Source organism: Neobacillus niacini, assembly GCF_048572935.1.
Lineage (GTDB): Bacteria > Bacillota > Bacilli > Bacillales > Cytobacillaceae > Neobacillus > Neobacillus niacini.
Genome location: NZ_CP183883.1, coordinates 762,501 through 820,171 on the forward strand (window position 1 = coordinate 762,501; position 57,671 = coordinate 820,171).

General features: G+C 39.9%; 52 protein-coding genes, 5 tRNA genes and 3 rRNA genes (1 of these 60 only partly in view). 2 read left to right on the top strand and 58 right to left on the bottom strand.

The window, feature by feature from the left end:
- Nucleotides 1–24 precede the first annotated feature (24 nt).
- The 23 genes from ACN6MT_RS03615 to spoIIE all read right to left on the bottom strand — a co-directional run bounded on the left by ACN6MT_RS03615 (nt 25) and on the right by spoIIE (nt 23,176).
- Nucleotides 25–109, bottom strand: a tRNA-Leu gene (locus ACN6MT_RS03615).
- Nucleotides 110–151: 42 nt separating this feature from the next.
- Nucleotides 152–227: transfer RNA gene (locus tag ACN6MT_RS03620), tRNA-Lys, on the bottom strand.
- Between the two features lie 76 nt (nt 228–303).
- Nucleotides 304–379, bottom strand: a tRNA-Thr gene (locus tag ACN6MT_RS03625).
- Nucleotides 380–417: 38 nt separating this feature from the next.
- Nucleotides 418–493: transfer RNA gene (locus tag ACN6MT_RS03630), tRNA-Val, on the bottom strand.
- Nucleotides 494–503: 10 nt separating this feature from the next.
- Nucleotides 504–619: ribosomal RNA gene (rrf, locus tag ACN6MT_RS03635) — 5S ribosomal RNA — on the bottom strand.
- 75 nt (nt 620–694) lie between these two features.
- Nucleotides 695–3,631: ribosomal RNA gene (locus ACN6MT_RS03640) — 23S ribosomal RNA — on the bottom strand.
- A gap of 195 nt (nt 3,632–3,826) precedes the next feature.
- Nucleotides 3,827–5,376 (bottom strand): 16S ribosomal RNA (locus tag ACN6MT_RS03645).
- Together the 16S, 23S and 5S rRNA genes with 4 tRNA genes alongside form the textbook arrangement of a ribosomal RNA operon.
- A 634-nt stretch (nt 5,377–6,010) precedes the next feature.
- Entirely contained in the window at nt 6,011–7,495 is a 1,485-nt protein-coding gene (gene lysS, locus ACN6MT_RS03650; RefSeq protein ID WP_419954805.1) for a lysine--tRNA ligase, read from the bottom strand.
- 207 nt (nt 7,496–7,702) lie between these two features.
- On the bottom strand, nt 7,703–8,701 hold the full coding sequence (dusB, locus tag ACN6MT_RS03655) for a tRNA dihydrouridine synthase DusB (protein WP_419954806.1): 999 nt from the start codon (nt 8,699–8,701) through the stop codon (nt 7,703–7,705).
- Between the two features lie 15 nt (nt 8,702–8,716).
- Complete coding sequence (locus ACN6MT_RS03660) at nt 8,717–8,923, bottom strand: helix-turn-helix domain-containing protein (RefSeq protein WP_063254864.1); 207 nt, start codon at nt 8,921–8,923, stop codon at nt 8,717–8,719.
- Nucleotides 8,875–9,402 (bottom strand): 2-amino-4-hydroxy-6-hydroxymethyldihydropteridine diphosphokinase, encoded by a 528-nt coding sequence (folK, locus tag ACN6MT_RS03665; protein WP_419954807.1) that lies wholly within the window; start codon nt 9,400–9,402, stop codon nt 8,875–8,877. The genes ACN6MT_RS03660 and folK overlap by 49 nt, the downstream gene beginning before the upstream one ends.
- A 2-nt stretch (nt 9,403–9,404) precedes the next feature.
- Nucleotides 9,405–9,764, bottom strand: a complete 360-nt coding sequence (gene folB, locus ACN6MT_RS03670; RefSeq protein WP_419954808.1) for a dihydroneopterin aldolase — start codon at nt 9,762–9,764, stop codon at nt 9,405–9,407.
- Entirely contained in the window at nt 9,757–10,593 is an 837-nt protein-coding gene (gene folP / locus ACN6MT_RS03675) for a dihydropteroate synthase (protein WP_419954809.1), read from the bottom strand. Before folP ends, folB begins: the two co-directional genes overlap by 8 nt.
- A 114-nt stretch (nt 10,594–10,707) precedes the next feature.
- Nucleotides 10,708–11,634: a cysteine synthase A gene (gene cysK / locus ACN6MT_RS03680; protein ID WP_063254868.1), complete on the bottom strand. Its 927-nt coding sequence runs from the start codon at nt 11,632–11,634 to the stop codon at nt 10,708–10,710.
- Between the two features lie 165 nt (nt 11,635–11,799).
- Nucleotides 11,800–12,696 (bottom strand): peptidyl-prolyl cis-trans isomerase, encoded by an 897-nt coding sequence (locus tag ACN6MT_RS03685; protein ID WP_419954810.1) that lies wholly within the window; start codon nt 12,694–12,696, stop codon nt 11,800–11,802.
- A 19-nt stretch (nt 12,697–12,715) separates the two neighbouring features.
- Nucleotides 12,716–13,594: an Hsp33 family molecular chaperone HslO gene (hslO, locus tag ACN6MT_RS03690; protein ID WP_419954811.1), complete on the bottom strand. Its 879-nt coding sequence runs from the start codon at nt 13,592–13,594 to the stop codon at nt 12,716–12,718.
- Nucleotides 13,595–13,608: 14 nt separating this feature from the next.
- Nucleotides 13,609–14,394 (bottom strand): type III pantothenate kinase, encoded by a 786-nt coding sequence (locus ACN6MT_RS03695; protein WP_082799648.1) that lies wholly within the window; start codon nt 14,392–14,394, stop codon nt 13,609–13,611.
- 293 nt (nt 14,395–14,687) lie between these two features.
- Nucleotides 14,688–16,637, bottom strand: coding sequence for an ATP-dependent zinc metalloprotease FtsH (gene ftsH, locus ACN6MT_RS03700; protein WP_063254871.1), 1,950 nt, complete (start codon nt 16,635–16,637; stop codon nt 14,688–14,690).
- A 135-nt stretch (nt 16,638–16,772) separates the two neighbouring features.
- Nucleotides 16,773–17,318, bottom strand: a complete 546-nt coding sequence (gene hpt, locus ACN6MT_RS03705; protein WP_419954812.1) for a hypoxanthine phosphoribosyltransferase — start codon at nt 17,316–17,318, stop codon at nt 16,773–16,775.
- Nucleotides 17,319–17,344: 26 nt separating this feature from the next.
- Nucleotides 17,345–18,733: a tRNA lysidine(34) synthetase TilS gene (tilS, locus tag ACN6MT_RS03710; protein WP_419954813.1), complete on the bottom strand. Its 1,389-nt coding sequence runs from the start codon at nt 18,731–18,733 to the stop codon at nt 17,345–17,347.
- 156 nt (nt 18,734–18,889) lie between these two features.
- Complete coding sequence (locus ACN6MT_RS03715; RefSeq protein ID WP_419956372.1) at nt 18,890–19,894, bottom strand: protein kinase domain-containing protein; 1,005 nt, start codon at nt 19,892–19,894, stop codon at nt 18,890–18,892.
- Nucleotides 19,863–20,600 carry a vWA domain-containing protein gene (locus ACN6MT_RS03720; protein WP_063254874.1) on the bottom strand — a complete coding sequence of 246 codons (738 nt, stop codon included), beginning with the start codon at nt 20,598–20,600 and terminating at the stop codon, nt 19,863–19,865. Before ACN6MT_RS03720 ends, ACN6MT_RS03715 begins: the two co-directional genes overlap by 32 nt.
- Before the next feature lie 95 nt (nt 20,601–20,695).
- The gene (spoIIE, locus tag ACN6MT_RS03725; RefSeq protein ID WP_419954814.1) at nt 20,696–23,176 is read right to left on the bottom strand and encodes a stage II sporulation protein E; all 2,481 of its coding nucleotides are present in this window, start codon (nt 23,174–23,176) and stop codon (nt 20,696–20,698) included.
- 235 nt (nt 23,177–23,411) lie between these two features.
- Here spoIIE and ACN6MT_RS03730 point away from each other — a divergent pair.
- Nucleotides 23,412–23,485, top strand: a tRNA-Met gene (locus tag ACN6MT_RS03730).
- A gap of 156 nt (nt 23,486–23,641) precedes the next feature.
- Here ACN6MT_RS03730 and ACN6MT_RS03735 read toward each other — a convergent pair.
- The 26 genes from ACN6MT_RS03735 to metG all read right to left on the bottom strand — a co-directional run bounded on the left by ACN6MT_RS03735 (nt 23,642) and on the right by metG (nt 49,611).
- Nucleotides 23,642–24,085 (bottom strand): S1 domain-containing RNA-binding protein, encoded by a 444-nt coding sequence (locus ACN6MT_RS03735; RefSeq protein ID WP_419954815.1) that lies wholly within the window; start codon nt 24,083–24,085, stop codon nt 23,642–23,644.
- 86 nt (nt 24,086–24,171) lie between these two features.
- The gene (locus ACN6MT_RS03740) at nt 24,172–24,564 is read right to left on the bottom strand and encodes an FtsB family cell division protein (protein WP_063254877.1); all 393 of its coding nucleotides are present in this window, start codon (nt 24,562–24,564) and stop codon (nt 24,172–24,174) included.
- Between the two features lie 13 nt (nt 24,565–24,577).
- Nucleotides 24,578–25,210 (bottom strand): spore cortex biosynthesis protein YabQ, encoded by a 633-nt coding sequence (gene yabQ / locus ACN6MT_RS03745; RefSeq protein ID WP_419954816.1) that lies wholly within the window; start codon nt 25,208–25,210, stop codon nt 24,578–24,580.
- Entirely contained in the window at nt 25,207–25,509 is a 303-nt protein-coding gene (gene yabP / locus ACN6MT_RS03750) for a sporulation protein YabP (protein ID WP_063254879.1), read from the bottom strand. The genes yabQ and yabP overlap by 4 nt, the downstream gene beginning before the upstream one ends.
- 90 nt (nt 25,510–25,599) lie before the next feature.
- The gene (locus tag ACN6MT_RS03755) at nt 25,600–25,869 is read right to left on the bottom strand and encodes an RNA-binding S4 domain-containing protein (protein WP_063254880.1); all 270 of its coding nucleotides are present in this window, start codon (nt 25,867–25,869) and stop codon (nt 25,600–25,602) included.
- Between the two features lie 15 nt (nt 25,870–25,884).
- The gene (mazG, locus tag ACN6MT_RS03760) at nt 25,885–27,345 is read right to left on the bottom strand and encodes a nucleoside triphosphate pyrophosphohydrolase (RefSeq protein WP_419954817.1); all 1,461 of its coding nucleotides are present in this window, start codon (nt 27,343–27,345) and stop codon (nt 25,885–25,887) included.
- Between the two features lie 6 nt (nt 27,346–27,351).
- Complete coding sequence (locus ACN6MT_RS03765) at nt 27,352–28,974, bottom strand: putative polysaccharide biosynthesis protein (RefSeq protein ID WP_419954818.1); 1,623 nt, start codon at nt 28,972–28,974, stop codon at nt 27,352–27,354.
- A gap of 146 nt (nt 28,975–29,120) precedes the next feature.
- Nucleotides 29,121–29,657: a stage V sporulation protein T gene (gene spoVT, locus ACN6MT_RS03770; RefSeq protein WP_063254883.1), complete on the bottom strand. Its 537-nt coding sequence runs from the start codon at nt 29,655–29,657 to the stop codon at nt 29,121–29,123.
- 191 nt (nt 29,658–29,848) lie between these two features.
- Entirely contained in the window at nt 29,849–33,382 is a 3,534-nt protein-coding gene (mfd, locus tag ACN6MT_RS03775; protein WP_419954819.1) for a transcription-repair coupling factor, read from the bottom strand.
- Nucleotides 33,383–33,480: 98 nt separating this feature from the next.
- Nucleotides 33,481–33,711: an anti-sigma-F factor Fin family protein gene (locus tag ACN6MT_RS03780; RefSeq protein WP_063254885.1), complete on the bottom strand. Its 231-nt coding sequence runs from the start codon at nt 33,709–33,711 to the stop codon at nt 33,481–33,483.
- A 130-nt stretch (nt 33,712–33,841) separates the two neighbouring features.
- A complete protein-coding gene (pth, locus tag ACN6MT_RS03785; RefSeq protein ID WP_419954820.1) occupies nt 33,842–34,402 on the bottom strand; it encodes an aminoacyl-tRNA hydrolase in 561 nt (186 codons plus the stop codon).
- 169 nt (nt 34,403–34,571) lie between these two features.
- Nucleotides 34,572–35,207 (bottom strand): 50S ribosomal protein L25/general stress protein Ctc, encoded by a 636-nt coding sequence (locus tag ACN6MT_RS03790; RefSeq protein WP_419954821.1) that lies wholly within the window; start codon nt 35,205–35,207, stop codon nt 34,572–34,574.
- A 108-nt stretch (nt 35,208–35,315) separates the two neighbouring features.
- A complete protein-coding gene (locus ACN6MT_RS03795) occupies nt 35,316–36,272 on the bottom strand; it encodes a ribose-phosphate diphosphokinase (protein WP_419954822.1) in 957 nt (318 codons plus the stop codon).
- 20 nt (nt 36,273–36,292) lie between these two features.
- Nucleotides 36,293–37,666: a bifunctional UDP-N-acetylglucosamine diphosphorylase/glucosamine-1-phosphate N-acetyltransferase GlmU gene (glmU, locus tag ACN6MT_RS03800; protein ID WP_419954823.1), complete on the bottom strand. Its 1,374-nt coding sequence runs from the start codon at nt 37,664–37,666 to the stop codon at nt 36,293–36,295.
- 306 nt (nt 37,667–37,972) lie between these two features.
- Complete coding sequence (gene spoVG, locus ACN6MT_RS03805) at nt 37,973–38,263, bottom strand: septation regulator SpoVG (RefSeq protein WP_003347151.1); 291 nt, start codon at nt 38,261–38,263, stop codon at nt 37,973–37,975.
- Nucleotides 38,264–38,721: 458 nt separating this feature from the next.
- Entirely contained in the window at nt 38,722–39,096 is a 375-nt protein-coding gene (locus ACN6MT_RS03810; protein ID WP_063254889.1) for a RidA family protein, read from the bottom strand.
- 2 nt (nt 39,097–39,098) lie between these two features.
- Entirely contained in the window at nt 39,099–39,929 is an 831-nt protein-coding gene (gene purR / locus ACN6MT_RS03815; protein ID WP_419954824.1) for a pur operon repressor, read from the bottom strand.
- A 56-nt stretch (nt 39,930–39,985) separates the two neighbouring features.
- Entirely contained in the window at nt 39,986–40,855 is an 870-nt protein-coding gene (ispE, locus tag ACN6MT_RS03820; protein WP_063254891.1) for a 4-(cytidine 5'-diphospho)-2-C-methyl-D-erythritol kinase, read from the bottom strand.
- 671 nt (nt 40,856–41,526) lie between these two features.
- Nucleotides 41,527–41,712, bottom strand: a complete 186-nt coding sequence (locus ACN6MT_RS03825; RefSeq protein WP_419954825.1) for a small, acid-soluble spore protein, alpha/beta type — start codon at nt 41,710–41,712, stop codon at nt 41,527–41,529.
- A 380-nt stretch (nt 41,713–42,092) separates the two neighbouring features.
- Entirely contained in the window at nt 42,093–42,356 is a 264-nt protein-coding gene (gene veg, locus ACN6MT_RS03830) for a biofilm formation stimulator Veg (protein WP_063254892.1), read from the bottom strand.
- 204 nt (nt 42,357–42,560) lie between these two features.
- The gene (yabG, locus tag ACN6MT_RS03835) at nt 42,561–43,445 is read right to left on the bottom strand and encodes a sporulation peptidase YabG (RefSeq protein ID WP_063254893.1); all 885 of its coding nucleotides are present in this window, start codon (nt 43,443–43,445) and stop codon (nt 42,561–42,563) included.
- 126 nt (nt 43,446–43,571) lie between these two features.
- On the bottom strand, nt 43,572–44,450 hold the full coding sequence (rsmA, locus tag ACN6MT_RS03840) for a 16S rRNA (adenine(1518)-N(6)/adenine(1519)-N(6))-dimethyltransferase RsmA (RefSeq protein WP_419954826.1): 879 nt from the start codon (nt 44,448–44,450) through the stop codon (nt 43,572–43,574).
- Nucleotides 44,443–45,003 carry a ribonuclease M5 gene (gene rnmV, locus ACN6MT_RS03845; RefSeq protein WP_419954827.1) on the bottom strand — a complete coding sequence of 187 codons (561 nt, stop codon included), beginning with the start codon at nt 45,001–45,003 and terminating at the stop codon, nt 44,443–44,445. The genes rsmA and rnmV overlap by 8 nt, the downstream gene beginning before the upstream one ends.
- Nucleotides 45,004–45,199: 196 nt before the next feature.
- Nucleotides 45,200–46,378: a G5 and 3D domain-containing protein gene (locus ACN6MT_RS03850; RefSeq protein WP_063254896.1), complete on the bottom strand. Its 1,179-nt coding sequence runs from the start codon at nt 46,376–46,378 to the stop codon at nt 45,200–45,202.
- Nucleotides 46,379–46,615: 237 nt separating this feature from the next.
- Nucleotides 46,616–47,383 (bottom strand): TatD family hydrolase, encoded by a 768-nt coding sequence (locus tag ACN6MT_RS03855; RefSeq protein WP_419954828.1) that lies wholly within the window; start codon nt 47,381–47,383, stop codon nt 46,616–46,618.
- A 260-nt stretch (nt 47,384–47,643) separates the two neighbouring features.
- The gene (gene metG, locus ACN6MT_RS03860) at nt 47,644–49,611 is read right to left on the bottom strand and encodes a methionine--tRNA ligase (RefSeq protein ID WP_419954829.1); all 1,968 of its coding nucleotides are present in this window, start codon (nt 49,609–49,611) and stop codon (nt 47,644–47,646) included.
- Between the two features lie 465 nt (nt 49,612–50,076).
- Here metG and ACN6MT_RS03865 point away from each other — a divergent pair, with 465 nt between their 5' ends.
- Nucleotides 50,077–50,367, top strand: coding sequence for an AbrB/MazE/SpoVT family DNA-binding domain-containing protein (locus tag ACN6MT_RS03865; protein ID WP_174524443.1), 291 nt, complete (start codon nt 50,077–50,079; stop codon nt 50,365–50,367).
- 45 nt (nt 50,368–50,412) lie between these two features.
- Here the strand turns inward: ACN6MT_RS03865 and rsmI are convergent, their stop codons facing one another.
- The 9 genes from rsmI to ACN6MT_RS03910 form a co-directional block, all read right to left on the bottom strand.
- Nucleotides 50,413–51,294 carry a 16S rRNA (cytidine(1402)-2'-O)-methyltransferase gene (gene rsmI, locus ACN6MT_RS03870; protein ID WP_419954830.1) on the bottom strand — a complete coding sequence of 294 codons (882 nt, stop codon included), beginning with the start codon at nt 51,292–51,294 and terminating at the stop codon, nt 50,413–50,415.
- A 17-nt stretch (nt 51,295–51,311) separates the two neighbouring features.
- Nucleotides 51,312–52,052 carry a tRNA1(Val) (adenine(37)-N6)-methyltransferase gene (locus tag ACN6MT_RS03875; protein WP_063254899.1) on the bottom strand — a complete coding sequence of 247 codons (741 nt, stop codon included), beginning with the start codon at nt 52,050–52,052 and terminating at the stop codon, nt 51,312–51,314.
- Between the two features lie 61 nt (nt 52,053–52,113).
- Nucleotides 52,114–52,485, bottom strand: a complete 372-nt coding sequence (gene yabA, locus ACN6MT_RS03880) for a DNA replication initiation control protein YabA (RefSeq protein WP_063254900.1) — start codon at nt 52,483–52,485, stop codon at nt 52,114–52,116.
- Between the two features lie 12 nt (nt 52,486–52,497).
- Nucleotides 52,498–53,325: a PSP1 domain-containing protein gene (locus ACN6MT_RS03885; RefSeq protein ID WP_419954831.1), complete on the bottom strand. Its 828-nt coding sequence runs from the start codon at nt 53,323–53,325 to the stop codon at nt 52,498–52,500.
- On the bottom strand, nt 53,318–54,325 hold the full coding sequence (holB, locus tag ACN6MT_RS03890) for a DNA polymerase III subunit delta' (RefSeq protein WP_419954832.1): 1,008 nt from the start codon (nt 54,323–54,325) through the stop codon (nt 53,318–53,320). The genes ACN6MT_RS03885 and holB overlap by 8 nt, the downstream gene beginning before the upstream one ends.
- A 101-nt stretch (nt 54,326–54,426) precedes the next feature.
- On the bottom strand, nt 54,427–54,756 hold the full coding sequence (locus ACN6MT_RS03895) for a cyclic-di-AMP receptor (protein ID WP_063254903.1): 330 nt from the start codon (nt 54,754–54,756) through the stop codon (nt 54,427–54,429).
- Nucleotides 54,757–55,304: 548 nt separating this feature from the next.
- Nucleotides 55,305–56,204 (bottom strand): carbohydrate ABC transporter permease, encoded by a 900-nt coding sequence (locus tag ACN6MT_RS03900; RefSeq protein ID WP_034675514.1) that lies wholly within the window; start codon nt 56,202–56,204, stop codon nt 55,305–55,307.
- 18 nt (nt 56,205–56,222) lie between these two features.
- Nucleotides 56,223–57,098, bottom strand: coding sequence for a carbohydrate ABC transporter permease (locus ACN6MT_RS03905; protein WP_034675517.1), 876 nt, complete (start codon nt 57,096–57,098; stop codon nt 56,223–56,225).
- An 88-nt stretch (nt 57,099–57,186) separates the two neighbouring features.
- On the bottom strand, nt 57,187–57,671 hold the end of the coding sequence (locus ACN6MT_RS03910) for an extracellular solute-binding protein (RefSeq protein ID WP_419956373.1). It continues 835 nt past the right edge of the window; only the last 485 of its 1,320 coding nucleotides appear in the window; the start codon falls outside the window, past its right edge; the stop codon is at nt 57,187–57,189.

A 57,671-nucleotide genomic window follows, 5' to 3' on the forward strand; every position in this document is an offset into this window, starting at 1 on the left:
GATTATTTACTAACAAAAATAAATTGGTGCGGGTGAAGGGAGTCGAACCCCCACGCCTTGCGGCGCCAGATCCTAAGTCTGGTGCGTCTGCCAATTCCGCCACACCCGCATATTCAAATGGAAAGTTATTTTCACTATCGTGAAAAAACTTTGGTGAGCCATGAAGGACTCGAACCTTCGACCCTCTGATTAAAAGTCAGATGCTCTACCAACTGAGCTAATGGCTCGAATAAAGAATATTTCTCTAAACTCGTTAATTCTGCGCATGTCTCCGCTGATATAAAATCAACGTTGCAAGAAGTATGGTGCCGGCGAGAGGACTTGAACCCCCAACCTACTGATTACAAGTCAGTTGCTCTACCAATTGAGCTACCCCGGCACATATTAATAATAGTTTCTCTTTATAGAAGAAAATTATGGTGGAGGATGACGGGATCGAACCGCCGACCCTCTGCTTGTAAGGCAGATGCTCTCCCAGCTGAGCTAATCCTCCATATAATACAGCCTGGCAACGTCCTACTCTCACAGGGACAAAGTCCCAACTACCATCGGCGCTGAGAAGCTTAACTTCCGTGTTCGGTATGGGAACGGGTGTGACCTTCTCGCCATTATTACCAGACTGTTTTTGAGGTATCATTCCCTCAAAACTAGATAATCAGAAGAAGTACTTTGTAAAAACGAGTTCACCTTAAAATTGGTTAAGTCCTCGAACGATTAGTATCAGTCAGCTCCACACGTTACCGCGCTTCCACCTCTGACCTATCAACCTGATCATCTTTCAGGGTTCTTACTAGCTTGACGCTATGGGAAATCTCATCTTGAGGGGGGCTTCATGCTTAGATGCTTTCAGCACTTATCCCGTCCGCACATAGCTACCCAGCGATGCCTTTGGCAAGACAACTGGTACACCAGCGGTGCGTCCATCCCGGTCCTCTCGTACTAAGGACAGCTCCTCTCAAATTTCCTGCGCCCACGACGGATAGGGACCGAACTGTCTCACGACGTTCTGAACCCAGCTCGCGTACCGCTTTAATGGGCGAACAGCCCAACCCTTGGGACCGACTACAGCCCCAGGATGCGATGAGCCGACATCGAGGTGCCAAACCTCCCCGTCGATGTGGACTCTTGGGGGAGATAAGCCTGTTATCCCCGGGGTAGCTTTTATCCGTTGAGCGATGGCCCTTCCATGCGGAACCACCGGATCACTAAGCCCGACTTTCGTCCCTGCTCGACTTGTAGGTCTCGCAGTCAAGCTCCCTTGTGCCTTTACACTCTGCGAATGATTTCCAACCATTCTGAGGGAACCTTTGGGCGCCTCCGTTACTCTTTAGGAGGCGACCGCCCCAGTCAAACTGCCCACCTGACACTGTCTCCCACCCCGATAAGGGGTGCGGGTTAGAATTTCAATACAGCCAGGGTAGTATCCCACCGACGCCTCCACCGAAGCTGGCGCTCCGGTTTCTCAGGCTCCTACCTATCCTGTACAAGCTGTACCAAAATTCAATATCAGGCTACAGTAAAGCTCCACGGGGTCTTTCCGTCCTGTCGCGGGTAACCTGCATCTTCACAGGTACTATAATTTCACCGAGTCTCTCGTTGAGACAGTGCCCAGATCGTTACGCCTTTCGTGCGGGTCGGAACTTACCCGACAAGGAATTTCGCTACCTTAGGACCGTTATAGTTACGGCCGCCGTTTACTGGGGCTTCGATTCAGAGCTTCGCTTGCGCTAACCCCTCCTCTTAACCTTCCAGCACCGGGCAGGCGTCAGCCCCTATACTTCGCCTTGCGGCTTCGCAGAGACCTGTGTTTTTGCTAAACAGTCGCCTGGGCCTATTCACTGCGGCTCTTCGAGGCTATTCACCTCAAAAAGCACCCCTTCTCCCGAAGTTACGGGGTCATTTTGCCGAGTTCCTTAACGAGAGTTCTCTCGCTCACCTTAGGATTCTCTCCTCGCCTACCTGTGTCGGTTTGCGGTACGGGCACCTTTTATCTCGCTAGAGGCTTTTCTTGGCAGTGTGGAATCAGGAACTTCGGTACTATATTTCCCTCGGCATCACAGCTCAGCCTTAATGGTAAGCGGATTTTCCTACTTACCAGCCTAACTGCTTACACGCACATATCCAACAGTGCGCTTACCCTATCCTCCTGCGTCCCCCCATCACTCAAACGATAAAGAGGTGGTACAGGAATATCAACCTGTTGTCCATCGCCTACGCCTTTCGGCCTCGGCTTAGGTCCCGACTAACCCTGAGAGGACGAGCCTTCCTCAGGAAACCTTAGGCATACGGTGGATGGGATTCTCACCCATCTTTCGCTACTCATACCGGCATTCTCACTTCTAAGCGCTCCACCAGTCCTTACGGTCTAGCTTCAACGCCCTTAGAACGCTCTCCTACCACTGACACCATATGGTGTCAATCCACAGCTTCGGTGTTACGTTTAGCCCCGGTACATTTTCGGCGCAGAGTCACTCGACCAGTGAGCTATTACGCACTCTTTAAATGGTGGCTGCTTCTAAGCCAACATCCTGGTTGTCTAAGCAACTCCACATCCTTTTCCACTTAACGTAAACTTTGGGACCTTAGCTGGTGGTCTGGGCTGTTTCCCTTTTGACTACGGATCTTATCACTCGCAGTCTGACTCCCACGGATAAGTCTTTGGCATTCGGAGTTTGTCTGAATTCGGTAACCCGATGAGGGCCCCTAGTCCAAACAGTGCTCTACCTCCAAGACTCTTACAACGTGAGGCTAGCCCTAAAGCTATTTCGGAGAGAACCAGCTATCTCCAAGTTCGATTGGAATTTCTCCGCTACCCACACCTCATCCCCGCACTTTTCAACGTGCGTGGGTTCGGGCCTCCATCCAGTGTTACCTGGACTTCACCCTGGACATGGGTAGATCACCTGGTTTCGGGTCTACGACCACATACTCATACGCCCTATTCAGACTCGCTTTCGCTGCGGCTCCGTCTCTTCAACTTAACCTTGCATGGGATCGTAACTCGCCGGTTCATTCTACAAAAGGCACGCTATCACCCATTAACGGGCTCTAACTACTTGTAGGCACACGGTTTCAGGATCTCTTTCACTCCCCTTCCGGGGTGCTTTTCACCTTTCCCTCACGGTACTGGTTCACTATCGGTCACTAGGGAGTATTTAGCCTTGGGAGATGGTCCTCCCAGCTTCCGACCGGATTTCACGTGTCCGGCCGTACTCAGGATCCACTCAGGAGGGAACGAAGTTTCAACTACAGGGTTTTTACCTTCTATGACGGACCTTTCCAGATCGCTTCATCTACCCCGTTCCTTTGTAACTCCATGTTGAGTGTCCTACAACCCCAAGAGGCAAGCCTCTTGGTTTGGGCTATGTCCCGTTTCGCTCGCCGCTACTCAGGGAATCGCGTTTGCTTTCTCTTCCTCCGGGTACTTAGATGTTTCAGTTCCCCGGGTCTGCCTTCAATACCCTATGTATTCAGGTAAAGATACTACTCCATTACGAGCAGTGGGTTCCCCCATTCGGAAATCTCCGGATCAAAGCTTACTTACAGCTCCCCGAAGCATATCGGTGTTAGTCCCGTCCTTCATCGGCTCCTAGTGCCAAGGCATCCACCGTGCGCCCTTTCTAACTTAACCTAAATGGTTATACTCTTACTAAATAAGAGAGAAAAACTAAAATGGCGATTCTCGGTTTTACTTTGACTTCTTCTTACGATTATCTAGTTTTCAAAGAACGATTAAAAAAAGCTTTGAGAGAATTGCTCCCTCAAAACTAAACAAACAAGTAACAGTCAACGTTTTATCAGTCCACAAGGACTGCATTATCCTTAGAAAGGAGGTGATCCAGCCGCACCTTCCGATACGGCTACCTTGTTACGACTTCACCCCAATCATCTGTCCCACCTTAGGCGGCTGGCTCCTTACGGTTACCCCACCGACTTCGGGTGTTACAAACTCTCGTGGTGTGACGGGCGGTGTGTACAAGGCCCGGGAACGTATTCACCGCGGCATGCTGATCCGCGATTACTAGCGATTCCGGCTTCATGCAGGCGAGTTGCAGCCTGCAATCCGAACTGAGAATGGTTTTATGGGATTGGCTAAACCTCGCGGTCTTGCAGCCCTTTGTACCATCCATTGTAGCACGTGTGTAGCCCAGGTCATAAGGGGCATGATGATTTGACGTCATCCCCACCTTCCTCCGGTTTGTCACCGGCAGTCACCTTAGAGTGCCCAACTAAATGCTGGCAACTAAGATCAAGGGTTGCGCTCGTTGCGGGACTTAACCCAACATCTCACGACACGAGCTGACGACAACCATGCACCACCTGTCACTCTGTCCCCCGAAGGGGAAAGTCCTATCTCTAGGAGTGTCAGAGGATGTCAAGACCTGGTAAGGTTCTTCGCGTTGCTTCGAATTAAACCACATGCTCCACCGCTTGTGCGGGCCCCCGTCAATTCCTTTGAGTTTCAGCCTTGCGGCCGTACTCCCCAGGCGGAGTGCTTAATGCGTTAGCTGCAGCACTAAAGGGCGGAAACCCTCTAACACTTAGCACTCATCGTTTACGGCGTGGACTACCAGGGTATCTAATCCTGTTTGCTCCCCACGCTTTCGCGCCTCAGCGTCAGTTACAGACCAGAAAGCCGCCTTCGCCACTGGTGTTCCTCCACATCTCTACGCATTTCACCGCTACACGTGGAATTCCGCTTTCCTCTTCTGTACTCAAGTCCCCCAGTTTCCAATGACCCTCCACGGTTGAGCCGTGGGCTTTCACATCAGACTTAAAGGACCGCCTGCGCGCGCTTTACGCCCAATAATTCCGGACAACGCTTGCCACCTACGTATTACCGCGGCTGCTGGCACGTAGTTAGCCGTGGCTTTCTGGTTAGGTACCGTCAAGGTACCGGCAGTTACTCCGGTACTTGTTCTTCCCTAACAACAGAGCTTTACGACCCGAAGGCCTTCATCGCTCACGCGGCGTTGCTCCGTCAGACTTTCGTCCATTGCGGAAGATTCCCTACTGCTGCCTCCCGTAGGAGTCTGGGCCGTGTCTCAGTCCCAGTGTGGCCGATCACCCTCTCAGGTCGGCTACGCATCGTCGCCTTGGTGAGCCGTTACCTCACCAACTAGCTAATGCGCCGCGGGCCCATCTGTAAGTGTCAGCCGAAACCGACTTTCAACTTTCCCTCATGAGAGGAAAAGTATTATCCGGTATTAGCTCCGGTTTCCCGAAGTTATCCCAGTCTTACAGGCAGGTTGCCCACGTGTTACTCACCCGTCCGCCGCTAACCAAGAGGTGCAAGCACCTCAAGATTCGCTCGACTTGCATGTATTAGGCACGCCGCCAGCGTTCGTCCTGAGCCAGGATCAAACTCTCCAAGAAAGTTGATATAGCTCATTTTGTTACGTTGGCTTAGCTTTTTTAAAAAGCTAAAAAATTGTTTGTTGACGTTCTTGTTTGTTTAGTTTTCAAAGAACAATTTTTCATATCGCTCAAAAGCGACTTTATCATCTTACCAAGTTATTTTCTTAATGTCAATAACTTTTTGAAGAAGTTTTTTTAAAACATCGTTGTCTCGCAACAACAGATATTAATATACCACCATTAACGAATCAGTGCAATAGCTTTTCAAACATATTTATCTAATATACTAAAATAATAATTTTCAAATTACTTTTTTAAAAAATGACTGCGTTAAAAGTCTTTGTTGAATTTATTAATTTTTGAATCTAAATAAACGGAAAAATCTCGCTTATTTAGTAATTACTAATAAAAATAGCCTAAATAAACGGAGAGATTCCGTCTATTTACCCGAAATACGTTAAAATGGAGGTTTTTGCTTTGCTTAACCGGAAAACCTCCCCTTATTATCCCTAAAACAGTCTCCATTCTGCCTCTAACCGGAAAGTCTCCGCTTGTTTTACTTTCGCTGATTACTAGAGCGTAAATCAACTGCCTTATTTAACTTACCCAAAAAAATAAAGCACCAGTAACCTGGTGCTTCTGCCTCTTTAGCTTAACGATGACGCATTAATGGGAATAATAATACATCGCGAATCGATGGAGAGTTAGTTAACAGCATAACAAGACGATCAATACCGATTCCTAATCCACCTGTAGGAGGCATACCATACTCTAATGCCTCTACAAAGTCTTCATCCATTTCATGAGCTTCATCATTACCCTGTTCACGTTCTTTTAATTGGGCTTCAAAACGTTCTCTTTGGTCAATCGGGTCATTTAATTCAGTAAATGCATTCGCATGTTCCCGTGCAACAATAAATAATTCGAACCGATCAGTAAATCTTGGGTCTTCTTCGTTTTTCTTAGCAAGTGGAGAAATCTCAACTGGATGTCCATAAATAAAAGTTGGCTGTATTAACTTTTCTTCAACCTTTTGCTCGAAGAATTCATTAACAATATGGCCATATAGCATATGTTCGGTAATTTCTACGCCATGATCCTTCGCAAGCGCACGGGCCTCTTCTACACTCATTTGTTTCCAGAAGTCTACTCCAGTATATTCTTTTATAGCGTCTACCATGTGCAGTCTTTTCCACTCTGGCTTTAGGTTGACTTCATATTCTCCGTATTGGACAGTAGTGGAACCTAATACTTCTTGAGCAATGTGTGCAATTAGATTTTCAGTCAGACTCATAATATCTTGATAATCTGCATATGCCTCGTACAGCTCAATCATCGTAAATTCTGGATTGTGTCGTGTAGAAACCCCTTCATTACGGAATACTCGGCCAATTTCATAAACCTTCTCAAGTCCGCCTACAATTAAACGTTTTAAGTGGAGTTCAATAGCGATACGCATGTAAAGTTCCATATCAAGTGCATTATGGTGGGTAATAAACGGTCTTGCAGAAGCACCTCCGGCAATCGAGTGCATCATCGGTGTTTCAACCTCTAAATAGCCATTGTCATCAAGGTAACGGCGCATAGCTTGGATGATTTTACTTCGTGTAATAAAGGTCTCTCTGCTTTCTTGGCTGACAATTAAGTCTAGGTAACGCTGACGGTAACGCTGCTCTACATCTTTAAGTCCATGGAACTTATCTGGTAAAGGTCGAAGCGCCTTTGTTAAAAATGTATAATTTTGAACCTTAACGGATAATTCTCCAACCTTTGTTTTAAATAAGGTTCCTGTAACACCGATGATATCTCCTAAATCGGATGAATCAAATACTTCATAAGCTTCTGCGCCAATCGCGTCCACTCTAACATATACTTGAATTTGTCCAGTAAGGTCTTGGATATTAGCAAACCCCGCTTTACCTTTTCCGCGCTTAGTCATCATCCGGCCTGCAAGAGTTACTTCCACATTCTTTGTCTCAAGCTCTTCCTTCTCTAACTCTCCATATTGTTCTACTAGCTCACTAATATTATGAGTACGTTCAAAGCGTTTACCAAACGGATCCAGTCCATTGTCACGCATCGTATTCATCTTTTCTCGTCTGACCCTCAGCTGGTCATTTAATTCTTCTTGACTCATACTTTATCAACTCCCATTACTTCTTTTTATGTAAACTAAGATTCAATCCCGTAAATAGTTCACTTTTTATGCATACTTTATTATTCTACACAATCTAAACAATTCAGACATCAAAAAAGATTAATATAAAAGAAAACTGCCAGTTATTTTACTGGCAGTGCTCCTTAAACAAAAACATTATAGAAAAGCTTATTGTTAAAGTCAAATTTATCCTACGATTACCTGGCTTTCATTCTCTTCTGCTTCTGCAGCTAAACCATTTAACAATCCTACTAATTCGTCACGAGTATTACACTCATTAACAGCAATTCTCACTCGTGCATTTCCTCTTACACCTTTTAAGTACCATGCCGCATGCTTACGCATTTCACGGACAGCAATATATTCATCCTTAAGGGCAATTAAACGGTCAAGGTGCAGGATACAAACATCCATTTTTTCACGGACTGTTGGTTCTTCCATCAATTTTCCTGTCTCAAGGTACTGCACAGTACGGTAAATCATCCATGGGTTTCCCAGGGCTGCTCTTCCGATCATTACACCATCTACACCTGTTTCATCCAGCATTCTTTTCGCGTCCTGTGGAGTTTGGACATCACCATTACCGATTAACGGAATATTTATAGACTGCTTTACTTCTCTTATTATATCCCAGTTTGCTTTTCCTTCATACATCTGAACACGCGTACGTCCATGAAGTGCAATTGCTTTACCGCCGGCTCTTTCTACTGCTTGTGCATTTTTGACAGCAAAGATATGCTCGTCATCCCACCCCATACGCATTTTAACAGTCACCGGCTTTTCTACTGCGTCTACAACAGCAGAAACCATCTCATAAATTTTATCTGGGTCTAACAGCCATTTCGCTCCAGCGTCACATTTTGTGATTTTTGGAACCGGGCACCCCATATTAATATCTATAATATCTGCATTTGTATTTCTATCTACAAATTTTGCCGCTTCCACGAGTGTTTCCTTTTCGCCACCAAAAATTTGCAGACTTAATGGTTTTTCACGCTCGTCGATGTAAAGCATATTCATTGTCTTTTCGTTCTTAATGACAATTCCCTTATCGCTGACCATCTCGGCACAAACCAAACCAGCTCCGAACTCCTTAACTGTTAAACGGAAGGCAGAGTTGCATACACCAGCCATCGGCGCTAACACAACTTGATTTTTCATTTCAATGTTGCCGATTTTTAACATGCTTTTATTACCTCCCTATTCATTAGGTGAAAGTTCTTCTATAGTAATATTTAAGGTTTGACCGATCTTTTTTAACAGCTCACCTGTAGGCAGGCGATTACCTCTTTCAATCTCCCCAATAATTGATACTGATACACCAAGCTCCCTCGAGAAGCTCTCCTGTGTGTAGCCCTTTAGTTTCCGATAGGCTCGAATACGTCTTCCCCATTTTTCCGCTTCCATACTCGGACTCCTTCTTTGTTAGCTAATTCTTCTATCCATACTTCAAGTGGTTTCTCTGTATTTGGAATGGTGATGTTTGGATTTATCTCTGACAAAGGAATCATAACAAAATTCCGCTCTAGCATCCGTGGGTGCGGAATCATAAGTTTCTCTGATTTTATATTTTCTTGATTATAGAGGAGGATGTCAAGATCCACTGTTCTTGGCCCCCACATAATTTCCCGTTTTCTTCCAAGTTCTAATTCGACTTTTAGACAAAAATCTAATAATTCGAACGCGCTCAAGTCAGTCTGAATCTCCATCACCATATTTAAAAACAAATCTTGTTCCTCATATCCGACGGGGTCCGTTTCATAAACGGAGGAGGTATTTACCAATTGAATTTTCGAATGGCTCACTAGACGTTCAACCGCTTTCGATAAATAATCATACCTGTCCCCGATATTAGATCCAAGGGCAATAAATGCTGTATTTCCCATTTTTATCTACTCCTTGTAATTTCTACTGCAACGGACCGATAGTGACCAGGGATTGGCGGATCTGGTTTAATTACCTTTATTGTTACCTCAGAAACAAGAGTAAATTGCTTCAAAACGGTTTGTGCAATTTTTTCTGCGATAGCTTCAACAAGCTTATATGGCTTTCCCTCAACAATTTCCTTACACACTTGAAATAACTCACCATAGTTTACTGAATACTCAAGTGCATCCGTTTCTCCAGCCTTTTTTAAATCTACTAATACCATTAAATCTATAATAAATCGCTGTCCAAGTTTAGTTTCCTCAGGGAAGACGCCATGATAACCGTAGAATTCCATTTGGTTTACAAATATTTTATCCAAGGCAACCACCCTTCCCCATTAGAATATCCATCATTTTTGCCATTCTGCTCATTTCTTTAACATCATGGATTCGAATGATTTGACATCCCTTTTGTATACCATAACAAACCGTTGCCCCGGTCCCTTCCATTCTTTCCTTTACCGGAAGATCTAGCGCTTGTCCAATCATGGATTTTTTAGAGGTGCCTAAAAGCACGGGATAACCTAGAGCCGTCAACGTGTCTAAGTGCTGCATCATCAAAATGTTCTCTTTGAAATCTTTTGCGAAACCGATTCCAGGGTCAAGGATAATCTGATCATCTTTTACACCAGCTTGTTTTACAATGTTGATGCTTTCGTACAAGTCATTTAGCACATCTCTAATAAAATGTGAATAATTTCGATCATGACGATTATGCATAAGGATAATCGGAACTTGGTATTGTGCAGCAACAGCTGCCATTTTTCCGTCAGCTTTCGCACCCCAAATATCGTTAATAATATGGGCACCTGCCTCTACTGCCGCTTGAGCAACTTGGGCTTTATAAGTATCAATAGAAATAGGAACACTCACTTGTTTAGAAATAGCTTCAATAAGTGGGACAACACGTTCTATTTCTTCCTCATCAGAAATTACGGTATAACCAGGACGCGTTGATTCACCGCCTATATCAATTATATCCGCTCCATTTTTAACCATTTCTTTGGCACGCTCAACGGCCTGTTCTATATTGTTGTATTTACCGCCATCTGAGAAGGAATCAGGAGTTGCATTTAATATCCCCATAATGATGGTTTTTTTATCGAAGTCTAATGTATATGGTCCACATTTCAATCCTGCTGTCTGCATCCTTAAAGCCACCCTCATTTTAGATTTACTTCTTACATCATACTAGAAAAATGTTTTTTATAGCAAAAAAAAGAGGCTTTAGCTTTACGCTATAACCTCTTTCTTGAGATTTTATTAGCCTTCATATTGGTAAAGAGGTGTACTTAAATAACGTTCGCCATTGTCTGGAATAATAGCAAGTACCTTTTTACCTTTTCCTAGTTTCTTGGCAACTTCTAAAGCGGCATGAATCGCTGCTCCAGAAGAGATACCACCTAGGATTCCTTCTTCTTTGGCTGCTCTGCGTGAAGCTGTGAATGCTTCTTCTGATTGAACTTGAATCACTTCATCATATACATCTGTACTTAAAACGGCAGGAACAAATCCTGCTCCAATTCCTTGGATTTTGTGCGGACCTGGCTTACCGCCAGATAATACAGGCGAATCAGTAGGCTCTACCGCATAAATTTTTACATTTGGGAACTTCTCACGAATAACTTGACCTGCACCTGTGATCGTACCGCCAGTACCGATACCTGCAACAAATGCGTCAAGTTGATCCATTTGCTCCACGATTTCCTTACCAGTAGTTCTACGGTGTACTTCAGGGTTTGCTTCATTTTCGAACTGCTGAGGTACGAAATATCCGTTTTCAGCAGCAAGTGCATTAGCCTTTGAAATAGCACCCTTCATCCCTTCAGGTCCTGGAGTAAGTACTAATTCTGCTCCGTATGCACGAAGTAAGTTTCTTCTTTCTAAGCTCATTGTTTCAGGCATAACAAAGATCGCCTTGTATCCTTTAGCTGCTGCAACCATTGCTAAACCGATACCTGTATTTCCACTTGTAGGCTCAATAATCGTATCGACTCCAGGCTTAATTAAACCCTTCTCTTCTGCTGCTTCAATCATTGCTAAAGCAATACGGTCTTTTACACTACTGCCAGGGTTAAAATATTCAAGCTTTAAAAAAACCTCTGCGCTGTTTTCATCTACTAATCTGTTTAATTTAACAATAGGAGTCTGACCAACTAATTCTGCAACTGAATTTGCTACACGTACCATTAGAGCACCTCTTTCTTTATTCCGAGTATTTTTATTGGTATTATAATGAATTTACCAGTTTTCTGATAGTTTTGTCAACCATTTAAGACTTCATAAATGCCAAAAAAATCAATTTTCTCTTGGACTACATAAAAATAAAAGCACAGAAAAACTTCTGTACTTCACTTAATTTGCTTCTTTATTTCCATAGAACCAATCTACCTTCACTTCTTCCCAGAAGGTTTGAGCAGATGCTGAACTTTTCATTTGTTCAAGTGCAATTTCACGACGAATTTGTTGTTTAACATCTTTATAAGAATACTTTTTACCCTTTATTTTTCCTTCGAGCTTAACAATAGCAAAACCCTGTTCTACTTGGATAGGATCACTCCATGAACCTTCTTTTAATTTCTTTACCGCGGTTAAATATTCAGAAGGGTAGCGTTCCTCCCCTTCGATTAGATAACCTATATCCCCGCCTTCATTGGCAGAAAACTCTTCAATTGAGCGTTCCATAGCCAATGCCGAGAAACTAGAACCTTGCTCGAGTTCCTTGATTGCCCTTTCCGCTTCATCACTTGATTTGACAATAATATGTGATACATGAAAAGCATCAGGAATTGTAAAAAGTTCTTTATTTTCCTCAAAATAGGCTATCATCTCTTTTTCAGAAACCTTTACGTCTCTTGTAAGAATTTCTTCCTGCAAGAGACTGATTCGGATATGCTGTTTCCATTTCTTCTCAGATGTCTTTTTATTTTCACTTGGCGTGCTATATGTAGTTTGAAGGATTCTATATTCGCGTTCCACATCTTTTTCGGAAACCTTAATGTTATATTTAGCTGCCATTTCTTTTATCACTTTTTGGTCAATCATATCTTTCAGAACATCTTTTCCGTATCTTGCCTCTAATTCATTGAGCCATTGCTGCCTCGTAATATCACTTTTCCCCACTGTCGCAACGACCTCTTCGCTGACGGTTGTCCCGTTTATCTCTTTGACTTTAGCAAGGAAAAAGATAAGTGTTAGACAGTTCAACAGAATAAGTGCTGCGATCACATACCATAGCTGCTTACGCCTCAATTACTCCTCCCCCCGCGCTTTATTTTGCCTGACTCTTCAATTCCTCTAGCTCTTCTTTTGTGAATAGATACTTTTCATTACAAAAATGACAGTGTGCTTCAGCCTGTCCGTCTTCCGTAATCATATCGTCTATTTCGCCTCTTCCTAAACCAACTATCGCATCAGCGAAACGATTCTTTGAGCAGACACACTTAAATTGAACAGGCATTGTCTCCAAGACATTGACCTTATCCTTACCAAAAAGTTCTTCCAAAATTTCTTCTGGTGTTAGACCTTGCTTTACCAATGTTGAGATAGGTGCAATTGTTTTTAATCGTTCCTCTACCATAGTAATGGTCTCATCTTTAACTCCAGGCATTAGTTGAAAAATAAATCCTCCTGCAGCAAGAATGCTATCATCAGGATTTACAAGCACACCCACTCCAACGGAGGATGGTACCTGCTCTGAAGTTGCAAAGTAATAGGTGAAGTCTTCACCTAATTCACCAGAAACGATTGGTACTAGACCAGAGAAGAAGTCACGAAGACCTGTATCTTTAACAACAGACAGAGTACCCTCAGTTCCTACCGCACGGCGCACATCTAATTTCCCATGCTCATTTGCTTCAAAGTCAACTTGGGGATTTGATACATAGCCACGAACATCCCCCTTAGCATTGCTATCTACTAAGATGACGCCGATTGGTCCGCCCCCGTCAATTTTAATGGTTAATTTGTCTTCACCCTTTAACATTGCCCCCATCATAACTCCAGCGGTCAGGGAACGCCCTAATGCTGCTGAGGCAGTGCGCCATGTTTGGTGCCGGCGCTGTGCTTCTGAAACGATTTCCGTAGAACGGACAGCATATGCTCTAATTTGGCCATCATAGGCCAATGCTTTTATTAAATAATCACTCATTATGTAGCTCCTTTCTAGTTGCTATTTCTTATAGTATCCATATTCCTTTTATAGATTAGCTGTAATCCTTTTAAAGTTAAAAATGGATCGACAATATCAATGATTTTTGATTCTTGGGCGATTAAAGAGGATAAACCGCCCGTCGCGATGACTGTTGGTTTTTGTTCACTTTGGTCCATCATTCTTTTTACGATTCCTTCGACCTGCCCTACATACCCGTAGACAATTCCTGCCTGCATGGCCGCAACTGTATTTTTACCAATTACACCTTCTGGACGAGCTATTTCTATCCTTGGCAGCTTTGCAGCCTTTGAATATAAAGCCTCTGTCGAAATACCAATTCCTGGTGCAATAGCACCTCCCATATATTGCCGCTGTTCATTGATATAGCAATATGTGGTTGCGGTCCCAAAATCGACAATAATCAAAGGGCTTCCATATTCATGTATGGCTGCCACTGCATTCACGATTCGATCAGCGCCTACTTCTCTAGGATTTTCATACTTAATATTTAACCCAGTTTTTATTCCTGGCCCCACTACCAACGGGGTAAGGTGGAAGTATTTTTTACACATTCTTTCTAAAGCAAACATGATTGGTGGTACAACGGATGAAATGATAATTCCATCAATTTGCGAAAACGAGAGGCCTGAAGCATCAAAAAGGTTTTTAATAACCATTCCAAATTCATCTTCTGTTCGGTTCCTGTTCGTTTCGACACGCCAGTGATATTTAAGTTCTTCTCCTTTATATACACCTAAAACTGTATTGGTATTCCCTACATCAAATACGAAAATCAAAAGAATCACTCACTTTTCTGATTTTTCTTGTCTAGCTTCGGGCGCCATCGGCTCGGGTCATAAGCAATCCGTCAAGAAGGTAAAAACCAACCTTCATGCCGGATTAACTTATGCCTGTCGCCGATAGGCCTAAGGAAAACTCCCTAGAATAACCCTCGCAGGAACAAGCCGCTTTTTGCTTGTTCCGAAGGCGCCCTACGCATTTCAATAATGGTACACTGCAAACATCATATCATAATTACTTTTTATCGTGAAAAAAAGAGTGCTTTTATATAGCACTCTTTTTAAGATATCTACTTATCCTCAGTTTCAGAAGGCTGACTAGGTGGTTCTTCATCCTTCTTCGTGCTGATATTTACTTTTACATCATCAATTTTCTTTGTTTCCACTGGTTTAAATCCTTCAAGCTCTGCAGCAGATTCCGGCATACGGCCATTTTGAATTAAGTATTCAATTTGTTCTGCATTTAGCGTTTCAACTTCAAGAAGTGTCTTCGCAATCAGATCAAGTTTATCACGATTCTCAGTGAGAATGGTTTTAGCTCTTTCATAACATTCTTTGAGAATGCGTTGAATTTCAAGGTCAATTTCAAAGGCAATTGCATCTGAATAGTTTTGTTCATTGTGAATGTCACGGCCTAAGAATACCTGACCGCCTGAAGCCTGACCAAATTGACCAACTCCAAGTTTATCACTCATACCAAACTCAGTGACCATTCTGCGGGCAATCCCTGTTGCACGTTGGAAGTCGTTATGAGCACCTGTACTTACTTCACCGAAAACAATCTCTTCGGCAACACGTCCGCCCAATAAACCAACGATTTTATCCAGTAATTCAGGTTTTGTCATAAAGTAACGGTCTTCCCTTGGAAGCATAACTGCGTAACCGCCCGCTTGACCACGAGGAACAATCGTAACCTTATGAACCATATCTGCCTCATTTAAGATTAACCCGATTACTGTATGCCCACCTTCATGGAAAGCAACAATGCGGCGTTCTTTAGCAGAAATAACACGTGTCTTCTTCGCTGGCCCTGCAATAACCCTGTCTGTTGCTTCATCAATATCTTCCATGTCGACCTTTTTCTTATTCTGACGCGCTGCCACTAAGGCCGCTTCATTCAATAAGTTTTCTAAGTCTGCACCAGAAAAACCAGGTGTTCTCATGGCAATATTTTTTAAGTTAACAGATTCATCTAAAGGTTTGTTCTTTGCATGCACTTTTAGAACTGCTTCACGACCATTTACATCTGGGCGGTCTACAGTAATTTGACGGTCAAAACGTCCAGGACGTAATAATGCAGGGTCTAATATATCAGGACGGTTTGTTGCAGCAATAATGATAATTCCTTCATTAGCGCCGAATCCATCCATTTCAACTAGCAATTGATTCAATGTTTGCTCACGTTCATCGTGACCGCCGCCTAAACCTGCACCACGTTGACGACCAACTGCATCAATTTCATCGATAAAAATGATACAAGGAGCATTTTTCTTTGCATTTTCAAATAAATCACGTACACGGGAGGCACCGACCCCGACAAACATTTCAACGAAGTCAGATCCACTAATAGAGAAGAAAGGAACACCTGCTTCACCTGCTACTGCACGTGCAAGTAATGTTTTACCTGTTCCTGGAGGACCTACAAGCAGGACCCCTTTAGGAATACGTGCACCAAGTTCAGCAAACTTTCTTGGATCTTTTAGGAATTCAACCACTTCGACTAATTCTTGTTTCTCTTCATCTGCACCTGCTACATCCTTAAATCGAGCCTTCTTCTTGTCATCGTTATAAAGTTTTGCTTTACTCTTACCAAAGTTCATTACACGGCTGCCGCCGCCTTGAGCTTGGTTTAATAAGAAGAAGAATAGGATAAAGATGATGACAAATGGAATGATGGAAGTAAAGAATGTTACCCATCCGCTTGTTTCCTTAGCAGGCATTACTTCTACCTTAGAACCTGCTGCATCAATACGCTCCAAGATTTTTTCACTATTAGGAACGTATGTTAAAAAGTTCTTACCGTCTTTTACCCCTTTTTCAAACTGCCCCCGAACTTCAAAGACACCACGTTCAGGCTGCATAGAAAATGAATCCACTTCATTCGCTTCTAAATGGTCAACAAACTCATTATAGGAAATGTTATCCGTAGGTTCGTTGCTGCCATTAAAGAAGCTTACCACGCCAATAATGACTAAAAATATCAATAAATAAAAGATGGTATTACGGAAAATCCGATTCATCTCTTACCTCCTCCCGCGATAAAAACTTTTTTAGATAGTATCATAGAAAATCATTCCAATTCTTAAATTACTGTTTTTAACTGGGTTAAACCAATGTTGTCAACTTACATTTGCAATAGCCTTTTTAGTTTTCACTTAAAGATTATCGCTATATACTTCCGGCTTTAAAACACCAATATATGGAAGATTTCGGTATTTTTCGATATAATCTAATCCATACCCAACCACAAATTCATCTGGGACAATAAAACCTACATAATCTGCCTTTATTGCACTCTTCCTTCCTGTTGGTTTGTCAAGTAAGGTAACAATTTTGATTGACTTTGCCTTTCGGTAACGGAATAAATCAACTAGATAGCTTAAGGTCAAACCGCTATCGATAATATCCTCAATAATCAGGATATCTCTTCCTTCAACTGAAGTATCTAAATCCTTTAGGATTTTTACTTCTCCTGAAGAAACCATAGCAGACCCATAGCTCGATACATCCATGAAATCCATTTCCAAATAGCAATCCATTCTTTTAAGTAAATCAGCCATAAATGGCATTGCACCCTTTAAGACACCAATTGCAAGTGGAAAGCGATCCTGATACTCTTCAGTTAATTGAGCACCTAATTCTTTGATTTTCCCCTGAATTTCTTCTTCAGAAAATAATACCTTTTCAATATCCTGTTTCATAATAACTGTGCCTCCTAGAAGAATCATTACTTATGATATGTGAGTAGTATATACTGACTTGTTGAATGATTAATGCCTTCAAAAGCTGACTTTTTTATTCCAGGAAGCCAAAGAATACACCCATTTTTGTCAGTAATTACAGGCCATGCATCACGATCCTGGATTGGAATTTTGCTATCGATAAAAATATCTTTTAGCTTTTTTGTTCCTGACATTCCTTTCAGGTTCATGCGATCCCCCATTTTTCTTGTTCGAATCTCAATGGGCAGTTTAATCTGGTCAGCAGGAAATAATGCATAATTTCCTTTTGTTTCAATGTTTTTCTTATCATCAATAACATCCATTTTTATACTTGCCCCATTAGGTAATTCAAGCTCGCCTGGTTCCGTCACTTTGAAAGAATACGCGCCAGATTCACTTACTTCAAATTGGAAAGAGAGTAGTGAATACGATCGAATGACCTTTAAACCGTTGGGAAAATCAAGTGTTTTAGAAGGATGATGATGTCGAATTAAAGATAGAACATGCTCAATATGTAAAGCAGAAAGTGACACTGGTATTACTTTGTAAAGATAGTTTAATATTAGTTGAATACCTCTTCTTTGTAAAGAAATTGGCATTTCCAAAAAGGGAATTATGTCAATGGTAATTTTATTCTTTTCTCTCTTTTTCATTACTTTATTCATTCTTTGGACAGTTAATTCCTGAAGAAGTATTTCATCCTCCTGCAGTTCTTCACTAAACCGTTGAAAATGTTCATGCACATGCTGATTTTCCGCTTTTAAAAAGGGTAAAACTTCGTTTCGGAAGCGATTCCTGCTATAAATACTTTTTTTATTACTAGGATCTATTCTTGGGACCAAATTTTGCTTCTGACAGTATTCCGCAAGCTCTGCCTTCGTTAAGGATAAGAAAGGACGAAAAATGTATCCATTTTTAAGTGGTCTCATAAACGGAATACCGGCTCTTGCGGAGCCAGAACTTCCTCTCGTCAGGCGCATTAATATAGTCTCCACCTGATCATCTCCATGGTGACCAAGGGCTAGATAGTTACAACCATATTTATCCATGATTTTCTCAAAAAACTCATATCTTGCCTGTCTAGATGCCACCTGCGGATTTTTCTTTGTTTCCTTAATAATTTCAGGGACATTAATTCGTGCCATTTCAAAAGGGATGCACTTTTGCTCACAATAATCTTTCACGAATAGAGCATCTTCTAACGACTCTTGTCCACGAAACATATGATCCACATGTGCTGCAACAATCGAAAGGTTTTTTCTTCCCTGCTGTGTCCACAAATAGTGAAGCAAGGCAAGTGAATCTGGCCCCCCCGAAACACCAACCACCATTTTCTTATTTTCAAGTTGAAATGATTGTCGGTTAAGCAATGCTGCTACCTTTGCTTCTAACATTCTACATTCTTCCTTATAAAAAGTTTCTTTATTAATTTATTTGAATAAACCTAGCTTACCACTTTTATGACAAAAGTATCAAAAACAAAGACCTAATGGATTAGGTCTTTTTTTCCTTCCCTTTAATACGGTATGAATAACAATTAGTTTCAAAAATCAAAGAAGTTTTTGAAAAATATACAAAAAGTATAAAAGTGTAAGAGACATTGTGATGATGACTGTTTCTGCCCAGCGGCTTTTTTTCTTTTTCTTCCTGTAATTCTGCCGGGTTTTGGGCTGACTTCCTGTCTGATTGACCTTTTGTGGTTGAATGGTGGAATTCGATGCCATTGATTGATTGACAGAGCTGGGTTTTTGACTGCTCATGGCCAATGACATTAGTTCTGTTCTCATTTGAAGTGCATTGGTGTAATGTCCTTGGAGGGCTTTTAGGATAATCTTTTCCAATGTTTGTAAATCCTTTTGTCTTCTAATGGCTTCTCTGAGCTGCGAAATCCCGCCAGTTGTTTTGTTAAAGCGTTTTGGATATGCAGTATTAATCATAATCATTGCTACAGCAAATAAATCGTAAGCAGGGTCTGCCTTTCTTGTTCCTAACCCCCAGTATCCCCGATCATAGAACTCAGTAAATTCTTTAATCGCTCTCCCTTGAATCGTTGTTCCGCCAACATCTATACACCTAATTTTTGGTGTTGGGCCGGTAACGATTAGGTTTTCTGGCTTTAAATCACCAAATACCCAGCCGTTCTCATGAAGCTTATTTAAATCATTTAATAATTGAAGAAAAAGGACAGTGGTCCACGACCTTCCCTTATTCTGAATAAAAGTCATTAAATCAGGGCCTTGAATATATTCCATCGTATAAAATGAAATCTGCCCTCTGCTACTTTTCCAGTCATCCACATCAAGCAAAGAAGGTCCGAGGGTAGACCCTTGGACCTTTGCAAACGACCTTAATACATTAACCTCTGAGGTAATGGACATACCGTTATCGCTCATCTTTAAGGCTACTTGCGAATTTTTAAACTTTGCAAGGTAGACAATGCCGTTTGCTCCATATCCTAGTTCCTTTATAACTGTATATTTATTCGAGTGCCATTTCCCTGTGATTACAGTGCCTGGAGCTACTTTACATCGACTCTTCAAGGAATGATTCATCATCACCGGTCATGAGACTCCTTAATGAACGTTTTGAATTAAATGAAGATAGTGCCGTACGAATTGCGGGACCCGTCGGAGTAATTCCCCCAGTTGTAAGTTGTGAGAAGATACTTGTCAAAGATTGTAGTTTTGGCGTCCAATCTAGAATTTTTTCGACATCATTCTTTTTCCCGGGAAATACAAAAACAGCAAACTGATTATCACCTGTACGTGCATTTAAGCTAAGGGAAAGGTCAAGCAGGGCTTCTTTAACGGTTGGAAGCTTGTGTTTCATACTTGCACTTGTATCGACAAGAATCAACACCTCTAATTCGACAGTTTCTCCAAGTTCATCGACTACTTCCATTACTTCCCCTCGTTTCTCAGGAGGAAGGTCTTCGATTGTCTGTGAACGGCCGAGAATTTGCTGAAGCTCCCTATTTACTACACCTTGGATTGTCTGTGTCATTGCTTTCCTTGTAACCATTTGAACAGTTTGAGAGAGCGCTTGAGCATAAACAATTTGGCTGACTCCGCCTCCGGACATCGCTATTCCCTCTATTTCCGTCATTCCCTTTTCATCAATTACATCTTGCTCCATTACACCGATGACATTTACAGAGATACCTTGTTCTTTTGCAAGTGCAGCCATGGCAATGGGATCTTCACCTTGATTTGAACAGCCGTCTGTTATTAATAAGATCTGACGAATTTTCCCAGTATACATACTCATTCTCCCTCCACTATTCGAGTTACTCCCATTTTCGACACTGCGGAGGGGATTTATACATATTTATATGATTAACCGGATAAAATAGTTGATTACGCTCGTTTCTTCATCTTTGTAACAGGGATACTCGCCCATTTAGGTGTATTGTGCTTAATCTTTGCAACCGCAATGGTCATATCATCACCAATCAAGTTATCCCGTGAACGAATCACCTCTTCCAATATTAAATCAGATATTTCCTGAGGGTCCTCCGTTTGTAATTCTTGGATTTTTCGTTTCATCCATAAATCATAATTTTCCACATGCTTAGGACCCTCAAAGATTCCATCGCTCATCATAATGAGTAAATCTCCTGCTTTTAATTGCTCACTCACCACATCTACTTCAAATTCTTCTAAAATTCCTATCGGCAAATTACTGGCTTGAATTTTGATTACTTTATTTCCCCTTTTTATAAAACTTGGGGTTGAACCTATCTTTAAGAATTTCGCTGAAGCGTTTTGAAGATCAATCATGGCTAGGTCTAACGTTGCAAAAATCTCATCTGTCGTTCGAAGCGATAGAATGGAATTGACTGACTTTATGGCGACTTTTTCATCGATACCTGATTGTAGTATTTTTTGTAAAAGCTGTAGTGTCTCTTTGCTCTCATAATGAGCCCTTTCTCCGTTCCCCATTCCATCACTGATGGCAATGGCGAATTTCCCCAATCCTAGTTCCATGGTTGAATAGCTGTCACCCGAAACAAAACCGCCATCCATTGCAGCATGGGCCATTCCTGTTTCAACGGTATAGGCTTTTGAAGATTGGAACACTACATGGCAGAAACCGTTAGGATAGGCAGCACATTCCTCAGAGGTTACGATAATTTGTTCTCCGAGGATATCGGATAGCATGGGTGCAATTAACTTTTCGCACTCACCGTGTCCATTACAAAATGGAACGGACATTTCAATATCTACATTTCCTGACTCAAGACTATAAATCTCTACATGCTCAACCTGAACACCAAATGCTTGAATAGACTCCAATATTTGATCTTCCTGCTTATGATGATTCTCTCTTTCTCGCTGAATCTCTTTTGCAAAGTTATCCATTACCTCTGAAACACCAAGAAGCTGATCGGCTACAAGTTTCCTGCTTTCCTGTACCTGTTTCTTTAATTTTTGGTTAGCTTGATAAAAGGTCAACTCCTGGCCCACCGCCTCATACACTCTTTTCGAGCGGGTACAGTGCTTATCCCATTCACGGGATAATTTAGGCGAAACTACTCCATCATTTTGATCCATCTCATGAATAATTTCTTCAAGATATCCATAGGTGGTATGAAAATTCTTCGCCCAACACTGCTCCTTTTTAAAGCAAGTATTACAGGTTTTTTCTGTTACATGACTCATAAAATAATCCATTTCACGTTCTTCTTCTCTATCATCAGGCTTTGTTTCCAATTGCGAAAAACTATTTGAAAGTGCATGAAAAACACTAGAGAATTGGGCTACTCTTTGTGCCGTTACATCACGCATTTTTCTCATGTATTTTTGTTGTTCCGTTGTATATTCTGGTGTACCAGGAATATACTTGGCCAATTTGGATGTAAATAACTGCGGTGTTAATAGGAAAAGAACAATTGCTGCAGCAGACTCCAATAGTGTAGTAGTTAAAGAGCCGGCACCACCCTCCTGACCATACATTCCAATTAATAGTGTTGCAATAAACAACCCGATTGCAACGCCTATTTTCTTCCCTTCTTTTAATAAGCCACCTAGTACACCAGAAAACGCAAGCAGGCTCATATGATAAAAGCTAGAAACACTTGCAAGGCTAAAAATTAACCCGGTTACGACACCTACTGTCGATCCTATTGTTGCTCCCGCAATAAATGAAAATACTAAAACAAGATAGCGAGACATAATATGTTCAAGCGATAAATCGTAAATTTTCCAGCCAATCGTTCCGGTCATGATGGAAGCAAGCATGATGATTAGGCACACAATTTCCTCTGTTTTTAACAATTGTCTGCGCTTGTTCAGGATTAATAAAGGGATGCTCTGTAAGAAGATCAGCGTCAGAATAAACGAAAGACTTGCCTGAACACCAACCATCATTGCGTCATAAAGTGTCAGCTGCCTAGCAATAATAAAGGCCTCTGCTAATTTCCCTAACCCTAGAATGATAGCAACAAAAAATGGAATCATTCTCATTTCATTTTTAATCCATCTCTCACTAATCCGATAGATGACTAGAAAAAGGATAGAAACTAAAAAGGTAAATGCTGCATTTTTTAAAGAAACGGTTGCTGCGCCCGCAACCAAACCTACTAATGCCAGTGGAGACCGATCTCTTTTTATTAAGAAGACTGCAGCGAAAAAAGGCAGACTAAAGGGAGCAAGCGTGGATAATATTAAAGCTCTCCCTAATAAGAAACCCACTATAAGTAGTAAGTAACCCTTAATAAGGAAGAAGGATTCAACTTTTATCTGGAACTTTTTCATAACGCTGTCCCAAGACCATTTAGAGGATCGAAAGTTAACCTCTCCGACCGGTTCTAGTAAACTCCGTTCTAGCTTTTCCATAAGTCACACTCCTCTACTAATTCTTGTTAAAGACTATTATAAAATTAATAGATTTAAAATTTTGTCAAATTAGTGAACGTATGCAAAGTTTCGTTCGACGGTTTCCACTATAATTATTCAAATAATGTTGACAAATCGAAAGGATGTCGGAATACGGAATGATTAGTAAATCAAAAAAAACTAATTGACACAAATTGTTTTCATCTGTATTATATTCTTTGTGTCATAAATACTTGGCGGTGTAGCTCAGCTGGCTAGAGCGTACGGTTCATACCCGTAAGGTCGGGGGTTCGATCCCCTCCGCCGCTATACGAAAAGCGAAAGTGTTTTGTTGAACTCTTCCGCTAAATCAAGTAAAAAAGCGTCGACTATCTCGACGCTTTTTTTTATTAGAAAACAAAACAAAAAGACAAGTCGCTGACCTGTCTTAATTAGCAGAATATGTTTTTATAAATAAGCAACAAGTTAACCCCTTCTAGCTCCTCTTCCGCCACGCTTAGATTCTGTGTGACGTTTTAAAGAAGTTAAACGATCCTCACTATCTTTTAAAAACTTCGCCATTTTGGACTCAAATGTCTCTGCTTTAGGAGCATTCCGATCATTTTGTCTGCCCTGACGTGGACGTTGTGAATGTGAGTTCGAATGTGAATGGGATTTTTGTGGCACTTCTGGTCTATCTTTTGCCTTTTTTATGGACAGCCCAATTTTTCCGTCTTTCTCTACATTGATGACTTTAACCTCTACTTGGTCACCAACTTTAAGATGGTCATTGATATCTTTCACATAATTGTCAGCAACTTCACTGATGTGTACGAGTCCAGTTGAGCCACCAGGCAGCTCCACAAAAGCTCCGAAATTTGTAATCCCTGTTACCTTTCCTTGTAACTTGCTGCCTACTTCGATTGACATAAAAAGAATTTTCCTCCTTAAAAAATTAAAAAATCATCTTACTTTATATTATACAGAATGGGAAAAATAAGTGTCAATAAGACTAGTTATTGGTTCTTTTTGCCTTCATTTTCTTCCGGAATATTGAAGATAATTTCACCATTTTCAGAGAAGAAGTATTCCTTTCTAGCAAGCTTAGCAAGGTAATCATCATCATTTAACTTAATGATATCTTCTTTTAAAATTTCCTGTTGTTTCTTTAATTGCGTCAACTCTTGTTCTAGTTGTCTCTTTTGTGCTACTTTTTTATCTAAAGCCGAGGATTGGGAAATAAAGCTAGTAATCATTAAATATGACAAGACAGCAGCAAATACTAAAAACAAGGAAAGTCTTCTATATAATAATTTCCTTTTCCTAGCTGAAGCAATTTCTGCTACTTCTTGCTGGTGGACATAAGTTGATTGGATTTTGGCTATATTCTTTTCTTGTACTGAACTCACTTCCCATCCCTCCTTACTCTTTTGGTCTTTTCCACTTTTTACTCCACTTTACTAAATAGTTCTTGATTTCCATAAAAATTCCTGCCGTTTTATTATATAACTTCTCGACGTATTTTTTAATACTTTTCGGCAAAAGTTTCCAAAGTATTAGGATAATCTTCGCAATCGGCACCCATAGTACCTTAAGAATAAAGAATAAAACCCTTAAAATAAATTTGACAAGGGAAAAGATCCCCCTGCCAACAAGTATCACAATAGAAATAAGCAGTTGAATGATGCCTACGACAGGTTTATAGATAAGCAGTTGGAATGTCCTTCTGATAAACTGGTAAAGAGCTATTACACTCTTTATCATCATTTCAAGTAACTTTAGGTATATTCCCTTAAATAAGCTTTGATATGCAGCAAATCCACAAAGAAGAGCAACAAAAATATAAAAACGCAATTCCCCATTGTTAACTAGGAAAAGAATATAAAAGATAATTAGTGCCTGTATGACCCAAAACAACAAGTCATTAATAAAAACAATCCACGACTTTCGGTTAGGCCGATCTAAGAAACGCTGATAGGTATCAAACATAACACCAAAAAGCGAACCCATCCCAATCATTGAAAGCATGGTAAGGAATTGAGTAGAGAGTGTCATCGGAACAACTTACTAAAGAACCCTTTAGCTTTCTCCCCATGCTGTTCATCTAAGTAAACTAAGTCAAATATCTTTCCCTTAATGGAGACAATACCCTTCTCTACATCGAGGTTTTTCATTTGCAGGTTTTGCCCCTTAATCGCTAAAAACCCCATAGAAGTTTCTAATAAAAACTCTTCATTATCAAAGCTTTCTACTTGTTTAACACCTGTTATATCGAGAAGTTTTCGTCCTCTCATGATGACATCATGCTCTGGAACAGTGCTTTTGGCAGGGTTTGTTTCATAATATTGGCTCATCATTCATCCCTCACAATCATTTGTACAACCATTTATTACAATTTTATGTAAGGGACAAATGAATTAGAACAAGCCTTTTTTAAGCGTCGGTTAGAGCTGTGATTCGCCAATTCTTTCATCTTTAATAATCGTGTACATTTCAGCTGCGGCTTCCTTGCGAGTGGTATCTTGAATTTGGTCAATTCTTGCCGTAACTAGTCTTTGCCCAAGGCGGATTGTGAGTTCGTCACCGACTTTTACTGTTGAACTTGCTTTTCCTTCTTTACCGTTTATAAGAATTCTCCCTTGGTCAGATACCTCTTTTGCCAGAGTTCTTCTTTTTATTAGTCTTGATACCTTTAAATACTTATCCAATCTCATTTATGATCCCCCGTTCTATAGTCCTTTTGATTTTGCTTCATCCCAAAAACGATCAAGTTCCTCAAGGGAATGATCCTCAATCGACTTTCCGCTTTTCTTTACACTATCTTCTATAAATTGAAATCTTCGAATAAACTTTTGATTGGTTTCAAATAATGCCTCTTCTGGATGTATATCTAAAAACCTTGCGACATTGACAAAAGCAAATAGGATATCCCCAAATTCCCTTTTAGCATGAATAAGATTTTTTTTGTGTATTTCAATCTCAAATTCCTCAAGTTCTTCTTTTACCTTCTCCAAAGCCGGTGTTATTTCCTGCCAATCAAAGCCAACCTTTGCCGCTTTCTTCTGGATTTCGTAAGCTCTCATTATATTCGGCATGGATTTCGATATCCCCTCAAGGAGGGAGGATTCATTTTCTCCCTTTTCCTGCTTCTTTATTTCCTGCCAGTTTCGAAGTACTTCCTTAGAATCCTCTGCTTGAACATCTCCAAAAACATGTGGATGCCTGCGAATCATTTTCTCTGACAGTACCTCTATGACATCTTCTATTGCAAAATAGCCATCATCTTCACCAATTTGGGCATGAAGCATAACCTGCAGCAAGACATCGCCAAGTTCTTCGATTACATGATCAATATCACCGCTATCAATGGCTTCAATTACTTCAAAGGTTTCTTCAATTAAATACTTTTTTAGTGACTCGTGTGTTTGCTCCTTATCCCATGGACACCCATTCGGGCCCCTTAATACTGCAATAATCTCCCGCAGCTTGGAAAAATTTTTTAGCATAATTTGTTCATCTTCTACAGGAGGTACATAAACAGAAGTAAGATTATCAAGGGTCACTTTACGGTCTAACTCATACAAAGGAACACGCTCAATGTGTTCATTCCTGCTTCCCGCCGCACGAACAATAACAACCTCATAATCATCAGGAAGTCTCTCCATTAGGGTTAGTTTCGTATTTGAAGCGACAAACTGATCATAAACCTGACTTATAAAAATGTGCTGATCCAGTTGCAGTTGACTGGATTTAAGCAAGGTTCCATCTAAAAGCTGAAAACCATCTATAGGATCAATTTTTAATGATTGAAAAATGGCATCGATAAAGCTTTGACCTCCGCCAATGATGATGTCTACATCCTCTTTTGGACCATCCTCCAGAAGCAATTGGACAGTTTTTTCTGCGACAAGAGGATGACCTGGTACTGCATAAATCACTTGCTCTGTTTTTGCCTTTTCCAGTAGGTTCTGGACAATCTCTTGATATACCTCTTCAAACTGGTCATGCTTTTCATAAATGGAATCAAATGATGTAAAGCCTAGTCCTTCTTTAACTAGTTCTGGAATAACAGGATGTTCCTTTGTTCTTAAATAAACATGATTTGCCTTCATTAACTTTTTGTATACGCCAAAGGGGAGTTGTTCAAGATCTCCTGCTCCTAAACCGAGAATTTCAATTGTTTTGCCCATGTATTTCTAACTCCTATTCTTCTTAGGTAATAAAAGGCTTAATTTGCTGCCGAAAGGAAATAATGATAATTCTTTTTCCAAAAAGACGCCTCCTCTAATGATTAAAAACAAGAAAAGGAATCCTCCTGAAAAGGCACCTCCTAGCGCCTGGATAGCTGCAATTATCCTCTCTGTTCCAACCGGTATCGTAATCATATTGGTTAAGGCTAGAAAGCCTTTTAAAAGCAGCACCATCATGAAAGCTGCTGTTAAAAGGGTTCGAAGGAAGTGAAACGATAGCAGCGTAATCGGCTGCATTTTTTTAAATTTTACGTAAAGAAAACAGAATGCAACTACTAACGTTATAATCGTTGCATAAGCGGCCCCCATTGTCCCAAACGCGGGGACGAATAAATGATTTAAAACGTATTTTAACGGAAGAGTAACTAGAACTGTAACTGCAGGAAATAGCAACGATCCTAGACCTTGCATAATGGCAATAATCGTCGTAATGATGGAACTAAGGAGAATAACAAAACTAAGTATTCCTAATACCGATGAACCTGAGTTATTTTCAAATAACATAATGTTGGCTGGTTCAATAATTGCCCAGAGGCCCACTGAAGCCCCTATACCAATTACGAAAGCAATTCGAATAGCCAGCTGAATCTTATCCTGTAAGAAAGTAATGTCCTTTTTTATCCTTGCACTTGTTATTAACGGTACAAGTGATAAGGACATAGATGCTGCTACAATTGTCCCTAATTGAATTAATGGCTGCCCACGGTCAAATATTCCCTTTAAACCCTTGGCTGTTTCCTTACCATATCCATTCTCTGTAAGCAAAGAGTAAAGGTTTAATGCGTCTGCCATTTGTATCATAATCATCAACATTCCACTGATACAGATGGTAAGACCTTGATAGCTCAGGGTTTTTAAAATAATGCCAACCTCTTGATAATGTCCCAACAGCATACCTTTTCGGGGAGCAATTACTTCCCATTCTTTACGAATCCAAAGGAATGTAAACAAAATGATCGCTGATACCATACTTCCGGTAATAGACCCAAACATCGCACCGCCGCCAACCAGATACAACGAGTACCCCAACTTTGTTAGAACATATGCCGAAAAGAGAATAGTGAAAACTCTTATTAATTGTTCACCTACCTGTGATAGTGCTGTTGGCACCATGTCTCCCTTCCCTTGGTAATAGCCTCGCAAAATAGAGGTAATTGGAAATAACAAAAAGACAATGGAGACAACCTTTAGTAAAATGGCTAATTTCTCATCGTTCATCCAGCTGGCGATATGATTGGCACCAAAATATAGTATGAGAAAGCATATAAGTCCAAATAGCTGTAAAATGATAAAGGAAACAAATAAAAGCCGTCTTATTTTCTCATGGTCACCCTTTTCCTTTTGTTCAGCATATAACTTCGAAATCACCACTGGAAAACCTGTTGTCGCTAACACCATAGCTAGACCATAAAACGGGTATACCTGCTGATATATATAAAAGCCAACATCATGAACAATATTTTGAAATGGAATCCGATATACAGCACTTAAAATTTTTGTTACTAATGCTGCAATGGCTAAAATAAAAGCCCCCCTAAAAAGCGCCTTTGATTGGTTTACATGCTTCATCTTTTATCTCCTAACTAACCTAAACTCGACTGTATTATAGCATAATATAAAGCAAAAGCGCCTTGTAAGGGGCTAGAAATGGATTTCGATACAAATAAAAAAGACAGCGAAGGCTGCCTCTTTTATTTGTGAGTATAATATTAGTTCTAGGACTCCATTTGTCTTGCTAAAAATCCTGCAGCGGTTTCAACAGCCTTTTTCTCTACTTCACCAAGTGTTCCTTCTTTTGAATAGATAATAACTGCTCCAATTGGATCACCGTTTGCAATGATTGGCCCAATTGTATAAGATGAAATGGCTTCATCATTGCCATCGGCTAACGCAATATCACCTTGCTGCGTTACAAGAACCGAATTACGGTCTTCCATTGTTTTTTCAACTAAATCACTTATATTTTTATTTAAATAATCTTTTTTAGAACTACCTGCTAATGCAATGTAACTGTCCCTATCACAAATTAATACCGGGTTACCGAGGCTGTCAAAAAGGGCTTCTGCATACTCTTTGGCAAAATCGCTTAACTCGCTGATTGGTGAATACTTCTTTAAGATAACTTCTCCGTCTCGATCCACAAAGATTTCTAACGGATCCCCCTCACGGATACGCAGTGTTCTGCGTATTTCTTTGGGAATGACAACACGACCCAAATCATCGATTCGACGAACTATTCCAGTTGCTTTCATCCAATGTTGCCTCACTTTCATCTGATGATTTTACTAACTTGGTTATGATATTCCTTCCTGTAGATGGAATCATCACCAACTTTGAACTTAGTATCTTTCATCTGGAAAGTTATATACACATTCGTAATATTTTTTCACAAATAGGAAAATTATCCTACCAATGGATGATTTCATCCTGGCGATTTACATAGTTAAACAGGGTTTTCCTGACCCTTTTTTGCAGCTTGAATCCCTTTTATCATCTCAAATGTTATATTTAGCCAATATGCTGTGTCGGTCCCTTTAATCTGAAGGGTCATTTTAAGTTTCTGGCCTTCCATTCCAAGTCCAATCATTCTTGGATATTTACTGCTGATTGCAAATACCTTTTGTCCATCGATGGTGCTGCTTGCTCGATCATTGACCAGAATGGTTACTTCTTGTTTGGTCTGTTTTATGCTTTCAACACCCGCTAGAAGCGCATAAACCTTCATTTCGGCTACCTGGAATAGATAGTCGACTTCTTCAGGGTATTCACCAAAACGATCAAGCATTTCAGCTTGAAGTTCTTCAATGTCTTCTAGCGTTTGTACACCTCTAAAACGCTTATACATTTCAATTTTTTGATGACCATCTTTAATGTAAGTATCAGGGATGTAAGCATCGATTTCTAAGTCAATTTCAACTGTCGCTTTTTGCTCAGCTTTCAAATCACCTTTTCTTTCCTCAATCGCTTCTTTAAGCATTTGAGAGTACAGATCAAATCCTACTGAATCAATAAATCCGTGCTGCTGTGCACCTAGTAAATTTCCCGCACCTCTAATGGATAAGTCACGCATCGCAATTTTAAAACCAGATCCAAGCTCTGTAAATTCCTTAATCGCCTGTAAACGTTTTTCCGCTACTTCTGTTAATACCTTATCTTTTCGGTGGGTGAAATAAGCATACGCAACACGATTAGATCTTCCGACACGGCCTCTCAGCTGATAAAGCTGTGAAAGTCCCATTCGATCGGCGTCATAGACAATCAACGTGTTTACATTTGGGATATCTACCCCTGTTTCAATGATAGTCGTGCTGACAAGTACATCAAACTCACCAGACAAAAAGCTGAGCATGACCGATTCCAATTCATTTTCTGACATTTGTCCATGTGCGAAGGTAACTCGGGCATCCGGAACCAGCATTGATATTTCCTCAGCCTTACGTTCAATATCTTCTACTCTGTTATATAAAAAGTAAACTTGTCCGTCTCGTGCAAGTTCCCTCTCGATAGCTTCTCTGACAAGCGCTCCATTGTATTCCATCACATACGTTTGTACAGGAAAACGGTTCTCTGGGGGTGTTTCGATAACAGATAAATCACGCACCCCGAGCATCGACATATGCAGCGTTCTTGGTATCGGTGTTGCCGTTAATGTCAAAACATCGATATTTGTTTTTAACCTTTTTATCTTTTCTTTGTGCGTTACGCCAAATCTTTGCTCTTCATCAATGATTAATAAGCCTAAATCTCTGTACACGATATCCTTAGAGAGGATGCGATGGGTTCCAATTACAACATCGACTGTACCTGCTTTTAATCCCTTTATCGTTTCAGTTTGTTGCTTTTTAGACCGGAAACGGCTTAGCAGACCAATATTGATCGGGTAATCTTGGAATCTTTCCCTCATCGTTTCAAAATGCTGCTGCGCTAAAATTGTTGTTGGTACAAGTAGTGCTACTTGTTTACCATCAGCAATGGCCTTGAAAGCAGCTCGAATCGCAACCTCTGTTTTTCCATAGCCCACATCACCACAAAGCAAACGATCCATTGGTCTAGGTCTTTCCATGTCCTTTTTAATCTCATGAATCGACCGGAGCTGGTCCTCTGTTTCTTGGTATGCAAAAGCCGTTTCAAATTCTCTCTGCATGTCTCCATCTGGAGAAAAGGCATAACCTACAGCTGCTTCCCGTTCTGCATAAAGCTTAATTAAATCATCGGCAATGTCTTGAACGGAGGATTGAACTTTCTTTTTAACCTTTTTCCAATCACTTCCGCCAAGTTTATATATTTTGGGCTCTTTTCCTTCTGAAGCTACATATTTCTGAACAAGATCAATTTGTTCAACTGGAACATAAAGCTTATCTGATCCATGATAACGGATATGTAGATAATCTTTATGGACACCGTTTATGATTAAGGTTTCAATCCCCAGATACTTTCCTATACCATGATTAACATGGACAACATAATCTCCGACTTTAAGTTCAGAATAACTCTTAATCCTTTCTGCATTTGAGAGCTTTTGCCTGTTGGCAGACTTTTTGACACGTTTAGTGAACAGCTCTTCCTCTGTGATCACAGCTAATTTCTGAATTGATAGCTCGAATCCAGTTTGCAGGTTCCCTTTCATTATCTGCACTTTTCCAGGCAAGAGCTGTTGGCCGCTCTTGGCAATGGAGGCGTCTATTTCATAATCTTCTAAAACTCGTTCTAATTTTTTTACTCTTTCATCATCGGGCCCTAAAAAGAGAATCGTATAATTTCCTTTTTTCCATCTGTCGACTTCTGCCTTCAGCAGGTGCATTTGTCCATGGAAATTCTGCATTTGCTTACACGAAACATTAATAATATTTTGCGGGCTCGTATTTGCAACATGGCGAAGAAACAAACTCATATAAAGAATCGGAAACTCTTTTTTATGAAGCAGCCCGTATAAATCATGGGAAATAGCCAAATCATGAATAATTTGACCTTCACCAAGAAGGGCAGTATACCATTCTGCTTCTTCCTTTATTAAGGATTCATTCATTTCTTGGACACGGCTTATTTCATCAATAAACACCATCCCATTAGAAGGAAGATAGTCTAGTAAACTAGTACCGCCATCGTATGCTAGTGAAAGATATTTAAATACATGTTCTGGTTTATGATTATTTTTTAATTGTTCGAGCTCAAAACTAATATTCTGCGAGAGCTGAATTTTTGCTTTATCGTCCTTTAATTTTCGTAAGCTCTTTGCTAATCCATCTTCCAGATTACCAATTAACCGGCTATAATTCTCAGCCTCAAAAAGAACCTCTGTAGCAGGTCCAATTAAAACCTCAGCCGTTTTTTCGATGGAACGCTGGTCTTCTAAGGAAAAATAGCGAATGGAATCAATCTCGGTGTCAAATAACTCAATTCTTATCGGATTGCTCACTGTTAGTGGATAAATATCAATAATCCCGCCCCTAATACTAAACTCACCAGGGGTCGAAACCATATCTACCCGTGCATAACCCATCTTAACAAATGTGGTTAGTACCTCTGTTACATCGAGATCATCACCGACTTTATAGGTCAACTGGTACTTCTTCCAGATGTTTTTTGGAGGAATGACTTTTCTTAGTCCAGCAATAGGAACAATAATAATACCTTTGTTTTTCTTACTAAAATGGTTTAAGGCTTCAATCCTTTGTGCCTTTAACTCTGGGCTTGCAATACTCATTTCAGCTGCTATTAATTCATTTGCTGGAAAAAGAAAAACTTCATCCTCACTTAATAGATTTACAATATCATCATAGAGTTTTTGTGCTTGCAAGAGATTATGGGTAATAAATAGAATGGGTCTCTTCATCTGCTCGTAAATAGCGGCAGTTAAGACTGTTCTTGATGAACCCGATAATCCAGCAATGAGTTGTTCCTTCAAGCCCACTTGGACTCCAGATATGATAGAGTGAATATCTTCTTGCTCAATAAATAATGATTTTAAACCTTTCAAAAGCTAGTTCCTCCTCCCTTTGAATCTTTGTTTAGTAGTTAACGTTAGCATTAGCATTTTAAAAAATAGAAAAATGCTTTGGAGTGCTTCCAAAGCTGTTAATGAATGAGGAAATCATATTGGTGATAATCTGGATTTCTTTCTAATGCCTCCTGACAATCCTCACATATGGCTGTAATGTTTATATTACCAGACAAGTCATAAGCAACCATCTCTTGTCTTTCCTGCTCTGTTAATTTATGAAGACCGAGCGCTTCGCTGTGTATGGATGACTGTTCAATGGAGCCTAGGTTCGTGCCACAATGACGGCAATGGTAATGAATGGCCACTCAGGTAACCTCCCTATTCTACTACTATTAATAATAGTATTTACGGGGAAAAGAGAAGTTATTCATTCGATTCTTTCATTAAAAAAAGAATTGTTTTATTTTATGTAAGTAAAGGTTATCCCATGAACAATTACTGATTAAATTCATTCATTACCTGTAAAAAAGGCTTTTCTAACCAAACCTTACAGGCCTCAGCACTCTTCTTTACAGCTTCCTTAGTTAATATAAACTCTTCTTCATTGAAACGCCCCAACACATAATCAGGGACCTTCATACCATTTCTAGGTCGATCAATCCCAATTCGTATTCTGTTAAACTCTTGGGTCCCAAGATGTGCCACTGTTGATTTAATTCCGTTATGCCCGCCAGCACTTCCTTTTTGACGAAGCCTGATTTTTCCTGCCGGCAAGTCAAGATCATCGTAAATGACCACAAAATCTTCTAACTCAATCTGGTAATAGTCCATAATGGCTCTAATGGATTCTCCAGAGAGATTCATATACGTCAGCGGCTTGAGTAAAACTACTTTCTCACCTTTATGAAAACCAATTCCAAATAATCCTTTGAACTTTGATTGATTTAAAGGAATATCTAATTGATTTGCCAGTTCATCAATGACTTCAAAACCAATATTGTGTCTCGTGTTTTCAAACTGTTTCCCAGGGTTTCCTAAACCAACAATTAATTTCATTCTTACCCTCTCTTTCGGCCCAGTCCACCTGTTTAATAATTTTCGGAGCATTATTATCTCTCCCATTTAATAATACGTCTTTTTATTGATAAATGCGACAAAAGACGTAACCCTTTTCAGGTTACGTCTGAATACTATTGTCCAGCAGCCCCTAGGCTCTGCTGCTTTTCTATTCTCCTACTGGATCCGTTTCTCTGCCTTCTTCGTTATCAGGGTGACCGCCTTCTTGCTGCTCACCTGCGTTGATTTCCTCTTCTTGACGAGGAGGGAGAATGCTGGCAACTACTTCATCTTCTTCATGATTAATCGTAAAAGATCCTTGATAAAGGATATCGGAGACCTTTAATGTTTCACCTACCTGCAGGTTCGTTACATCCACTTCAATTTGCTGTGGAATTTCCGTTGGTGTAGAGGTAATCGATAATTCATGAACAGACTGCTGGAGAACACCGCCATCCTTTACTCCTGCTGCCTCTCCAGTTAGAACGAGTCTTACCGTTACGTTAATCTTAGAGGATTTATCAACGGCTAGAAAATCGACATGAATGATTTCCCTTTTAATAAAATCCTCTTGATAGTCAGTTAACACGACATCCTGTTTACTTCCGTCTAAATCAAGTGAAATGACTCCATTTCTGCCCACATCTCGAATTGTTTTGGTTAAATCCGCAGAGCTGACAAAAACAGGCTTACTTTCAAGCTTCCGACCATATATTACAGCAGGAATATTCCCTGTTTCTCGAATTCTTCTTAACTCCGATCTCCGCAGTTCCTTACGTTCCTTTGCTTGTAAAAGCGTACTCATGAGTTTAGTCACCTTCCTAGTTTTGTTCTGAACTGTCTCTATAAAAATTCCCCAAAACAGGAAGGTCTAAACATTTAATTTATTTGTTGTGTTAATTTGTCTTGTTGATTAATCAAATAAAGTACTTACTGATTGTTCTTCATGAACACGGATAATCGCTTCGCCCATTAAAGGCGCTACGGATAGTTGAATGATTTTATCTGTCTTTTTCTCTTCTGGCATAGCGATAGAATTTGTAATAACTAATTCTTTGATTTTTGAATTTTGAATTCTATCCATTGCCGGCCCAGATAAAACAGGGTGTGTACAGCAAGCATATACTTCTTTTGCACCGTTCTCTACCAGCGCATTTGCTGCAAGCGTGATAGTTCCTGCTGTATCAATGATATCATCAATTAAGATCGCAATTTTCCCCTCAATATTACCAACAATATTCATTACCTCTGCAACATTTGGCCGTGGACGACGTTTGTCAATAATTGCAATAGGTGCTTTTAATCGTTCAGCTAATTTCCGGGCTCTCGTTACTCCGCCGTGGTCAGGAGAAACGATAACGATGTCGCCATTAAACTCTCTTTTTAAGAAGTATTCCGCTAAGATCGGTACACCCATTAAGTGATCAGTTGGAATTTCAAAGAATCCTTGAATCTGTGGTGCATGTAAGTCTAAACAGATAACACGCGTTGCCCCTGCAGTTTCAAGAAGGTTTGCCACTAATTTAGCGGTAATCGGCTCACGAGCACGTGCTTTACGGTCCTGACGGGCATATCCATAGTACGGCATAACAATATTAATTGTCTTCGCAGAGGCCCTTTTCAGAGCGTCAATCATGATTAACAATTCCATGATGTTCTCATTAACAGGTGAGCTAGTCGATTGAATGACATATACATCACAGCCGCGGATACTCTCTTCAATATTAATTTGAATTTCTCCGTCACTAAATCTCGTTACAGAGCTTTTGCCTAATTCTACACCAATAACCTTGGCAATCTCTCTCGCTAAAGGCAGGTTTGAATTTAGACTGAATACCTTTAAGTTTGGATCTAAGTATTGATTCGACATAATGCCCTCCATATTAATGCTTATTTTTTCTTATTAAGCTTATCGACATAGTTTTCTTTATTTACCTGCTGTGCACGTGCAATGGATAATGCATTACCAGGAACATCTTTAGTAATGGTTGAACCTGCAGCCACATACGCACCTTTTCCAACAGTAACTGGCGCAACTAGATTTGAATTACAGCCTATAAAGACTCCATCCTCAATCCTTGTTAGAAATTTATTTTTCCCATCATAATTAACGGTTATTGATCCACAACCAATATTTACATCACTGCCAACCTCTGCGTCACCAATATAGCTAAGATGTGAAGCTTTACTTCCTTTACCAAAAACTGCCTTTTTGATCTCAACAAAGTTCCCAATTTTCACTTCATCGTGAATGTTGGAATCCGGTCTAATATGGGCAAATGGACCGATATTAACAAGAGATCCAATTGAACTATTATAAGCAGCGGATTGACGGATTACCGTTTCATCTCCTACTTCGCATGTATCAATTTCTGAATTCGGTCCGATTTGACAATCTGAACCAATCACCGTTCTGCCTTTTAAGATTGTACCTGGAAGAACAATTGTATCCTGGCCAATAACAACATCCGATTCGATGTATGTATTCTCGGGGTCAATAATCGTAACACCATTACGCATATGATTTTCATTTATACGGCTGCGCATAATTCTTTCTGCTTCAGCCAAAGCAACTCTATCATTAACACCTAATGTTTCTTCAAGATCAGTCGTTTGGAACGCAGTAACTACTTCTCCCTGATTTTTTAGGATTTCAACTACGTCTGGAAGATAAAATTCACCTTGAACATTATCGTTTGAAACCTTCTTCAATGCTTCAAACAATGCAGCATTATCAAAACAATAGGTACCAGTATTAATTTCATTTATTTCCCGCTCTGTCTCTGTTGCATCTTTATGTTCAACAATTTTTTCAACAAAACCATTTTCATTTCGAATAATTCGCCCATATCCTGTTGGGTCATCAATTTTTGCTGTAAGAATTGTTGCTTTTGCAGATAACTCCTCATGATGTTTAAATAAAGACTCCATCGTTTCTGCTTTGATGAGAGGTGTGTCACCACAAACTACAATGGTAACTCCTTCCTTCCCCTCTAAGTTCTGTTGCGCCTGCATAACAGCGTGCGCAGTTCCAAGCTGCTGATCTTGCAGGGCATAATGGCTTTCTTCCCCTAATTGAGATTTTACCATTTCCGCTCCATGACCAATTACGGTAACCAATTCTTTAATATTAAGTTTCTTCACTTGATCAACAACATGTTGAACCATCGGCTTTCCACATACGGGGTGTAATACTTTATATAGCTTTGACTTCATCCGGGTTCCTTGTCCTGCGGCCAAAATCACAGCATAACGATTATGCATGTTCAAGTCCTCCAATTTTACCTTTTTTCATGGTTTATGAGAAAAGAGCCTGTAAACTTCTTTCTAAAGTTCAAAATATCTTATTCCGTGTTAAATCGGCTTTAAGATTTAAATAACATCTTTAATAAAACAGCCTTATCCATTAAAAATATTAACGTAATTAGCGAGGCATTTCAAGGAATGTAAGAAAAGTGTCCGAATTTGTTATTTTGAAAAAATTAGCGGAAGAAAGAATAAAAGGGGAAAAACGGGGAATTAAAAAAAGAGCACTACTTGTTGTAGTAGGCTCTAGTTGAATACTACTTTCTAGGAAGCTCCGGCTTCTTCAAATTCTACTTCTAGTTCTCCTAAGCGATGGTACTCAGCCAAGACAGCTTCTTGAATTTTTCCACGCGTTCCAGAGTTGATTGGATGCGCAATATCACGAAATTCTCCATCTGGAGTGCGTTTACTTGGCATAGCCACAAATAAACCATTGTTTCCATCGATAACGCGGATGTCATGAACAACGAATTCATTGTCTAATGTAATTGATGCAATCGCTCTCATTCGGCCATCCGTGTTAACGCGGCGTAATCTTACGTCTGTTACTTCCATGTGCTCACACCCTTTTCTTATGTTAAAAAGCTAGTGTTATTAATTCAACATGGTTTCTAGTAAATCCTTCTTAATCTAGTAAATATTTTAAAAATATTTCAGAAAAAATAATGAACATTTCCAAAAGTCAGATTTTTTAATATTAATATAATGGTTATAGCATAAAATAAAGTCCTGTTATTAATTATTGTTGATTTTCGTGTAGTAATGAAAACTCATAGGCGGAGAATTTCCGGCTAATGTATATAAAAGCAGCTTAAGAAGCGGATATAAGCGGAGATATTCCGATTAACTGCTCTAAATAAGACAAAATCCAAGGATTTGGTTAATATAAACGGAAAGACTCCCTTTATTTTTAAAGAAATATGAGTTTTTCCCAATTTAGATGGACTTTTTCCGTTTATTTTTCAAACACAGTGAAATCAACATTCTGAGAGCTAAAATAAAAAAACGCTCGATTATTTCACGAGCGCAATCACTTCGATTTCTACCAATGCATCTTTAGGTAATCTTGCTACCTCTACACAAGAACGCGCTGGTTTATTCGTTGAGAAATATTCTCCATACACTTCATTAATGGCTGCAAAGTCATCCATACTTTTAATAAACACAGTAGCCTTTATCACTGTCTCAAACGAAGCTCCTGCGGCTGTAAGTACGGCATCTAAATTTTTAAAAACTTGATGAGTTTGTTCTTTAATACCGCCCTCGGTCATGACTCCCTCTGCTGTCAATGGAATTTGACCAGAACTATAAAAAAGATTATTTACAATGATTCCTTGAGAATAGGGACCAATAGCGGCAGGTGCTTGGTTGGTTTGAACTACTTTCATACTTATTCCTCCGTTCTTCGTTTAAAATAGTTTCCTTCTGTAACTTGTATCCTTTTTTCCTTTACATCCACATCAGTCAGTTTAACTAGTGATTTGTACTCATCTACAAGTCGTTCTTCAATTTTTTCTGCTTCAACCAAAACAGCAATACCAGCGACGGAGGCATTAAATTCTTCTAGTAAGCTGATCATTCCCATTACCGTTCCGCCTGCTTTCATAAAGTCATCGACAACTAAGACCCTGGAGCCTTGAGCCAAACTTCTTTTTGAAAGTACCATGGTTTGTATTCTTTTTGCAGATCCAGAAACATAGTTAATACTGACAGTTGGACCTTCTGTTACTTTACTATCTCTTCTTACAATCACAACAGGTGTGTTCAACTGACTCGCTACAGCATAAGCAAGGGGAATCCCCTTTGTAGCCACTGTCATAACCACATCTATTTTAGTATTTACATAGGCGGAAGCAATAATCCTGCCGGCCTTTTGGACCACGGAAGGGTCACCCAAAATATCTGTTAAATACAAGTATCCCCCTGGCAAAAGCCTATCAGGGTGGGCAATTAACGAACATAACTCACTTACAAACGGCCTGGCCTCTTCATCACTTACACTTACAAAAAATTTAACCCCGCCCGCTGCACCAGGTACAGTTTGCAGCGTTCCGATTCCTCTTTGTTCGAATGTCTCCTTCACTATTGCTAAGTCTTCACTGATAGAAGATTTCGCAGAAGAATAACGTTCAGCAAAGAAGGTAAGCGGTACCAGCTGACGCGGATGGTCAAGTAAATAGCTTGTCATATCGATCAATCGTTCACTGCGGCGAAACTTCATAGCAATCCTCCAAAAAGACGAATGTTCTAATAATAGGATATCACTAATGTACGTTTTTAATCAAGAGTATGTCGTTCACCGAGCATCCTTACAGCAAATACTTGGTCACAAAAACCTCTTAGTCCATTATAGATGCGATGCATTCTTGAATCATGCTGGACAATGCCAAAGACTGTCGGTCCGCTTCCGCTCATCAATACTGCATCCGCTCCAAAACGCTTCATCTGTTCCTTAATTTGCGCTACCTCGGGATGGAGTTTTAATGTAACATCTTCCAAGACATTTCCGACATTTTCACATACACCTTGATAGTCATTGTTGTGAATCGCCTTAACCATCTCGCCAATTTGAGGGTGCTGCATGCCATTTAAATCCAACCGGCGATAGACCTCAGCTGTCGATACCCCAATATAAGGTTTTGCTAAAATAACCCAGCACGTTGGCGGAGCAGGAAGGTCAGTTATCATCTCTCCTCTGCCCCTCGCTAAAGCTGTGCCGCCATATACACAAAATGATACATCTGAGCCTATTTCCGAGCCAAGGACAGCTAATTCATCCAACGTTAAACCGAGTTCCCATAACTTATTAAGGCCTCTTAGGGTTGCAGCAGCATCACTGCTGCCCCCAGCTAGTCCGGCCGCCACAGGAATTGTTTTTTCAATTGTAATTTGGACCCCTTTTTTCACTTGGTATCGGTCCTTTAACAATTGTGCCGCTTGAAAGGCTAAATTCCTTTGGTCATCAGGAACATAACGGTTGTGGGAGAGAATATGTATTTTATCCTGTTCTAATAATGTTAGTTCAACACGGTCCGCCAAATCAATCGTCGTCATGATCATCTCAACTTCGTGAAAACCATCAGGACGCTTATATAAAACATCTAAGGAAAGATTAATTTTGGCTGGTGCTTTTACTAAAAGCTTCACTATGCACACCTACACTTCTATCGTTCATATATTTTTTCCTATTTTACCACAAAACTCCTGATAGGAAAAAAGTCTATAAATATTTAATGCTTTTTGTATTATTTCAATCCTATTCTTATGGAAGAGGTATTTGGACAGCTTCAGCTTTTTTGGAGCTTGCCTTGTCCGAATGTGACCTGTCTTCGGACAGCTTCAGCCTTTTTTGGGCTTGCCTTGTCCGAATGTGACCTGTCTTCGGACAGCTTCAGCTTTTTTGGGGCTTGCCTTGTCCGAATGTGACCTGTCTTCGGACAGCTTCAGCTTTTTTTGGGCATGCCTTGTCCGAATAAGAGCAGTCTTCGGACAGCTTCAGCTTTTTTGGGGCTTGCCTTGTCCGAATGTGACCTGTCTTCGGACAGCTTCAGCCTTTTTTGGGCTTGCCTTGTCCGAATGTGACCTGTCTTCGGACAGCTTCAGCCTTTTTTGGGCTTGCCTTGTCCGAATGTGACCTGCGTATACTCTTTAAAATAACTTTGATTTAACAATTATCGATGATAGCAACGATATTCCCTAAAAAAAGCATATTTAAAAGCCAGGGGGATTCTACCCTCTGGCTTTGCCGTGGTGTTTGTTTTGTTTAAACATTGAGAAGCGCAGTGCTGCTTTAAAATATGCTAACGATGAACTGCCTTTTAGAGGTTACGGTTGTTTTTCATCAGCTGCTCTGAGGCCAGTTCAACTGCTCTTTTTACCATGTTTCCTGCGTCCTTCGCTCTGATGCCGCCCCAGCCCTCTTTTTGAACGACATCATAAAAACCAAGCTCTTTTGCAAGTTCTTCTTTAAACTGACTAGACATGACACCTCTTCTTCTTGCCATCTAAACAACCCCTTTTTTACACTCACGGCAGTATTAGTATGGTATTAAGTGAATTATTCAATTAGTTATTTAATATGCTGTGTTAAAAAAGGCTGTTGATTTGCGCTCCACTAGGGAAAGCTTCCTTGAATAATCACCGCAGTGACAGGCCGCCTTTGCCTGTCACGAGGCGCTACGCTTTCCGCGGGCTCGCCCGTGAGCCTCCTCGGTCGTTCCGACCTGCGGGGTCTCACTCAGCTCGTACATCCAGCAGGAGTCGAGCGCCTTCCGCTCCAATCAACAGGTTCTTAAACCAACAGTTTTCCTTAACACAGCCATTTATTAAAAAGCAAAAGGCAGAAAATCAGATGATTTTCTGCCCTAAAAAATTGCCCTATATTCTAACTTAAAGCTATGTGTCCTGCTGCATCTTCATAGAAGGTTATTTGAACCGTTTCAGTAAGTACATCTGCATAGCTGTATGAAACTCGTTCAAATGAATTCTCTTCTTGATCTAACTCGATTACAAAAACCGAAGGGTACGTTTCGGCTAATACGCCTGATCGTTCGATTGTCTTTCTACGTCCTCCGTTTGCCTTCAGCAACAATCTTTTCCCTAAATTTGAATCAAGAGCCTTTTTGATATCGGCTAAGGTTTTTGGCATTCGGTCCACCTCACTGTGTAAAGTATATCACACTGACATAGTCCCTGTCAAATAAAAACATAAAATTATATCAGTCCGACAAAAAGATTGTCAATATTTTTTCTTCTACTTTTTTTCCCATTTTTCAACAATCATTATGATTTCCTTAACAAGAGCTAATTATGTGCATATAAAAAAATAAGCCTTTATTTTTTTTCTAAAGGCTTATGATTCTTCTTCCTGGACAGGATTATAAGGCATTCCTGTTCGTAAGACCCCTTTCGTTTCAATTCCTCCGAGACCTTTTTCTCCAGTAAGTGTGTTTCTTAATACATCCCAAACATTGATACTTTCCATAAACGGCGTGAAGCTGATTTTTGCAACGATATAAACAGGGTCCAGTGCATGGATATTGATTCTTGATGGTGAACTAGCAAAGTTCGCTCCTGCATGAATCAAGGATTCAAAGTGTGATTGACAGGCACCTGCAAAAATGACAAGTTGATCTAAATGGGGTATTTTCCTGCGTGCTTCCTTAACGGTTTGGACAAAGTGCTTCGAGTGGCGGTATGCGTTGATATCTGTTATCTTTCCCTTCGACTTTGAATAGGCATCATGACCCGTAATGACTAAAATATCAGGCCGGTATTGATCGATTAAACCGCCAATTTTATGTGGCATTTCCTTTTCGTTACAATGGATGCCATAAACAGGAATACCAATTTTTTCATATAACGTCATGCACTTTTGTAAGTAATCAGAATCGCCATCCAAATGAAGCACCCTTCCAGGCATTTGAAAATAATTGGCTGGCTGAACATAGCCCCCGGTCGCTTCATAATCCCGCCTTTGCTTTAGTAAATCGACGTCCTGTGCGAATAAACGGAAGGATTGCTCTTCAAGTGTTCTGTATTCCTGTACTATTTTGGACCTTACATTAGGGTTAATCACCACTAAATCATCGTAAGGTGCGTCTGCCATCAAGCGAATATCCTCACCATATAGAACTGCAAATTTCTGGCCATTTAGTGTTTGAATATCAATAACTCGGAATAGAATATCACAGTTATAGGACCGTCTGCCGACAATATCCATCATCTTTATATTCACTGCTGTCACTCCAATTAGACCAGCGTATAGGCCTTCCAAATAAAGTTTTTCTTTGATAGGCTATGCACCTACACAGTATTTTGTGAATGGACGGCTATAGTCAAAAAAAATAGACCTAAATAAGGTCTATTGGAAATAGTGAAGCAACTCATCGCTCAGGCGCCCAAATTCCTGAACAGATAGAGTTTCTCCTCTTCTTGTCGGGTCAATGCCGGCAGCGTTAAGTGCACTTATGATTTCTTCCTTCTTTTGTTTTCCATCTGGAAGTTGACTCGTTAAATTATTTAGTAACGTTTTTCGCCTTTGCGCAAAACTTGCTCGTGTTACTTGAAAAAAGAACTTTTCATCCTTGACGCTTACCGCTGGTTCTTCCCTTCTGGTTAAGCGGATAACAGCGGAATCTACATTTGGCTGAGGAACGAAGACTGTTTTTGGAACAATCATAACCGTCTCAGCCTTTGTATAGTACTGTACAGCGATGGAAAGTGAACCGTATTCTTTTGTACCAGGACGAGCTGAAATGCGGTCTGCGACCTCTTTTTGGAGCATACAGACGATACCTCTGATTGGGATTTGTTCCTCTAACAGCTTCATAATAATTGGAGTCGTCACGTAATAAGGAAGATTCGCCACAACCATCAGGTCATCAACCTCTGTAAATTCTGTCTCGATCACTTCCTGAACATCTGCCTCTAGAATGTCATTATGTATCACTTTAACATTTTCATATGGTGAAAGAGTGTCCGCTAATATTGGTAATAATCTTTGATCAATTTCAAATGCAACTACTTTTTTGCTGCGGCGTGCAAGCTGTTCAGTCAGAGCTCCAATGCCAGGACCAATTTCTATCGCCCCTGATTGGTCCCCCAATTCAGCAAAGTCAACAATTCTATGTAAGATATTTGTGTCTATTAAAAAGTTTTGCCCTAGACTTTTCTTAAAAGAAAAGCCGTATTTTTCAAGTATTGCACGTGTACGAATCGGGGTAGCAATGTCTTTATTCATTTTTTTCCTCCTGTATGACAACTGCAAGAGCTTCTGCAAATTCCTGCTTGCTGATTTGGAACATCATTAACCTTTTATATAATTGTTTCCCATTGGTATAACCAATTTTCAAAAGTTTTCCCAACATGATCCTGCGTTCTTTTGAACCTGGTCCTCCAACGAGTCCAGCCATAATTAAATCTTCCTGTGTGATTTCCTCTTGAATCGTCTCTGACATAGTTTGTGCATCTCTTAATGCATTCCTTATTGCTTCTAGAGGTGCATGTTCCACACCAAGACCTTTTCCATTTTTAGCAACAGCGACTTCTTTTATTAAGAAAGCATGTTTTGCCCCAGGGACTTTTTCCGCAATCGTTTTCCTGATTTTTTCTCCTGGAAAATCCGGGTCTGTAAAAATGATAACCCCTCTTGTTGCTTGTGCTCTTTTTATTTTTTCAATCGTTTCCTCATTAATTGCTGATCCATTGGTTTCTATTGTATCTGCGTCAACTGCTCGTTTAATCGTGGTAGTATCATCTTTTCCTTCCACCACAATGAATTCCTTAATTTTCATTATTTCCTCCGGACATGAATGATAAAAATAAAATAATTTGAAAAAAAAATGAAACATTTTTGTAATGTCCACCGTCTATATTTACAAAGTCATTCATATTATTAAGTAATTAGATTAATGTATTCGATGCAAGTATAAAGAATATTAGAGAAAAAGCAAAATGCAGAGGCTCATTTAAACCTCTGCAGCGTTAAGCTTATTGTAATATCTTAATCTTTACCTTTCTGACTCCCCAGCGGAAAGCCTCCGCCTTTGTTGGGAAAAAAACATCAATCTTGTGTCCCTTTATAGCGCCGCCAGTATCAGCAGCTACAGCATAGCCATAGCCCTCCACATAAACCTTCGTACCGAGCGGAATAACTCGCGGGTCCACTGCAATTATTTTTGCTCCCGGGTTTGCACGCAGATCAAATCCCGTAGCCGTTCTTCCTGAACAGCCGTTACAATAGGCAGTATAGGCAGTAGTATTGACATAAAACTCAGTTCCAGTTTCTGCTCCACGGGAAACTTGAATATCTAATTCCTTCGTTCCGACAGCCACAACTTTATCGAGTTTTTCTCTAAGTTTCTGCTCACCAATTATTTTTCTTGAGACTTCTTTACCGTTTTCCAAGATGACTTCATATTCTTTCGAAACAATTCCCTGTTTACCTTCTGTAACAGTTACTTGTTTTCCCTTTTCTAAGCCCTCATCCTTCTTGGTGATTACGGCAAATTGAATTGGTTCTTCCACTACATCGGTGACTTTTTCTACGCGAATAACGTTAATAACGCCATCCTTTTGCAATGTCTCTGATAATGACGGTTCAACTCGGTCAAATTCATTAAGTTTAATACCCTGTTGTGTTAAAAAGTCAGCGACCGTAGCCGAAGTGGACCATACTTGTTGCTGTTTCCCGCCGTCAACTAGTGTTAGATGAAGAGCAAATTTAATGCGAATATCCATCTTACTTTTGACTGTTTCCTGCGGTTTTGGTGTAATTTCATCCTGTTCGTTCAATACAATTTGTTGCTCTTTTAGTAGCTCAGCGACTGTACCTGCTGTTGTCCATATCGTTTTTTTCTCGTTGTCTTGGACAATTTGAACCTGTTTTGCTTGTTTCCAGACAATTTTTTGATTGTCTTGGACCTTCGTATCGGCTGAAGGTGACAAGTAGTCTTTTGAGTTGAGTGGTATATCCAGTTGAGTAAATACTTCCTTAACTGTATTGGCATGCGTCTTTATTACTTTTTGCTGTCCGTTAAGAGTCAGTGCAACGGTATACTTAGATCCTTCATAGTATGAAAAACCAAGAAGTGCTGCTAAAACTACAAAACTAGCAAAAGTGATCGCCAACCTTTTACTACTCGAAGACTTGGAAAACAGGTTTTTCATGTTTTTGAATACGATGAAAAACGCCTCCTTCTCTCGGAGAGATTATTGAGAAACATGCTGTCGGCTGTCAACCCTTGCATATGTTGTGAACGTATTTCCTATTATGCATATAGTTGGGAAATTTGCAAAGGAAAACTTCTCGACACGGTTATCCTATGAGAAAAAGAAGGCGTGTAGAACTTTAAGTTATAGTAAAAAATTCGGACAAGCTTCTATTTACTTCGACAAGGTTGTCTATCAGTTTATGTCGAATATTTTTTTTGCATTGGCAGTGGTTATGTTTGCAACTTCCTCAAAGGATAATCCTTTGATTTCGGCAATTTGTTCCGCAACTAACTTTACGTATCCGGGTTCATTACGTTTTCCGCGATAAGGATGAGGTGCTAGATACGGACAGTCGGTTTCTATCAGCAGTTTTTCTATCGGAACAACCGCTGCCACTTCCTTGGGTTTCTTGGCATTTTTAAACGTAACAGGACCGCCTAGTGAAATATAAAAATTCATTTTTAGACATTCTACCGCAACCTCAGGACTCCCACTAAAACAATGCATAATTCCTCCAACCTCAGCTGCACCCTCTTCTTGTAAAATTTCTACGATATCAGCTGTTGCTTCTCGGTTATGAATCACAATTGGAAGTTTTACCTTTTTGGCCAACTGAATTTGCCTCCGAAATACCTCCTTTTGGATATCCTTTGGAGATTTATCCCAATGGTAATCTAGTCCCATTTCTCCGATTGCGACTACTTTTGGATGTCCAGCTAGTTCTTCGATCCAAATCAAATCCTCATCTGTCATATCAATAGCATCAACCGGATGCCAGCCTATACAGGCATAGATAAACTCGTATTTTTCAGTAAGCTCCATCGCTTTATTAATCGTCGGTCTATCAAAGCCTACACATACCATATGAGATACCCCTGCTTCCTGGGCCCTTTGAATAACTTCCTCGAGGTCGTCCTCATATTGTTCAGCATTTAAATGTACATGCGTATCAAATAACATAAATAAAACTCCTTTGTAGAATTACATTACTTATTATGTCGAACCAATAAAGAAAAAATGGAAATGCCACGAAATTTGTTTCACGTGGAACAATTCAAAGCGGAAGCGCCTTGCACAGGGGCGACAGGCATAAGGCGAGCCGGCGAGAAGGTTGTTCTTTAACCTTCTTGACGGATTGGCTTATGACCCGAGCCCCTAGGCGCTGCAGCTAGACATTTCTCAAATTAAAAGAGCCTATAAAGGCTCTTCTGAATGTTTATCTACTTTACCTTCGAACCGTTTGGTAAGGTTTGGTCAACGGTGGCAAGCGACAAGGCTCCATCCTTCGATCCCGCTAAGATCATTCCTTGTGATAATTCTCCACGTAGTTTCACCGGCTTAAGGTTTGTTATACAAATTACTTTTCTACCAACTAACTCCTCTGGTTTATAATACTGGGCAATGCCTGAGACCACTTGACGTTTTTCATAGCCTAAGTCCAACTGAAGTTTTAACAGCTTATCAGCTTTTTTAATATGTTCAGCCTGAACGACTTCTGCTACACGTAAATCTATTTTCATGAAATCATCTATTGCAATTTCAGCTATTTCTTCTGGCTTTTCTACTTGTTTTTCTTCTTGTTTCTCTTCAACGACTGGAGCTGAACCTCCCATTTTAGCACGGATAAATTCAACTTCCTCTGCAATTTCAAGACGCGGGAATAAAGGATTTCCTTTTAAAACCTTCGTACGTTTTGGAATAGCGCCGAAGCCAGTTAAACTATCCCATGTCTTAAGTTCCTCATGGTTAATGCCCAGTTGTTCAAACATACCATTCGGTGTCACTGTTAAGAATGGCTGCAGCAAAACTGCTGTTCTTCTTAATGTTTCAGCTAAGTGCACCATTACACTAGCCAGCTCATCCTTATTTTCTTCTGATTTTGCCAATGCCCATGGCTGTGTTTCATCAATATATTTATTGGTACGACTCACCAATTGCCATATGGATGTTAGCGCAACGGAAAATTCCATCTTCTCCATGGCCTCTTCATATTTAGCAACCGTTTCACGATTGACCTGAAGCAGCGCCGCATCAAATTCACCCGTTGAGCCAGAATAAGCAGGAATCACACCATCAAAGTATTTATCAATCATCGCTACTGTACGGTTTAACAGATTGCCTAGGTCATTTGCTAAATCGAAATTAATTCTTTCAACAAATCCCTCTGGTGTAAATACACCATCTGCCCCAAATGGCACTTCTCTTAATAAATAATATCGAAGCGCGTCAAGACCATAACGATCAATTAATGTAACAGGATCCACAACATTGCCTTTTGATTTAGACATTTTTCCATCTTTCATTAAAAGCCAGCCATGTGCAAAAACCTTTTTAGGAAGTGGAAGATCCAAAGCCATTAACATAATTGGCCAATAAATGGTGTGGAAACGAACAATTTCTTTCCCAACAAGATGAACATCTGCTGGCCAGTATTTCAAATATTTATTTTCATTATCTGTTCCATAGCCAAGCGCTGTAATGTAATTAGATAATGCGTCAATCCAAACATAAATGACGTGTTTTGGATCCCCAGGGACTTTTACTCCCCAATCAAAGGTTGTTCTTGAAACAGCTAAATCCTCTAAACCAGGTTTGATAAAGTTATTAATCATTTCATTTTTTCGTGATTCTGGCTGGATAAACTCCGGATTTTCTTCATAGTATTGTAACAGTCGATCGACATATTTACTCATTTTAAAAAAGTAGGATTCTTCTTTAACGATTTCTACACCTCTGCCGCAGTCAGGGCAATTTCCTTCCACTAATTGGCGATCAGTATAAAAAGATTCACACGGAGTACAATACCAGCCTTCATACTTGTCCAAGTAAATATCACCTTGTTCAAGCAGTCTAGCAAAAATCTTTTCGACAACTTGCTTATGTCTCTCTTCCGTTGTTCGGATAAAGTCGTCATAAGAGATATCAAGCTTTCTCCATAAATCTTTAATTCCATCCACAATTTCATCCACATACTGCTGTGGGGATATCCCTTTTTCCTCAGCTTTACGCTGAATTTTTTGCCCGTGCTCATCTGTTCCTGTTAAGTACATAACATCAAAGCCGCGCATCCTTTTATAGCGTGCCATTGCGTCTCCGGCTACAGTAGTATAAGCATGGCCAATATGTAAATTTCCGCTCGGATAATAAATCGGAGTGGTGAGATAAAAGGTTTTTTGTTTTTCTTGCATTTGATACCCTCCTAATAGTAAACACTCAACATTTCTATTAAAACATTATTACCTTTTTTCGTCCTTCTATATCATCAAAATATACCCAAAAATCAATAAATGTGCAATAAAGCCCAAACATATGCAATAGATTTATTTTATCATTTTTCCATCTCCCCCCAAAAAAATAAAACTGCTGTCGAAACTTATATAGAAGATTATTGTTGTTTTTTGTCGAATTTTACAAAGTAAATACGAATTTAATTTAATCACATAATAATGGTAAAAAACCTGTAAACTTGAATGATCATTCATTATACATTGATATATCAACAATTCTATGAATTGATAATATTTTCCATTATTTTTTACTTTAAAGTAATTGACGGAAAATGGAATCGCTGGTATTATAAGTTTATAAAAAATATGTCGAATAATGACGAATAAATAGAAATAGAAATTCATAGGTTTAATATGAGAGGAGCTATTAAAATGAAATCTACAGGTATTGTCCGTAAAGTTGATGAATTAGGTCGTGTAGTAATTCCTATCGAATTAAGAAGAACACTTGGTATTGCTGAAAAAGACGCACTCGAAATTTATGTTGATGACGAGCGCATTATCTTAAAGAAATACAAGCCTAATATGACTTGCCAAGTAACAGGTGAAGTTTCTGATGATAACTTAGCACTTGCTGGCGGAAAGTTAATCCTTAGCCGTGAAGGTGCAGAACAGTTAGTAAATGAAATCAAAAGCCAATTTGAATTGGTGAAATAATATAAATGAAGCTTCTCCTGCAGCGGGAGAAGCTTTTTTTAATGATTATTGGTCAATATGGTATGCTTGATATACCTCACGTTTGTTAATGCCGCGGTCCTTCGCTGTTTGTTTAATCGCCTCTTTAGAAGGAATCTCTTTTACACTTATGTAGTGATCTACATGTTCTTCAATCGACAGAGTTTCCCACCAGGAACTTTCTTCTTCCTTTAGTTTGCTTTCGTCGGCACCATCAATTATCAAGCAAAATTCACCGCGAATTTCATCCTGATGTGCCCATTCCACTACTTCAGATAAGTTTCCTCTTATAAATTCCTCAAATTTCTTAGTTAATTCACGACAAATCGCCGCCTTACGATCCCCTAGGATATCATACATACTCGTTAAGGTTTCTTTCAGTCGATGTGGCGATTCGTAGAAAATAAGTGTTCCTGTTTGTTTCTTTAAACTCTCTAACTCTGTTTTCTTTTCCTTTTTGCTTCGGTTTAAGAATCCATAGAAATAGAAAGGCTGACAGGTAAGCCCTGAGGCAATTAATGCTGGTAGGGCTGCATTAGCTCCTGGCAGGGGTACTACGGTTACCTTTTCACTTATTGCAGCCTCTACGAGCTCATATCCTGGGTCTGAAATTGCCGGCATACCAGCATCACTCACCAAAGCAATTTTCATGCCTTCTTTGATCTTATGAATAAGCTTCTCGCCACTTGATTCCTTATTATGCTCATGATAGCTGACAACTGGCGTTTGAATTTCAAAGTAATTACATAATTTCTTTGTATTTCTTGTATCCTCTGCTGCAATCAAATCTGCTTCCTTTAAAATCCGAACAGCACGAAAACTCATGTCCTCAAGGTTGCCAATTGGAGTTGGAACTAGATAAAGTATTCCCTTTTGTGCCTCATTTTCAAAGCTCTTTTGCTGCCACACATTCATCACCCATTTCATTATTCACCATATAAAATCTTCCTTATATCAGCTGTGTATTCCCCTTCTTCATTGTAAACAAATAAGGGAGGAAGTATTTTTAAATCCGGACTGCCATCTTTAATTGCTTCAATTAATAATGTATTTGCCTCTTTCCCTTGCTTCGGATAAACAAACTGAATGCGCTTAGGTTCAAGGCGATACTGCCGCATAAGCGAAATGATATCCATCAGCCTTCCTGGCCGATGGACAAATGCCACCTTTCCGCCTTGTCTCACCAGCTGACTTGAGGCCTTTACCGCATCTTCAAGAGTACATAGAATCTCATGACGAGCAATAGCCAGATGCTCATTCGGATTTATTTCCTCTTTTGAAGCTGTTGTAAAATAAGGTGGATTGCAGGTGACTACATCATATTTTCCATAGCCTAATTGTTTAGGCATTTCTTTTATATCTCCATGAATCATCTGCAGGCGTTCCTGAAGATGGTTATATTCAATACTTCTTACTGCCATGTCATAAAGACGCTCTTGTATCTCTACACCAGCAATATTCCCCTTTGTACGGGCACTTAAAAATAATGGAATCACACCATTTCCACTACAAAGATCAATGATATTCCCTTTTTGTATCGGGACATACACAAATCGAGCGAGTAAAACCGCATCTAACGAAAAAGCAAAAACTGAAGGACTTTGGATAATCCTTAGATTTTCGGCAAGCAAATAATCAAGCCGCTCATCACCCTTTAACAAAACCATAACTACACACCTCTAAATAATATGTAAAAAAATGAGGCTGACCTGTGTCAACCTCTTCATGTTATTTCTTATTAAGAAAGGAGAGACAAAATAAGCAATCGCCTTCCTTACGTAAACTTCCAAAATGAAGGTTACAAATATGAAATCCTTCTTGGTATAGACGAGCAAGATTATCATAGCCTTCTCCGATATCTAAAGTCCGGTCTCCGGCAGACACACGGGAGGTTGTCCCTTTTTTAACTTTCTCATCCTTTTTTTCTTTTTCCGTGGTTACATCTAAACGGCGTCTTAGATGTTCATTTTCTAGCTTTAAATAATGATTCTCTTCTAGTATTTCGGCTAAATGCTGCTTTAATTCCCCGAGTTGTTGGTAAAGATGGCCAATTTGTGTTTCCATATTACTTACTGATTCAAATATCTCTTTTTTATCCACGTCGCACACCTCTTAATCTGTGGATTGTATAGACAAGGCACCCTCTTTAATGATTTCGTCCAATGTATACTCCAGAACTCGATCCTGTTCCTTTATTTCCACCTGAAGTACCCGCTCTAATATATTTAATCCTACCACTTTTCCTCGACCTTGAGGAGTTTCAATCATCTCGCCCAAATCAGGCAGTTGTTCTTTAGCAGCTTCGTATTCATCATTTTCATATTTTAAACAGCACATAAGCCTACCGCATAAACCGGATATCTTAGTAGGATTCAATGAGAGATTTTGGTCTTTTGCCATCTTAATGGATACAGGGTCAAAATCACCTAAGAACGTGGAACAACACAGCATCCTTCCACATGGACCAATTCCTCCAAGCATTTTCGCTTCATCCCGAACACCGATTTGGCGTAATTCAATTCTTGTCCGAAAAATAGACGCTAAATCTTTTACTAACTCACGAAAATCTACTCTTCCGTCAGCAGTAAAATAGAAAATTATCTTATTTCGGTCAAATGTATATTCAACATCCACTAGCTTCATATCTAATTGGTGTCCATTTACTTTTTCATTACAAACATCATATGCTTCCTGGGCAGCTTGTTTATTTTCTTCAACGATCATTCGATCTTTGTGATCTGCAATTCTCACTACCTTTTTTAAGGGTAAAACAACGTCATGCTCTTCAACCTGTTTACGAGGAACAACGGCCCTTCCGTATTCTACACCGCGCACAGTTTCGACAATGACGAAGTCGTCCTTCTGAATTGAGAGGTCTCCAGGATCAAAATAATAGATTTTACCCGCTTTTTTAAAGCGTACTCCTACAACATCATACAAATGAAGATCCCTCCTGCAAATTCAACACAAGCTCTTCCATCATTAGCTGCGGATTCATATTAGCCGCAAGCTTCCTTTTTGCCTCGAGAATAGCCGACATTTGATCCGATAACCGCCGTCCGGATGTTTCAAGAGCATACTGTCTCAACCGGTCACTTTCAGCTTTAAAGACGATTTGCTCCTGTTTATCTAATTGTATATATAATAAATCCTTAAAAATAAGAAGTAAAAGATCTAAACCACGATTAATCTGTTCTTTCTCTCTAAAGTGTGAAAACCATTCCCCTTGAAGAGTTACCATAGCTTCTAAAGGATTTTTTCTCAACACCTCATATAATTTTACCACTATCTTTTGAGCTTGTGCAAACCAATCATCACCATTTAACTCATACGCCTCGTCCAGGCTATTTGTCAACTGAGCTAATAATGGTGCTTTCATTGGATTAACGCCATTTTCAGTTAATTGTTGAATCATCGCATGCAGAGGTAATGGTTTAAATGATAATATTTGGCAGCGCGAAAGAATGGTCGGTAATAGCTGTTGCGGCTGCTCTGATAAAAGAAAGGCTGTAGTTTGTGAGTTTGGTTCCTCAAGAAACTTAAGCAAACTATTTGCCGCACTAACACTCATTTTATCAGCGTCACTAATCATATAAACCTTTCTTTGTGATTCCACACCTTTTTTTGAGAACTCCTCTTGGAGATCTTGAATTTGTTGTTTCTTAATCGATAACCCATCAGGCTCAACCTTATGAACATCTGGGTGATTACCGCTGTTGATACGGCGGCAATTATGACAGGCTTCACATGGTTTATAGCCTTCTATTAAAGAATCACAAAATAAAGCTTTTGTAATTAATAAGGCAATTTCCTTTTTTCCAGTCCCTCTGATTCCCTCAAATAAATAGGCGTGGGCGACACGATTCTTCAACAAACTGTTCTTTAACATTTTTAGCACGGCCGGCTGAAGATCTTCTAGTTGGTCCCATGTTTTCACCACGTTCATCACCCACTTACTTTTATTATTGATTGGCTGTGTTACTTTTTTTGCCCGTTGATAACCAATCTAATCAACATTTTAGCTTTAACACAGCCATAGATTTAAAAATGCATAAATTGTTCGATTGGAAGTACAAAGACAGTAGCACCGCCGACCTCAACTTCAACTGGATAAGGTACAAAAGAGTCCGCATTTCCTCCCATAGGAGAAACGGGTGCCACTAATTGATCCCTTGATTTACAGTTATCTTTTATGATTTGCAAGGCACGATCTACACGAATATCTTCTGTTCCAATCATAAAGGTGGTGTTGCCAGATTTCAAAAAGCCGCCTGTAGTTGCCAGCTTTGTCGCTCTAAAATTATTATCAACCAATGCTTTTGATAATCGATTGCTATCCTGGTCCTGAACAACAGCGATGATAAGTTTCATCTCTACCAACCCCTTCGTCAACATTCATTTATCTTTCCTATATTATAACAGGTATTTGTCCCTGTTACATTGATATTCGACATAGGTTGTTTTGGAAAGTTGTCTGAAATTTTATTCTGGGCGGTCGAAGTAACTTGCCTAATTGCTGTAATGGCAGTCGTATTGGCATCGTTATTGGTAAATCCTCATGGAAACCAGCAAAAGTAAAACAGGCGGAGATATTCCGGTTAAATGCAGAATGAGGCTCTTTTCGGGGTATATAAGCAGAGGGTTTCCGCTTAATCAAAGAAAACTCTCCTATTTTTGTATTTTTTTGGTCAATAGGCGGAATCTCTCCGACTATTTAAGCCTTTTTTAATACAAATTCTAAAATATGCGGAATTTCTCCGACTATTTATCAGCTGAGGTGCTTAACCTGGTCCTCCAACCGGCTTGATAAATAAAGAAAAAGACGTATGCCAATTCATACGTCAATTCTTGTGTTCTTTTATAAGAATGCAACCCCCAAAAAAGAACCTCACACTATTTTCAGTCAGCTTTATTCATCATTAACCTTTTACAGACCCTGCTGCAATTCCTTCAACAATACGATCACTTAAAATAAAGTAAGCGATCAATACTGGGATAATACTAATCATCAATGTGGCACCAATTGCTCCCCAATCGGTCAAATACTGTCCTACAAAGTTGTTTACCCCGACAGTAATGGTTTTCCATTTGTCAGAGCTCAAGAATGTGTTAACAAAAACGAATTCGTTCCAGTTATAGATCATGTTGATAATAACAGTGGTGGAAAGTACCGGTACTGTCATTGGAAGTGTGATTTGGAAGAATATCCGGTGGACGGAACAGCCATCAACCACCGCCGCTTCTTCAATCTCCCTTGGAATGGTTTTATAAAATCCTGATAGAATCATAATCGTGATGGGTAAATTAAATGCGACATACGATAAGATAACAGACATTGGATTATCAATCATATTTGCCGTTTTAAAGAAATTGAACAATGGAATTAAAGTTGAATGAAGCGGAATCATATATCCGGCCATAAATAAACCAAGAACTAATCCACTTAACTTCCATTCCATTCTTGTAATCGCAAACGTTACAAAGCTGGCAAGGATAACCGTCAGCACAACAGCTGAAACCGTGTACAAGACACTGTTAAAAAAGTAAACATCGATGTGACCTGTTGTCCAAGCCTTCGCATAGTTTCCCCACTGTGGGTCTTGTGGAAGGGCAAATGGAGACATGCCGAAAACTTCTTGATTCGTTTTTAAAGAAAACATAGCTAACCATATTAACGGATAAACCTGAACTACTGCAATAATCCCAAGAACAGCATATAATATTCCGTATCCAATTCTGTTTCCTAGAGTTTTACTAGATTTATAAGAAGCTGGAGCAGATAGGGTCGTTTTACGTGTTTCAACTGCAACCTTACTCATCCTTTTCACTCCCCTTTTTTAATAGTCAACATCTTTTGTATTGAGTAATTTTTGAATGATCCATGTTGCTACAATACAAATGATCAATAAGCCGAATCCGATGGCACTGCCGTAACCAAAGTTATATTTGCTGAATGCTTCTTTATACATGTAAGAGGCCATAACCTCAGATGCGCCGTTAGGTCCACCGCCTGTTAAGACGAAAATCAAGTCAAAGTATTTTAATGAACCGACAATTGCCAGAATGACCATGACTTTGATGACACCTGCAATGAGGGGAACCTTGATTTTATACGAAATCTGAATGGGAGTGGCACCGTCAATTTTAGCCGCTTCAATCAGTTCTTCTGGAACATTTTTTAATGCTGCATAGAAAATGATGATGTAGAAGCCTGCATATTGCCAAACGATTGGAAAGAACAGGGCATATAATACGATATTCGAATCCGCTAACCATAGCGGAGGATTGTCAACGCCAACCAACACTAGCAATCTGTTAAGCATTCCGTTCGATGGATCGAAAATTTTCGCCCACAGCTGTCCAATCGCTACAGAAGATAATAACATCGGGATTAAGTAGATCTTTCTTAAAAAGTTAGCTCCCTTAATCTTACTTGCTAAAATTAAGGATAAAATTAAATATCCAACCAAGCTCAAAGTGGAAAAAAGACCGAGTAATAGGGAATGCCATGCACTTTGCCAAAATTTTGTGTCCTTTAGTAATTCAATGTAATTCTCTAAACCGATGAACTTCATTTTGCCGATGCCGTTCCAGTCCATTAACCCGTAATAACCTGTCAGGACAATTGGAATATAGATTAATAGAAGAATAAGTAGTAACGATGGAAGTACGTAGAGGCTGATTACCCATTTGTTAGACATTACACTTTTCATTTCATATACTCCCTTCTTTTTCGAAAAACGGTTAAAAGGAAGAGGGCATATCCTGTATGCCCTCTACACTAAGATTTAATTAGGCCGTTTACTTTTTCTCTGCCGCAAGTTCATCTGCATGTTGTTTTACGAAATCTTTCGGTGTTACCTGTTTGCCGAATAGAGCCGTTACTAAATCATGGTGTAATTCAGATACTGCCGGGCTGGATTGAGTGTCAAAGTAAGTAGTAACGTTTGACGCTTCACCCAAATCCTTTAAGATTTCAATGTACATTGGAGCAAGATCAAGGCTCGCTGTGTCCACTTTTGTTGCTGGAATTACGCCAGCATCAACAACTGATTTTTCTCCCCATCTCTTCACAAGATAGCCAACGAAATCTTTTGCCTCTTTTTGAACCTTAGAATCTTTTGCTACGAATAAACCAACACCAGGTCCACCAACATAGCTGTTAATTTCTGTTCCTTTTCCGCCTTCATAAGTCGGGAATTTGAAATAGCCGATTTTATCTTTGAATTCTTGTGTTACATCTGGGCTTGTTGTGTAGTTTGGTAATTCCCATGTTGCCGTTAAGA

Bases quoted from the DNA above. Each gene is read 5' to 3' on its own strand.
- lysS (WP_419954805.1), bottom strand. From the start codon at position 7,495: ATGAGTCAAGAAGAATTAAATGACCAGCTGAGGGTCAGACGAGAAAAG.
- dusB (WP_419954806.1), bottom strand. From the start codon at position 8,701: ATGTTAAAAATCGGCAACATTGAAATGAAAAATCAAGTTGTGTTAGCG.
- ACN6MT_RS03660 (WP_063254864.1), bottom strand. From the start codon at position 8,923: ATGGAAGCGGAAAAATGGGGAAGACGTATTCGAGCCTATCGGAAACTA.
- folK (WP_419954807.1), bottom strand. From the start codon at position 9,402: ATGGGAAATACAGCATTTATTGCCCTTGGATCTAATATCGGGGACAGG.
- folP (WP_419954809.1), bottom strand. From the start codon at position 10,593: ATGCAGACAGCAGGATTGAAATGTGGACCATATACATTAGACTTCGAT.
- cysK (WP_063254868.1), bottom strand. From the start codon at position 11,634: ATGGTACGTGTAGCAAATTCAGTTGCAGAATTAGTTGGTCAGACTCCT.
- hslO (WP_419954811.1), bottom strand. From the start codon at position 13,594: ATGAGTGATTATTTAATAAAAGCATTGGCCTATGATGGCCAAATTAGA.
- ftsH (WP_063254871.1), bottom strand. From the start codon at position 16,637: ATGAATCGGATTTTCCGTAATACCATCTTTTATTTATTGATATTTTTA.
- hpt (WP_419954812.1), bottom strand. From the start codon at position 17,318: ATGAAACAGGATATTGAAAAGGTATTATTTTCTGAAGAAGAAATTCAG.
- tilS (WP_419954813.1), bottom strand. From the start codon at position 18,733: ATGTTAGAAGCAAAGGTAGCAGCATTGCTTAACCGACAATCATTTCAA.
- ACN6MT_RS03715 (WP_419956372.1), bottom strand. From the start codon at position 19,894: ATGATGAATCATTCCTTGAAGAGTCGATGTAAAGTAGCTCCAGGCACT.
- ACN6MT_RS03720 (WP_063254874.1), bottom strand. From the start codon at position 20,600: ATGTATACTGGGAAAATTCGTCAGATCTTATTAATAACAGACGGCTGT.
- spoIIE (WP_419954814.1), bottom strand. From the start codon at position 23,176: ATGGAAAAGCTAGAACGGAGTTTACTAGAACCGGTCGGAGAGGTTAAC.
- ACN6MT_RS03735 (WP_419954815.1), bottom strand. From the start codon at position 24,085: ATGTCAATCGAAGTAGGCAGCAAGTTACAAGGAAAGGTAACAGGGATT.
- yabQ (WP_419954816.1), bottom strand. From the start codon at position 25,210: ATGACACTCTCTACTCAATTCCTTACCATGCTTTCAATGATTGGGATG.
- yabP (WP_063254879.1), bottom strand. From the start codon at position 25,509: ATGAGCCAATATTATGAAACAAACCCTGCCAAAAGCACTGTTCCAGAG.
- ACN6MT_RS03755 (WP_063254880.1), bottom strand. From the start codon at position 25,869: ATGAGATTGGATAAGTATTTAAAGGTATCAAGACTAATAAAAAGAAGA.
- mazG (WP_419954817.1), bottom strand. From the start codon at position 27,345: ATGGGCAAAACAATTGAAATTCTCGGTTTAGGAGCAGGAGATCTTGAA.
- ACN6MT_RS03765 (WP_419954818.1), bottom strand. From the start codon at position 28,974: ATGAAGCATGTAAACCAATCAAAGGCGCTTTTTAGGGGGGCTTTTATT.
- spoVT (WP_063254883.1), bottom strand. From the start codon at position 29,657: ATGAAAGCAACTGGAATAGTTCGTCGAATCGATGATTTGGGTCGTGTT.
- pth (WP_419954820.1), bottom strand. From the start codon at position 34,402: ATGAAATTAATTGTTGGTTTAGGAAACCCTGGGAAACAGTTTGAAAAC.
- ACN6MT_RS03790 (WP_419954821.1), bottom strand. From the start codon at position 35,207: ATGAGTACGCTTTTACAAGCAAAGGAACGTAAGGAACTGCGGAGATCG.
- ACN6MT_RS03795 (WP_419954822.1), bottom strand. From the start codon at position 36,272: ATGTCGAATCAATACTTAGATCCAAACTTAAAGGTATTCAGTCTAAAT.
- glmU (WP_419954823.1), bottom strand. From the start codon at position 37,666: ATGCATAATCGTTATGCTGTGATTTTGGCCGCAGGACAAGGAACCCGG.
- spoVG (WP_003347151.1), bottom strand. From the start codon at position 38,263: ATGGAAGTAACAGACGTAAGATTACGCCGCGTTAACACGGATGGCCGA.
- ACN6MT_RS03810 (WP_063254889.1), bottom strand. From the start codon at position 39,096: ATGAAAGTAGTTCAAACCAACCAAGCACCTGCCGCTATTGGTCCCTAT.
- purR (WP_419954824.1), bottom strand. From the start codon at position 39,929: ATGAAGTTTCGCCGCAGTGAACGATTGATCGATATGACAAGCTATTTA.
- ACN6MT_RS03825 (WP_419954825.1), bottom strand. From the start codon at position 41,712: ATGGCAAGAAGAAGAGGTGTCATGTCTAGTCAGTTTAAAGAAGAACTT.
- veg (WP_063254892.1), bottom strand. From the start codon at position 42,356: ATGCCAAAAACCTTAGCCGATATCAAAAAGGCTCTTGATTCAAATTTA.
- rsmA (WP_419954826.1), bottom strand. From the start codon at position 44,450: ATGAATAAAGACATTGCTACCCCGATTCGTACACGTGCAATACTTGAA.
- rnmV (WP_419954827.1), bottom strand. From the start codon at position 45,003: ATGAAAATTAAGGAATTCATTGTGGTGGAAGGAAAAGATGATACTACC.
- ACN6MT_RS03850 (WP_063254896.1), bottom strand. From the start codon at position 46,378: ATGAAAAACCTGTTTTCCAAGTCTTCGAGTAGTAAAAGGTTGGCGATC.
- ACN6MT_RS03855 (WP_419954828.1), bottom strand. From the start codon at position 47,383: ATGTTATTTGATACGCATGTACATTTAAATGCTGAACAATATGAGGAC.
- metG (WP_419954829.1), bottom strand. From the start codon at position 49,611: ATGCAAGAAAAACAAAAAACCTTTTATCTCACCACTCCGATTTATTAT.
- ACN6MT_RS03875 (WP_063254899.1), bottom strand. From the start codon at position 52,052: ATGGTTTTGTTAAAGGGTGATGAGCGGCTTGATTATTTGCTTGCCGAA.
- ACN6MT_RS03895 (WP_063254903.1), bottom strand. From the start codon at position 54,756: ATGAAACTTATCATCGCTGTTGTTCAGGACCAGGATAGCAATCGATTA.
- ACN6MT_RS03900 (WP_034675514.1), bottom strand. From the start codon at position 56,204: ATGAGTAAGGTTGCAGTTGAAACACGTAAAACGACCCTATCTGCTCCA.
- ACN6MT_RS03905 (WP_034675517.1), bottom strand. From the start codon at position 57,098: ATGAAAAGTGTAATGTCTAACAAATGGGTAATCAGCCTCTACGTACTT.